A 57,671-nucleotide genomic window follows, 5' to 3' on the forward strand; every position below is an offset into this window, starting at 1 on the left:
GTATTGAGAGAAAGTATGATTATCATTTGAAATGGAGATTTTATAGTAAAAACGCGCCTTTTCTTCAGATAACTCAACCCATTCTCCAAATTCATACAGGTGACCTAAATAGTATGCAGCATCAGAATCGCTATTGGCGAGCTCTTTTAACTTATTGATAGCCTCTTGTTTATCATGACTGCTATAAATAGGATGTTCAATGATGGAAATAAACTCTTTAATTGTAAATTTTTTATTATTACCAAATGACAAATTATTTATTGTTTCTTTTTCAAAAGGCAAATCTTTATTATCATTTTGAGAGTTTTTTTCTTTATTTGCAATTTCATTGTTTTTTAAATCATTATCAGAGCTGCAACTCATTAATAATAAAATAATGACGATACACTTCCTCATTATTGATTTCTCCTTTCCCTGTACTATTTTTAATTTTAGAACATAAGTGAAGGGATGTATTATGCGTTATCTATTTATTTTATTATTAAGCAGTCTATTAACAGCGTGTGCGTCAAGTAATATTACGTCATCTTGGGTGGACTCGTCATATACAAAGTTTCCAATAAAAAGCACGATGGTTGTTGCTATGTCTGACAACTTACGTGTAAGACGGATCTTTGAAGATGATATGGTCAAACAATTACAAGCTCATGGGGTGGATGCGATCCCGAGTTCGCAAATTTTTCCTAATGAATTACCGTCTAAAGGTGATATTGCGGCTTATGTGAAAAAACATAATACCCAAACCGTTTTTGTCGCAAAATTGATAAATATTGAAGATAAAGAAGTGAGATATCCGGGTAATACCGGTTATGGCTATAACCGAGGTATTAGTTTTAACAGCTACTACAATACGTCTTATAGTTATATTTACGATGATAGTTACTCTGTTTCTTACGAATTTGTAAACGTTGAGTTCACCTTATTTGATACGCAAAGTCATATCCCGATTTGGTCAACATCATCAGAATCTGTTGATCCAAGTAACATGAATAATATCATTGATGAATTAACGGATATATTAATCACGAATATGAAAGACAATAACGTGATCAGATAGAAATTTAAAAATATAACGAAGCCCTGCAATCAGCAGGGCTTTTTATTGCTTGTTAATAGAAAATAATAAAGAGTATGAATAAATATCATACAGATAAAAGCAAAAACACTTCATTAAAAAACAGGCCTAATATTTGTTTGTTATACAAATTGATACTAGTCAATTACTAATATCCGAAAGTTTATTACTATCACCTTAAGAATTTGATGATAAACGTTTATAAAGTAATAGCTGCGTATTCATGTCTCAACATACGCAACAATTAATATCTTATCTCAATACAAATATTATTCACTTCAATTAGGTCGTAGTAATGGTCTCACAGCCTCATAATGTAGAAAAATATCAAGCCGTTATCGGTTTGGCAGGTCATGTTGATCACGGTAAAACCGCTTTAATTGAAGCACTCACAGGTATCGTCACTGCGCGTCCACATGAACAACAATTAGGTATGACACAAGATTTGGGTTTTGCCTATTTTAAAGATGATAACAATAATACCATTGGGGTTGTGGATGTCCCGGGACATGAACGTTATCTACGTAATATGGTATCAGGTGTATGGCACCTTAACGTGCTATTGCTGGTTATAGCGGCAGATGAAGGGTGGATGCCGATGACCACCTCACACTTACAAGTTGCACATGCGATGGGAATAGAAGATATCGTCGTGTGTATTAACAAGCGCGATAAAGTCACGGCAGAGCAACTCAGTGCGGTAGAAGATCAAGCGTTAGACAATGTGATGGAGATGACGGGCTTATTACCTGAAATTATCAGTGTATCAGCCTTAAAAAATGACAACATTCCGGCGTTACGTGATCGACTGATTGAGGCGGTTAAAGCTAATATTGATCGTAAAGCATCGACGGATATTGCAGATGATCAGGTCGTAGCCCCAATAATGTATATCGATCGCTCTTTTGTCGTAAATGGCATGGGTACCGTACTTACAGGTACATTGGCACAGGGAACATTGAGTATTGGCGATAAGGTTCGCTGCTTTCCTAGTAACATCATGGGGACAGTTCGTTCTCTGCAAGCTTATCATCAACAACATCAGCAATTATCTGCCACCTGCCGTGTCGCTGTGAATGTTAAAGGGATCAGCCGTAAAGAAGTAGGGCGAGGGCACTTATTAACATCTGCGACAATAACCCCACCATTACATAGTCAGTGCATCGTTCGTATCAATAAGACGTCAGACAAACTCAAGCAACGTAAACAACGCCATGTTGAAGTTGCTATGGGGACTTGGCATGGCTCAGCATTGTTAAGTTATATTCCGAATACTCAATTAGCACGACTAACCTTTGAAAAGCCCATCCCAATGATTTTTGGACAACGATTAGCAATGATCCAAAAAGGTGGCTGTGGGCTACAACACGGTGCTGAAATTGTGTGGTCAACACCTGTTATGGGTTATCAAAAACGCCGTTTATACCAAGCATTAGATAATTTACCGGTACTTTTAAAGCCTGAATCACAACGTGAGATGTTACTCGCTCTACAAGGTTACTTTGAAACGACCGAAGCAGGTTTTGAATCGGCACAAGGACAAACTTATTTAACGCCTTATTGTTTTGAAGATAGCTGGTTAGCTGACAATGTTATGCAAATTCAGACGTTACTGTCTGATGGGATCTCAATGTCATCTGCCGAAATAGCAACACGTCTACGTATTAATGAAGTAGTGATTGATATCTTAATGCAGCAATTAAAGCTGCAAGAAAAAGTACATGTTAGTTATGGTAAATGGTGCTTAGGGCAAGGTGATAACGAAGATGAATTACCTCCTGTGGCACAAGAGATTCTGCAACAAATACGCGAGCTAGGTAAAGCAGGACTAGAACTGAATAAAGTAACGGTTGCTGGTGGTAAAAAGTGGCTTAGACAGCTCAGCCATCAAAAATATATTACCGCTTTGGATGACACCATTTACTTCGATATGGGTTTATATCTTGATTTAGTTAAAGCCGTGATAGCTGAACATCAACCCCAAGATCGCATATCGATGGGAGATATTAAAGATCGGACAGAATTAAGCCGAAAATACTCAATCCCGTTAGCAAATAGAATGGAAAAAGATGGCTGGGTGCGTCGTGATGGTGATGAGCGTATTATCCTAAAAGCGTGGGATCAGTAATAAATCTAACGATGATTAAAGTGAGTGTTGAAGTTACCCGTAACAATCAATGTTAGTCGCTATTTTAACTTACTTGATATTACGGGTTATTAAACTCGTATTAGCTAGCTATAACTATTAACATAATGCGTATTATTGTTAATTGATTAAAGAAGTTGTGATTATGTCTTTACCGCCGTGCCCAAACTGCCAATCTGAATATGTGTATCAAGATCAAGCGAACCTAGTGTGTCCTGAATGTGCCTATGAATGGAACCCTGCTGAAGTTGCAGAGGAAGAAACCATAGTAGTGAAAGATGTTAACGGCACATTATTGCAAGAGGGCGATAAGGTCACGCTAATTAAAGATCTGAAAGTCAAAGGCAGTTCACTGGTGCTAAAAATTGGAACGAAAGCGGTTATTAAACGTATTGCTGAAGGTAAAGACCACCAACTAGACTGTAAACTTGATGGTGCTGGTGACATGATGGTTACTGCAAAATTCGTTAAAAAAGCGTAATACATCATTACGCAATTTTATTAACAAAGTTTGATTGATCCCGTCACGTTTGACTGAGCCAATAACCACTAAAATCTCTGTGGCATCGAGTGATAAATCACACACAACATTAACCGCAGCGACTGTCTGTAAACGGACCGATTCAAATGGGTTGCGAAATAACGGGCATGTTTCACGCCCCTCAATCACTTTCCAATTAGTAAGATCGTTGGTATCAACATGCAGTGTGTCTTTTTCGGTTTCGCGCATTTGCCATAATTTGACAAAAATCGTTGTACCTTGATGGCTAAAGTACAAGTGTTTCGTGATTGGTTGCATCAAGAAGTGAAAGGATGATTTTTATAGGAAATAACAGCCAATAAAGGGTTTTAAACGTACTAGCACTGTGTTTATTAAATAAGAACAAGTGATGCACAAAAAATCCAATTTACCCGCTAAGGTGTGTGCGGTTTGTCAACGGCCGTTTACTTGGCGCAAGAAGTGGCAACAATGTTGGGATGAAGTGAAGTATTGCTCTGAACGTTGTAGGCGCACACGCCAACACATGGGCTCATCAAGAAAGAAAGTAGGCTGATACATAACGAAAAATGCGTCAGCCATTGTCGTTTAGCGGTGTTATTTAGGCTTTAAAAATCTTCAGCAACTTCAAACACCACGCGCTCGTTAGTTATCGGATGGTTGAATGCCAAGTATTGAGCATGTAAGCATAAACGATCGCCTTTTTGCCCGTATAAATCATCACCGACAATAGGCATGTTCATCCCTTTAACATGGGCGGAATGGACACGAAGCTGGTGTGTACGACCTGTTTTTGGGTAGTAATAGACCTTGGTTCTGCCGTTTTTACGCTCAAGCACGTTCCATGTGGTTTGTGCAGGCTTGCCGTATTGGTAACACACGATTTGACGAGGGCGATCGTCTAAATCCACCCGGATTGGAAAATCAATCAGCCCGCTATCACTGTCACTGTTACCTTCTAATAGGGCAACGTAACGTTTTTCGACAGTGCGCTCTATAAACTGTTTTTGCAGTGCTTTGTGAGCATCTTTGGTTAAGGCAATGACCATTAAGCCAGAGGTCGACATATCTAAACGATGGACAATCAACGGGCTATCGCTATCTGGGAACATGGCTTGCATTCGGCTATATACTGAATCGGTAATGGTTTTACCGGGTACAGATAAGAACTCTGCAGGTTTATTAACAATCACCATCGCATCGTCTTGATAAACAATACTTAGCTCTTTGCCTTCGGCTGGGTTTTGCTCTAGTGGGTTCTCGTCTATCTCAATGCCAGACAACATATGGGCTAAAATAGGCTCACATTTGTTTTTTGAGGCTTCATAAAAGTAAGCATGTTTTAGCATTTGTGGCGCGGGGGACTTACCCCACCAGAAATTTGCCATTGCTAACGGTGTTAATTGGTGGTTAAACGCATACTGAAGCAGTTTGACGATAGCGCAATCGCCCGCCCCTTGTAATGGCTCATCAAACAACTGATTGAGATCTTTATATTCCTCAAATTGGTTCAAAAAGCGGTATTGGCGATGAATACTTTGTTCTAATTGTGTTGCTAATTTATCTTGCTTGGCTTTTAGTTCAGCAAGCGCAGTGGTATCTGCTTCAAGCTGTTCGCTTAGTGATTGCAGCGTTTGTTGCCACTGTTGGCGCAAGGCTTTTTGCTGATGTTTATCGTAAGCGCTTTCACGGGCTAGGCGATGAAACACTTCTGTTTTAACGTTTTCATCATCACTTTGCTCGGCAGCTTTGCGTTGCAATTTACGCTGCTTGCGCTGTTCAATCATCTGTAAACGAAAGGCTTCAGATTCTTGCTCAGCTTGCGTTTTCGCTTGAGTATATTGCTGTTGCAGCGCAATGAACTGAGGCGAAGACGCAATAGATTCAATGTCAGATTCTAGTACTGTAAGCGTGTGTTTAATCGCTTGGATCTCAGGATCGGTGTTAAGCGCATCAAACACAGGCGGCACAAATTGGGGTAACTGTGTTTGCCCTGCGATAGTGCCTGAAAATGCCGATAGATAGCCGATGTCACCTTGCTCGTTTTGTACCACTAACACACCGAATATGTTGCCAATGGCGTGATTATCGCTGTCTTCATTTAAACCATCTAAACCAAAATCGTGTTGCCATTCGGTTTGTGTTTTAAGGTGTTGTTGCAACTCTTTTGCAGCTAGCACGCTAAGTGGATGTGGCTTATAACAAAAAGGATAAGTAAAACGTTCAGGTAAGGCGATAGCCTCAATCGATGAGCGAAATGGAGTAAAAAGGGAATCGTACATGGCTTAATCTATCGCAAAATGGGGCGAGGATTTTACCACTCTCTGGGGGAGAGTACGAGTGATAGGATTTAGCTATAGAATTGATATGCATGTTCGTGCGAGAACAATACGCAAAGTATTTTAATTTGTGGCTGTAGGTGTCACACATGCGATGATCAATATATTGGGCTAGAAAACAATGATATCTGCTATAAGCTAAAGACCAGCAACATCAAAAAATTAGAACAAAAACGTAACCCAATGGTGAAAATCATGGGTTGAGACTTTATTTGGAATAATATGAGAGAGATTTATTTTATATAGGAATATAACTAAAAAATCTCTATTAATGTATTCGTTATTTCCATAATTTATATTTCTTTATAGGATTCTTTAAAAAAGAATAATAGCTTAATATCATTATAATGACTATTTATTAAATTTTTTCAGTATACAAAAATATTGAGAAGTAGTTCAAAATAATACTTTTACATATTCATTTTTGAGGGGTTTTTATTGTGAATGAAAAATTAATCAATTAAATTCAATGAAGTGTATAACTATAATGTAATTAGATTACATAATTACATCTAAAAATATTAAGATTATATCAGTGGTTTTATATCTAAATTAAACGTGGGTTATATATTGTAATTTTTAATAAGAAATTTTATTTTAATAATAGCTTTAATACAAGGAAGTCGTATGTACAAAATAGCTTTTATATTAGTGATACTTTTGGTTTCTGGTTGCACTACGCTCCCTGTCGCTCCACTTAGTAAAGAAAATTTAAATAATATTAAGAGTGTTGCGATTGTTGACTTTCTGGAAATGCGAACACATGCATTAGTCGGAGAGTTTATGCTATCTATGGATCAACAACACTTTACAGATAAACAATCTATGTATTTTGATCTTGGTAAAGAAGTCGAACCGATAATAACTCAAGAAAAGAAAACCAATGCTACCTTTCTACCAAATCAAACAGTAATAGAAAATAACTCAAGTGTAATAGTAATTGAAAATAATAACTCGAATGCAATAGACTCTGGAATAACAGCGGTTGCTGCTAGTTTAACTGCGGGAATTATAAATGAGATAGGTAAAAAAACAAATGAAAGAGCATCTAATTTTAATGAAATATATTCTAGTACAAACCCTAAGATAAACTTAAGAAGAGATTTTCTTAACGAACTCTCAAGCTCTTTAAAAGAAAAAGGAATTGATGTTTCTTTATTGAAAGATCAAGTTCACTCTGTACCTTACTTGCGATGGTCTGCTTTAGACTCGCAAGGGAAATTATTTAGGCAGAGGTATCCAAATGAACTTGAAAGTGTTGATGCTGACCTTGTTATACAGGTTAGCCCTGTAGCTATATATAATGCAGGAAGTGCCCTTAATGCATATGCCCGGATAGTCAGTGTAAATGTTGCAATTTACAATGGCAGAACGAAAGAGTTTTATGGTGTTAAAAGCTTCTACTCAGTAGAAGATAATGTAACAGGGTATCATACCTACAACGGCCTAGTTGAAAACTTAGGAGAAGCAGGGAAAAAGCTTCATGAATCGTTATTAGCTGTAGTTCCTCAAATATCAATGTTAATAAATAGTTCGAACTCACAATTGGATTAGATATAATTCAATCTAAAAATAAGGCTATCTATCTACAATCATTCTTATTCGAAGTATTAGATAGTCTTATTCAAGATAAATATTGAAAATATGATGGAAGTGATACTGAAAAGTCGAGTATCCCATGTGCCTTACTTACCACTCTAAATAAACAAACAAACCTTAAACACGTTCTTGCCCATAAATGAGTTTATTATTCAGTAAACTCGTTGTTTATAAATCTATTAACCGCTAAGTGACTCATTTCTTATTCCCACACGTAATAAAAGAGTTATTAGAATGTTGCTTTTGATATAAACCGCAACAACCTAGTAATATTGGGTTCTTATTTTTTATTACTTCTTTATGGTTTTTTACCGAACGTTAACATTGCAATTTTCTGACGGGGTATTATCAATGGCAGAATGTTGCGAGTATTTATGACTTCATGGCTTAAGGTACGAGTAATTGCAATTAGCCACAGAGTTATCAGGCATAGTATTTATTATTAAGATGTATTTATGAATGATAGAAGATTAGCGTTAAAAAAAATATCAGCATTAGTTGCGATGTCTCTGTTATCAGGCAATAGCATGGCTCGTAGTTTAGGCGGTAATAACGAGTTAAGTAGTGATAAAGGTTACACTATTAATTACCCTGACTTTTCAGGTTCAGATGTGATTGAAATCTTTAAAAGTTCACTGGGTTTTGCTTTGAATTTTATTCCTGAAGTTGGCGGTGTTGTGTCATTTCTCGTGCGTTTATTGTGGCCGTCACCGAAAGAAGATGTTTGGGGAAAAATAAAAGACAAAGTAGAAGAACTGATTGATGAAAAATTAGACGATGAGGTTTTTTCAAGAGTAAGTACAATAGTAGCAGGCATGAATCTCTCTCTAAAAAAATATTTAACTCTTGTCAAAGGCGCTTCTCCTGAGGAGATAACGTCTCTTATTGTTACGTTAAATGATGACTTCATAAGAGAGGGCCCAGAGTTTCAACAAAAAGGCTATGAATATATATTGTGTCCATTATTTGGTGTTTTCGCTTCGTTACATATGACTTTTTTAAGGGATGTTTTACTGCATCACAAAGACAATTTATCTAAACATATGTATGACTCGTTAAAATCAGAAATGAAAGAATATAAAAAGCAATATTCTGATTACTTAAAACAGACGATTAAAAACCAAAGAGAGGTATTGGAAAAAGACCGTCCTCCTGTAGGGCAACATCGTACTGATACTTACAATTATTATTTTTTTCGTCCAGCACTATCGCTGTAAAATATTGCGATGACTTTATACAAATGTTTGAGCAAATGGATATTGATGTTAATCCAAGATCATTTGTATTGGACTCAAGTAAATTTAATGACATTTACTCTCCAGCTTACGGCACTGCGGATGATTGGGATCAAGAGTGTAATGAGGTTGCCCATGGTGGAGGAGGGGTGATAGGAGGAGTATATAGACAGCCAACGCTATCTTTCACTTCACTGTATCTTGATTACTTCGATGGGCGCCCAGTAAACTTAAACGTTTATTATCCTGATGGTAAGGGGCCTATTAATAATGATGGTCAGAGAGTAAATAAAACAGATGTTATTGCTTATCCAGCATCAGGGGTTGAAACAAAAAATGTCACGATAGAGAGTATTGAAGATGAAGAATTTCCAATATCCTATGCGATTATAAAGTCTCAGAGTCTCCCTTCACATTTAACGCTGTATGATATTCATGATAAAGATTATGAGTTATGGGATAGTTATGAGGCTCAATTCCAACAAGAACATAAAGTCGCATTTTTTCCTCGTCGACTTTCAACGATGACAGCTTGGACTCATAGTGCCTATTTTCATCAGGCGATAGGTTGTTTAATTTTGGGCTTTACTTGGGTACCTCCTAAAAATAAGAATGAAGAGTTTCTTCAGCAACATTACATATCATCCATTGAAGAGCCAGATCTTGACGTGTTAAGTGAAGTTCATCAATTAGATGCATACTCGTGTATAACATCTGAACATGAGGCTGCTCGTGATGAGTTTTGGGCTTATGCAACAGATGGGAACGATGATAGAGGTGATAGGCGCGGTGGCTCTATTGATGCATTGCCGTTAGTTGGGCTGGCAGGGGCGGCGCTTTTAAAAGAAGCGATGAAGAAATAAGGTTATGTATTCGGAGAGTCATCCTTATGACTCTCTTGATATTACTAATAAAAAGACTACAAATACTGCTATCTATAAATGTATAAAGTAAAAAGGCTGCTTGGCAGTATTTATGTTGTAAGATTTCCTAATCTTGCGTTTTAATCTGTTGTTCTTGTTTTTCTTTATTCTTCAGTTTTCTGTCTTGGTCGAAGTGCCACTTGATCGCAAAATATCCAGCAACCATTAACGCAATGACTTTAATCGCCATAGCGACATAAGGGAAAAAGTCTGTCCAGTGATTCATCGTAAATCTCCATTCCAACCGATATCAGATTAATAACAAAGAATGTGTTATCAATGCAATTCAATAAAATCTGCCATCATTAAATTAATATCAAAAAATCGCATGCAAAATATCAAAATATATCCAATTACACATAGGATATGGTGCACAGATATAAAAATGGTTTGTATTTAATTGATATAAAAAGCCCCTCTAGTCACATATTTGGAATGAGGGGCAATGGTTATGATGAACCTAGACACTTGCATATAAATTTATAGTTACGCTAATGCTTTTTATCAAGTGCATTTATTAAGTCGCACCTTCAATCTACTTTTATGTCTTACTTTTGATTAACTCGACAGGCACTGTCCCATAATGATAAATGAGCAGCCGATTGCTATCGTCCAAGCGATGGAACGTAAAACACCGAGATTTATTAGATACAGTATGTGGTAGACAACTCTAAAGCTAATGTGGAGAAGTGCCAATAACTGAATTTTTTCATTTGTGGTGCCTGTTGCGATTGCTAACAAAACGGCCATGGAAAAAATAATCAGTGATTCAAAGGCATTTTGATGTGCTGCTAATGCTCGCGCACCAAAACCATGCAATTTTGCTTGTTGGTCTCGGGGATGGTTATTATCGTAGCCTCCCACTTTATGCATTGCGACGGCGAGAGGTATTTTGGCTATGTAAGGAAGTAATGCTGCGGCAATTAAACTATAAATTAAAATATCCAATGAATCGTCCCTGGTTTTATCAACTCGCTATTTGATTTTATATTAATAGGTATACTTGTTCTTTACCGTGATCATCAGTCAATTAGGTATATGAAGGCAGAATCTATTGCTAAATTAAGACTTTTCTTGAGGACGTTGAAATAAGTTTTTAGCTGTTTTTCAATCACAAATACTGTTCATCCCTGACGATTTATTGATAGGGTATATATTGAATTAGGATTTAAGAATGCGAAGGAGTTAACGATGGCACAACAAAAAGCGATACTTGCTGGCGGCTGTTTTTGGGGGATGCAAGATCTTATTCGTCGTCAAACTGGGGTAATAACAACCCGCGTTGGCTATACGGGCGGTGATGTGGCAAATGCCACTTATCCCAATCATGGTACTCATGCTGAAGCGATTGAAATAACTTTTGATGATGACCAAACCAGTTTTGAAAATATTTTGGCGTACTTCTTTCAAATTCATGATCCAACAACGACCAATCGCCAAGGTAATGATATCGGTACTTCTTATCGCTCTGCGATTTTCTATACTTCAGAGGCGCAAAAAAACACGGCCCAAGATTTGATTAAGCGTATCAATGCTTCTGGCATTTGGCCGGGCACGGTAGTAACAGAAGTCGTGCCAGCAAGTGATTTTTGGCAAGCAGAGCCAGAACACCAAGATTATTTACTTCACCGACCTAATGGCTATACCTGTCATTTTCCGCGTCCTGATTGGGTATTACCTGAAGAATAAAGGTGAAGCGAAGTCATTTTTTGAGTATTAATATTACTTTTTTAGGATGAGACTTTTTTTATTTTTAGGCTTACATTCAGTGTCAGATATTTAAGAGAATTACTGAGGTGTATCATGAGCTTAAAAATCAAATGTGAACATATGGAACTAACTGATTCAATCAAAGCAGTAGTATCTGATTATATTGAAAAGATGATGGTTATCGATCCTGAATTTAAACATCTTCATGTGGATATCATCAAAGAAGATACAGGCTATGCTGTTGATTTGAAAATGGATACTGAAGTATTCCATAAAGTGAGTGCTAAAGCGCATAACGTAAATTTAGAAGAATGTATTAAAGAAGCATTTTTCCATTTTGAAAAAGTGGTTGAGAAGAAAGCAGCGCATCAATAATTTCATGCGATTGCATTTCTTGTCATCAAAATTAAAGGCTCGTAATGAGCCTTTTTTATTGTCTGCCTATTACGGTTATTGCTCTTAAATGTATGCAATACCCAATCACATAATGATAAATTTAATTCTATGTTTATTGTCAAAGCCCTTATACTGTTTGAATAGTAAAGGTTAAATCATCTATCGCGTTAAATATTCAGCTTCAAGTCATTGTTTAGCGAATAAGATAAGATTGTTATCTCTTTTATAACGTATATTTTGGGGAGTTATATGATGAAATCACTATTATTGGTTGCGCTATCTATTCTCGCTTTTCAAGCACATGCACAAGATAGGTATGTGTGTAAAAGTGATCATTCTGAGCGTGTCATCGAAGTTGTTTATGCTAATCCAAATAGCAAAGTACCGTGTGAAGTTCGCTATACTAAGCCGGAAGGCACTGCTGTATTATGGGATGCGAAACATGAGGTCGGTTACTGTGAAGAAAAAGCGAAATCTTTTGCTGAAAAATTAACCAGCTTAGGGATGTCATGCTCTGGCGTCGATGTCGCATCAAGCGCTCCTGTTGTAACGGAACAGCCTACAGAGGCACAAACCCAACAAGATTCAGCTACACCTTTAGCAGCACCTTTAATCGATACTCCAACATCTTCAACGCCAGAATCTACCAATGCAGCGCCAGTTGTAGAATCACAAACGCATGCTGACTCACCAACAGCAACGCAAATTCAGCAAGATGCGGCAGCACCCTTAGTTGATACTCCAACCTCTTCAACACCCGCATCTGCAACAGAAGCAGCACCATCTCAAGCGGAATAGATCCGTTATTCATGGTTGATATAAATTGAGTGGGTACTAACTTTCTCGCTCATTTTATTTCAATGTGATAACGGATAACATGGTTAAACTATTTTAGAAATAAATAACACTGTTTGAGATTTATGAGTTTTGAAGAAAAACCTTACCTACGAGAAATCGCTTTAAAGCGCGAAAAAATTGATAATTACGATCAATTTCCGTTTTGTATTCCAGCCCTCAAAGAGTTAGATGTCATTGAATTTCATCCTGATGTTACTTTTTTTGTCGGTGAAAATGGTTCAGGAAAATCTACGCTAATTGAAGCGATTGCAGTCGCGATGGGGCTTAATGCGGAAGGGGGGAACAAGAATACCGGTTTTGCTACCGCGCAAACGCATTCTGAGTTAGATCGCTACATTAAAACCGTGAAAAGTTTTAAACGCCCGAAAGACTTCTATTTTTTAAGGGCTGAGAGTTTTTATAATGTTGCCACTTATTTAGATCAGCTTATGCCGCCACCGTTGCAAGGTTATGGTGGGCAATCACTACACCATCAATCTCATGGTGAATCTTTCATGGCAACGATCTCTAATAAGTTACGCGGTAATGGTTTATACATTATGGATGAGCCCGAAGCTGCTCTCTCACCAGCTAGACAAATGGCTGCGCTTTCAGAAATGCATCGTTTAGTTGAAGCAGGTTCGCAATTTATTATTGCTACTCACTCACCGATTTTATTGGCCTACCCAAGAGCTAAAATCTATCAGTTCAGTGATAGTGGCATCGATGAAACAACGTATGAGGATACCGAGCATTATGAGATCACTCGAAACTTCCTGAATCACCATCAGCAGATGATGAAAATCTTAATGGAAGAAGAGTAATTGAGCTTAATATTGCTCGATGAATCGCTTGAGTTTACCTATTCAAGTTTACTTTGAATAAAGTTAATAAAACAGCGAGTCTTGGCGGGTAGTAACCGTGTTTCGGTTATGGCGTATATCGGCACAGGAGAACTTTGCCAGTCCGGTAATATGCGTTGTAATGTTCCTTGCGCTAACTCATCTGTGATCATTTCTTGTGGAAGTAATCCCAATCCCATATTGAGCACTATTAATTGCTTGATCATGCCAATACTATTTACAAATAGTTTGCTGTTTACCTTAATATCTGCCGATTTATCTTTGCTATGTAATGCCCAATGGGCTGACTTTACGATACTAAAACACTGATGTTGAGTAAGTTCGTCTGGTGATTGTGGTTCGCCATACTGCGCTAAATAAGCGGGAGAACCATAAACATAGTGATGGAAGTTAGCGAGTTTACGAGCAATTAAGCTTGAGCTTTCACTTTCACCTGCTCGAATTGCTACGTCGAAATATTCCGATGTCATATCCACACGCCGTGAAGATAAATCAAATTCCAATTCAATATCGGGATATTGTTTTGAAAATTCGGGTAGTAATGGCGCAATGAAGTGGGTCGCAAAATCAATAGGGGCAGACACGCGAACCGTACCACTAGGATTTTCTGCTATATCACTCAATTGTTGATGGGCGAGTTTGGCTTCTTCAACAATACGACGACAACGCTCGTAATACAGTTGACCGGCCTCTGTGAGTTCAATTTTTCGTGTTGTACGGTGGAGCAAACGCAGCCCAATGGCTTTTTCTAATGCACTGATGCGCCTTGAAAGGGTGGAATTAGGCACTCCAGTAATCTCTGCGGCTTGGCGAAAGCTCATTACGTTGGCGACTTCTACAAATAACGCCATATCATCAAGTGATTTCATGATTATCCCATTTTTGAACCAATTATTTCCATTTTATAGTATTTAATCCAAATATAGAATTATATAACATGGCTTCAACGTCAGAGATTAACGAGAAAATGATTATGCAAACTCAAAAGAAGAAAGTCCTTGTTGTTGGTGCCACAGGTTTCCTAGGTCGTAAAATTTTACGTAGTTTAATGCAGCATTCAAACGTCGATATTAAAGCGATGTCACGCCGTGGTGCACCAAAAGGTGAATTTTCAGAGCTAGAGTGGGTACAGGCTGACATGATGGATCCTGCTTCTTTAGATGCTGCATTACAAGGTGTGGATGTGGTGATTAGCTCTGCTAACGGTTATATGAAAGAGAGCCTTGATGCCGATTTCCAAGGTAATAAAAATCTCGCAGAAGCAGCAGCACGAGCAAACATTGAACGCTTTGTTTTCTTGAGTATTGTTAATAGCGATGAAGCGCAAAGCGTGCCACATTTTCATGCTAAAAAAGTTGCAGAAGATGTGATTAAGCAAGTCGGCATTCCTTATGTATTTGTGCGTGCACCAGCGTTTTTAGATCAAACGTCTGATTACATTGCGGATGGCTTTAAAGCGGGTCGTTTTTACGCAATTGGCGATACAACTACTAAGTGGTCGTACATTTTGACTGATGATTTAGCTGATTATCTTGCTAAAGCTGCCGCATTTGAAGGTGATGAAATCAATAATAAATCGATTGATGTAGGTTGGAGTGATGGTGCTAAAAGCCAAGCGGAATTGGTGCAATTAATTAGTGAAGTGACAGGTAAGAAGTTATCAACATGGACTGTGCCATGGTTTGTTTTCCAATTACTTGTTCGCCCAATCAAACTATTCAGTGAGCTTGGCTATGATATGCTTGAAATGTTCCTGTTCTTCAAAAAAGGGCGTTTTGTTGCTGACATTAGCGATCAAGAACGTTTCTTTGGCCCTGCGCCATTAGCAAAAGAGGTGATCACTCGTTGGGCTATGAATAATAAGTTTATTGATTAACATACAACGTTTTCAATAGAAGCTGACTTAATGTCAGCTTTTTTATTATTGGTTTTATTCACTGTCATCAAAGGCATAAATCCAGCCAATAATGAAATTCAATTTTGCAAATAAAGATTAAAGAAAAATAGAAATGATTTCTATTTTAATACGGCAATTTTTTCTGAGGAATAGGACAACCACTCTCCGTTTTATCATTTTTTGATTATTTTTATTATTAGTCAATTTCGTGAAAATTAAGCTGTTGATAGTAGTTATATTCTCCATTTTCAACGATGTTTATTTTTTCATAACTGCTCATACTAAGTAAATTTTTCTCTTATTTTGTTTGCTTGTTTAAATTTAAATGTTAATAGAAAGAGAATTTATTTAAATGTTAATGGTTTTATGTGCTTTATGCATAGACTAAATGCAGATGTATCATTTTACTGAGAATTACCGCTGTAGTAATTTCATTCAATATTAGTTAATTGCCTTAGTTCTTATTTTAAAAGCTACTTAAATTTAACTGCTTATTTAGTGATTTTTAATATAAGTATTAATTATTATTGGAATATGAATCAGTGAATAAATTAACAGATGAAATTCAATTAGGCTTATCACAAGCCAAATTCAAAAACCGCATTGTTATGGCACCAATGACCATTCAATCTGCATTTTTTGATGGTGGTGTTACACAAGAAATGATCGACTATTATGCCGCTCGCTCTGGCGATGCTGGCGCAGTCATTGTTGAAAGTGCGTTTGTTGAAAATTACGGTAGAGCATTTCCCGGTGCATTAGGTATCAATACCGACAGTAAAATTGCTGGGCTTAAGAAGTTAGCATCGGCAATTAAAGAGAAAGGCTCAAAGGCTATTCTTCAGATCTACCATGCCGGCCGTATGGCAAATGGCGAATACAATGGTGGCCATCAACCTATATCGGCGAGTCCTGTCGCTGCGCTTCGCGATAATGCAGAAACACCACTTGAAATGACGAAAGAGCAGATTGGCTTCATGATTGATGCTTTTGCTAATGCTGTTCATCGTGCAATTGTTGCGGGCTTTGATGGTGTTGAGATCCATGGCGCTAATACATACATCCTTCAACAGTTTTTCTCTCCACACTCAAACCGTCGAAATGATAAGTGGGGCGGTGATATTGAAAAACGTACGACATTCCCTCTTGCTGTTTTAAATGAAGCGAAAAGAGTTGTCGCTGATCACCAACGCGATGATTTCATTATTGGTTACCGTTTCTCTCCTGAAGAAATTGAAGAGCCTGGTATTCGTTTTGAAGATACCATGTACTTGCTTGATAAGTTGGCTGCGAGTGGTCTTGATTATTTCCACTTTTCGATGGGTAACTATACTCGAAATTCGATTGTAAACCCTGAAGATAAAGAACTACTTATTCGTAAATACCATGCGCTTAAATCTGACAATGTTGCCAAAATCCCTGTAATAGGTGTTGGTGGTATCGCTCAGCGTTCAGATGCTGATCAAGCGTTAGCACAAGGTTACGACATGGTGAGTGTGGGTAAAGGTTTCCTTGTTGAACCAACATGGGCGACCAAAGCGATCAATGGTGAAGAATGTGCCGAGTTCGCTGATATTGAGCAACAACATCAACTGAAGATCCCAACACCACTTTGGGAAATCATGGATTACATGATTGTTGATAGTAAAGCTGAGGCATTAAAGCACCAGCGTATTAAAGAATTACAAAACGTTGAGATCACCTTTGAGCCTGGTGAGTACACCGCTTATGGCTACGGTCATAATGGCAAATTACCTGTAACGGTGACGTTCTCTGAAGACAAGATCCTCGATATTATCGTTGATTCATCAAAAGAGTCAGACGGTATTGCTAACCCTGCGTTTGAACGTATTCCGCAACAAATTATGGAAGGCCAAACGCTAAATATTGATGTGATTTCTGGTGCGACAGTGAGTAGCCAAGCGGTTATTGACGGTGTATCTGATGCTGTTGATTTAGCGGGTGGTAACTCGGAAGCGCTTCGTTGTAAAGCACGTGAAGCGGTTGAATGGTCTACGGAAGTTATCGAAAAAACTGTCGATGTTGTTGTTGTCGGTGGCGGTGGTGCAGGTTTAAGTGCAGCGCTTACTGCTTTAGATAATGGTAAGTCTGTTATCTTGCTAGAAAAATTCCCTGCTGTTGGTGGTAACACTGTACGTACAGGCGGTTGGGTGAATGCAGCAGAGCCTAAGTGGGTAAAAGATTTCCCTGCGATTGCTGGTGAAGTGGATTATCTTAAAGCAATTGCCGATACACCTGAATCAGACATTGCAGAAGAATATCTTGCAGATTTCCGCACACTAAAAGATCAATTAGCTAACTATTTCCTTGATACTGAAAGTGGCAAAAATTACCTGTTTGATTCCGTTGAACTGCACCTAATTCAGACATACCTAGGTGGTAAACGTACTAACCTTGATGGCGAACCAATTCATGGTCAATACGATTTAGTACAGACGTTAACAAGTCGTGCAATGGAATCGATTGATTGGTTAACGGAAAAAGGCATCGACTTTAACCGTGGCATGGTGGATATCGCTGTTGGTGCGCTATGGCGTCGAGCGCACAAACCTAATCGCCCTAAAGGTGTTGAGTTTGTCGAAAAACTGCAAAAGCAAGTAATTGCCCAAGGTGGTCATATCATTACGGATGCGCGAGCTGAGGAATTGATTGTTGATGATGGAAAAGTGGTCGGTATTAAAGCAACGCATTCAGACGGTACAAAATATGTGCTAACCACTCATTGTGGTGTTGTACTGGCGTCTGGTGGTTTTGGTGCTAACACCAAAATGCTGCAAAAATACAACAACTACTGGAACGAGATTGCCGACGATATTAAAACAACCAACTCACCTGCGCTTATTGGTGATGGTATTGAAATCGGTGAAAAAGTCGGTGCTGATTTAGTGGGCATGGAATATGTTCAGTTAATGCCGATTGGTGATCCTAAATCTGGTGCGTTATTAACGGGTCTTATTGTTCCACCTGAAAACTTTGTCTTTGTTAACAACCAAGGCAAGCGCTTTGTCGATGAATGTGAAAGTCGAGACGTGCTTTCTCGTTCTTTCTTCGACAATGGTGGTGTGATTTATATGATTGCTGATGAAGCTATCCGTCAAACAGCAGCGAACACCACAGATGAAACCATTGAGCGTGAGATCGAAGAAGGTATTATTATCAAAGCAGATTCCATTGAAGAATTAGCGCAAAAAATTAATGTACCGACCGAAGCGTTAACAGAAACGATTCGCCGTTATAACAGCTACGTTGATGAAGGGCGTGATCCTGAATTCCACAAAGGCGCACTTGGCTTAAAAGTGGAAAAAGCACCGTTCTATGCAACGCCACGTAAGCCTTCAGTTCACCATACAATGGGTGGCTTGAAGATCAATACTCAAGCGTGTGTATTGGATAAAACGGGGACACCAATCTCTGGGCTATATGCAGCCGGTGAGGTGACTGGTGGTATTCATGCTGGTAACCGTTTAGGTGGTAATGCGTTGATTGATATCTTCACTTATGGTCGTATAGCGGGTGATAGCGTATCTAACCGCGTTTAATTAGATATATACCCAAGCATCTTGAAGTTACTTGGGTACAAAGGGAAGCCATGTGCTTCCCTTTTTACTATTTAACGAGAACAGAGTTAATGGCAAGTTATAAAACGCGTTTTCCTATGATGGGAACCTTTATTGATCTTGTGGTTCATCATGAACGTGGTGAAGCATTGATCAAAGAATGTTATCTGCAACTTCAAGAATTTACTCAACGTTTTACGGTTAATCAGACGCAATCTGAACTGATGCGCGTCAATAACTACGCAGGCATTCGAGCTGTCCGTGTAAAGCCGGATCTTTATGCGCTGATTAAGAAATCAAAAGCGATCAGTGTCGATCCTCAAAATCCGTTTAATGTGGCGATTGGGCCACTGGTTAAAACATGGCATATCGGTTTTAAAGATGCCAAGTTACCCACCGATGTGGAGCTTGCGGAAAAATTACAGCTTGTCGATCCATCAAACATTATCCTAGATGATGACTATCAGTCGGTATACCTTTCTCAAACGGGTATGCAGATAGATTTAGGCGCTATCGCTAAGGGATATTTTGCTGATCGGATCAAAGATTTTCTTACCGCTAACGGGGTCGAGCATGGCTTTATTAACCTTGGTGGTAATGTACTGACCATTGGTTACTCGCCTGAGAATGCTTCACAAACATGGAATGTCGGTATTCAAAACCCGCTGGCAGCTTCGCGTGGCGATATCTGCCGAGTTGTGCCTTTAAGAGATTATTCAATGGTAACGTCTGGCATTAATGAACGTTATTTTGAATACCATGGGCAGCGATACCATCACCTTCTTGATGGGCAAACGGGCAAGCCTATCTCAACCAATATCGCGAGTGTGACGATTATTTCAAAGCTCTCTGTTGATGGTGAAATATGGAGCACTGCTGGTTTTTTATCATCCATTGATGATGCGCTTGCTTATCTTAATCGTCAGGCAGGGATTGAGGCGGTATTGATCTCAAATCAAGGTGACGTTTTTGTCACTCATGGCCTAACTGATAACGGTACAGTTATTCAGATGCGCTAAATAGCAATATTTGACTATTAAAGTGAAATACAGCTCTATGTTTTCCTGTTTTTACCACTTAAAACAACAAAAAATGTGTAAGTTGCATTTCCTACATTGCTCCATGATGATAAGTTTCTCACACAGATAGATGACTGGCTGGTATTTGAGTTTGTCAGTGTTTGTACAAATGAAACGATATTATTCAATTGCCAATTATTCGGTATGGAGAAATGAACATGGCGTGCTCAGCGATCAAAACAGCGGTTATTGGTTATGGTTTTTCAGCTCAAACCTTTCATATTCCATTTATTACAAGCCTAAAAGAGTTTGAGCTAACGGCGATAAGCACAAGTAAGCAACAACAACTTCAAGAAGATTGGCCATTAATTCAACATTTTGATAGTGCAGAAGCGCTGATAACCTCCTCCGATGCTGAATTAGTGATCATTACCGCGCCAAATGATGTCCACTTTCAGTTAGCGAAAGCAGCCTTAGAGAATGGTAAACACGTCATTATTGAAAAGCCATTTGTCACCAAGGTTGAAGATGGAGAAGTACTGATCGCATTAGCAAAAGAAAAGGGGCTAATGCTGAGTATTTACCACAATCGACGTTGGGATGGTGACTTTCTTACCGTGAAAAAAATGATCGATGAAAAACGTTTTGGAGAGTTAAAACATTTTGAATCTCACTTCGATCGCTTTCGTCCTGTGGTTCGCGAACGTTGGAAAGAGCAAGCCGCAGATGGTGGCGGCATATTATTTGATTTAGGATCACATCTGCTGGATCAATCGATCACCTTGTTTGGATTACCAGACGCGATCACGGCAGATTGTAGAGTCACGCGTAAAGGCTCTAATAATGTTGATTACTTCCACTTACTTTTACATTACTCAACTCACCTTGTTGTGCTTCATGGCGACATGATAAGTGCTGGCGAAAATAAGCGTTTTACTATTAAAGGTACTGGTGGCTGTTATGAAAAGCTGGGTATTGATCCGCAAGAGCAATACTTAGTTTCTGGTGTTATGCCTGTAAATGAAGATTGGTTAGCAGAATCACCGTCTCAGTATGGCAACTTTTATGATGAGCAAAGTTGTACGCCTGTGCCAACAGTGAAAGGGTGTTATCAGGAATATTATCACCAAGTGGCTAAAGCCATTCGCCAAGGTGTGACATGTCCAGTTAAAGCAGAAGATGCGCTTTTAAATATTAAGTTAATAGAGTTGGCGTTGGAAAGCAGCCGTTTAGGTAAGAAAATACAACTTAAAGATGCTGTCTAAATACACTCTCAATAGGCGTTTAGATATTTAAGAACGCTAATCAGTTTTAAATAAAAGCCAAACTTAACTTTTTAAGTTTGGCTTAATTTTTGAATTAATGAAATTAGATTGGTCTAATTACACCGTTTTCATCTGTACTCCAGTCGACCATAGCATTATTTTTACCCACTAATCGACTTATGCTACTGACAAAATGACTTTCATCTGTGTTGGTATTATGACTATAAATTAAACCATAGAATTCATGAGCAAAAGCGTCAACGGTTTTGATACCATTATCATTTGAGAAGGTAAAAGTACCACCTAAATACACTTGGTCGGATTCGACTTCTTGAATATTGGCTTCTTGATCTGTTGCCTCTGGTATTTTAATAAAATTTGTTTCTTTTTGTGTGTTAGCAATATTATTTTGATTGAGCTTAAAAGTATTTGTGTTTTGATTAATTAAAGGTGCATGAAATTGTATGTCTTTAACCGTGCTTATCTGAATCTTATCAGCTTGCTTTTGAACAGATAAAGTCCCTGATATCTCTTCAATACTCAACCCTTCATTATGATTGCCACTATCGATAACTGCACAAGTATTATCGGTTTCGCCAATGTTAAGATCTTTTGCACAGTTTAGGGCGCTTTCAGTAATAACTAAAAAAGTATCATAGTTAACTTGTGCGTATTGCTTTTTAACATCAGATGTTAAATTACCAAGATCAAGTGGAGTAGCTTTGTCTGTACCACCACCACCACCGCCACCGCTATTATTATCGTCATTACCGCCGCCACCGCCACAACCCACTAATATTGTTGAAATGAGTACGAATAGGCATAACTTTTTCATATAAAAACCTTTTTAAAAATGTGGGAAAATGTCATGTAAATAGATATATTTGAAAGATAATCAGCAAATAAATGTTAATAAATCAATTTTAAGTGACTGATTTAATTTGGTTATCGTTTTTAAGTTGGCTGTATTTTATTATTATCTATTGTCATGATATATAAACAAGCATTTATATAACCCATAACGAAATATTATGTTTTACATTTCTAATTATTCTTGATAAGAAAATTAATTAGTGGTTTTTTAAATGAGGTCGTGAAAATATTTAATAAGCTTAAAAAAACAAAGGTTATTGGTGATGTTTTTTTACCAAGTATATTTTTACAGAAGTATTAAATAATAAAGACGTTTTCTTATGGTGGAGAGTATATACATAAATAGCCGGTATTACGCCGGCTTTTAAATGTATTGTTCTCTATTGGTCATATCTGGAGAGTTTGGTTACTAGAAATATGCAACCTCTATTCGCTGGAGATTCCGCTGAGTCTACCAGAATGAGTTATGTATACAGTAAACGACACATCGAGACTAGTAGTGATAAGTGGTGCGTAGCTATTACTACCAGTCCAAATGCTATATCCAATAAGCTCGACTAGCTGTGACTCTATCACCGAGATGAGAGTCACACGTTTAGCTAGATCAGAAAATACGTTTTAGAACGGGGGTCTTGCAGATAAGATAGCCAATAGCAAAAGAACCGATCACAGAGGGGATAGCAATGACCACAAAGTTGATTAAGGGTGTTTGGGTCATAAAAGACTGATAAAAGTCTGCGGTAAACCGCATTGGGATATTCTGCACCACATAGGCAGCAAAAGCGATACGGGTCAACATAGAGCTCCATCGTCCCTTGGTATTGAATAGCATTTTGAAGTTATAGAGTAGAAACATCGACATCCCTATCACAGTGAATCCACGTATTGCCACATAAACCATATTAAGCATCTCACTATTCAGACCATAGCTAGAAGCTATCGTATAGATGAATAATCCCGCTACCCACATTAGAATTCCTAAAAAAGCGTGTTTACGTTCTAACTTATCGAGCCACTGATACCTATAAGCTAAGATACCAAAGTAAAACATGCTGATATACATCGGGAAATATTTAAGAAGGTGAAAGCCTAAGAAATTGCTACCTAGTGTTTCCATCAGATATAAGCCAACGAAATTGACCGGAATTATCATAATGGCAAACAGCAAGATCTTCCAAAGCGCCGGAAAAGGTTTATCAGTGTCAACCTTCTGATTCCCAGTACTGACAACTTGGAACAATGCAAATACCGCGCTAAATACAATCAAGGTCCAACAGAACCAGGTGACGCCTAATCCAATATTTCCGGTAAGGAAAAAGCCTTTAATGCTTGATACAGCAGACTCAATCGATCCACGTGTTTCGATCAAAAATAAGGTGATTAGTGTAGGGATCCCGAGGCGTTTTAGTTTATCCAACATAAACTTTCCAGCCCCTTTACGTTCAAAAGAAGGGATCACGAAGTAGGCTGATATAAAGAAAAACAGTGACATAAAAAATGACTGGTTGATGCCCTGGAATGTGCCTAAAATCTCATATTGATATTGCATTGATTCTTTGACATGGGGCAAATTGTAACCAATAGGATCCAGACCTGCCGTGGATGCACAATGGTGCAAAATCACTAATATCGTCAAAACCCACTTGATATTATCCAGATAGTCGTAGCGTTTCATTAGTGTTGAATTATTCATTGAGTATCCTGTTTTTATATGCATTTTTAATAAAGATATAAAAAGAGTGAGCCACTTAAATTAATGATAGAAAAATTTGATAATCTAAAATTATTATCAGTAATTAAATATAAAATTTGATAAGAAACTGACTATTTTAAAGTATCTTTCTTTAAGTTGTGCGTACATTATTGATCTTTATTGTAATGATATATAAACACAACTTTAGGTAATCCATAACCAAAAATTATGCTTTATATTTTTGTCTGTTTCATTAATAAGAAACGCATTTTCTGGAATTTATTTTCTTATTAATCGACTTTTATAGCATTTATCATTATTCATAATTGGATGATAAGGTGGATTGCTAAAAAGTAGAAATTCGTTTTAAGATGAGGTTGCTAAGGGTTTTTAATAAACTTGAAAAAACAAGGTTATTAGTAATGATATTTTTCAACCATATATAATTAGCCGACACTACGCCGGCTTTTAAATGCATTATTCAAAAAATGCTGGGTGATAGCTTACTTCACCTGTCGGAATTGAATCTTTAACAGGCAGGGCTAAGAAGTATTCAGCTGGCACACCTGTTAGGGTTAATTCTGGTTGGGCTTTAAAACCAAATCGACCATAATATTCAGGCTCACCTAATAGTACGAATCCCTCTGCACCATGTTCTTTTAACTGGGCTAATCCTTCGTTAATTAACGCTTTACCAATCCCTTTTCCTTGTTGTTCTGGCAATACTGATACAGGTGCTAAACCGTACCAGTTTGTAGCTTCACCATTGATCAGTACTGGGGAGAAAGCGATATGACCAATAACTTGATTGTTTACTTCTGCGACTAACGATAGTGTTAAGGCGTTAGAATCTCGTAGGCGGTTAACGATTAAGTGCTCGGTTGGTTCTGAGCCCGGTTCATGATGAGGATGATCTTTAAATGCACTGTAAGTTAGCGTTTCAATCACAGTAATGTCTGAATCTTTTTCTACTCGAATGATCATGTTTAACCTTTTTTCTTTAATACAAATAATTGATAGCTGTATTGACCTAAATAGTGCTCATGAATATGGATTTCGTTCTTAATATCTTTAATGGCATTGGACGTGAAATGTTGATTATCCAATTGAGCGATCTTGTTTTGTAATGGTGCTAGGTAGTTTGTCCATGACTGATCACTTTGGGTAAAGTGGCTGATCACTTCAAAACCTGCTTGCTGCATCTGTTTGACTCGTTGTTCGCTGGTGGTCATATCTGGATAGTTTTGCTGCCAGAAATCGACTGCTTCTTGGCTTGGATTATCGGCTAACCAAACCAAGTCACTGATAACCAAATAGCCATGAGCCTTAATAAATGGTTTCCATTGTTTAAGTGCTTGCTCAACCCCCATGATGTAAGCACTGCCTTCAGCCCACAGCACATCAAAACGTTGTTCTTCAAAAGGCATTGTGGTCATACTGGCGCAAACAGAAGTGATGCGATGTTTAAGCCCGTTTTCAATAGCTGCTTCGTTTAAACAACTTAAGTTATATTCATCGTTGTCTAATGCCGTGATATGAAAATCGCCATGTTTAGCTAATAAGGTAGTAACAACACCTTTACCACAGCCGATATCTAACACTTCACCAGATTTAATGGGCAATGTTTCAAGTGCTTTTAGAGAGTCTTCATCACAACTAGGGCCAAGTCGTTCTAAATCATCAAAGATCGCTTCAAAGTCTGCCATGTATTACTCATGTTCGTTCATATCTTTTGATAGCCATTTTAATCGTAAGGCTTGTTTTTCACTGAAACCTTGCTTCATTAGCCACTCTAAGTGAGCCGAGGGTGCTGCTGATTCCATTGATTGATGCCATTCTTTCATCGAATTTATACCCAGCATGGCAGAAAGCAAATCACGGGCTTTCTGTTTTTGGGCGATTTCTTCATCAAGAATATTTAGCCGTTGAAGTAGCAGATCTCGATCTATTTGGGCATCTAAACAGGATTGGCACTCTTTCAATGAAAGCCCGCCTGCTTGCAGTTGCTGTAACAGTTTTACCCGTTGCACATCTTTGTCGGTATAGCCACGATAACCATTGCTTAAGCGTGTGCCAGTGATCAGTTTAAGCTTTTCGTAATAAAGTAATGTGGAACGACTTAATCCCACCTTTTGCGCTAACTCAGAAATACGGTACATGGCAGCTTTCCCCTTTATTGATAGGCGAACTATAAACTATGAAGCTTTAGACAGGTCAAGGGTTTTGAGATACAAAAAAGCCGACATCACGTCGGCTTTTTCGTTTTATTGGTTACTGTAACTATTAATCATCCGCAATTTCATGGGTCCAGAATAAAATGCCTGTTGCAATTAAGCTTAAGATGATCGGGAGAAGTAATGCATATTTGAAGGAGTAATCCATCACTTGTGTTCCTGCAATTGCGCCAAGAAAGATGGATAACCATAAGCTGAAATGGCGAAAAAACGTGCTACGATCGCCTTCACCCATTAATAGCATGGCAATAGAACGTCCAGTATTAACCAAAAAACCTGTTACGTAAGTGAGTGCGGTTGATTTTTCAATGGTTAATCGCAGTGCGATATTTTGAATACCCATAGCAAAGCTTAAGAAGAAATTGGTCACAATTGGTTTAGCGATAGGCTCAACAAACAATGTTGCTGATAGCACTAATGTGACTAGCGCCATGATCATACTGCGATAAAAAGGTTTGTTAGCTATCGCGATAGCTTCGCCGACGGCAGCACCTAAAACAAATAATACAATAACCCCAATGTAGTGCCACGCTTGTGGTGTATTGCCTGAGGTTAACAGTATGCCCACATGGGTTGTGTTACCACTCATAAAAGAGATAAACAGGCCATTTTTCAGATGGATAAAGCCAATAGCATCAACAATACCTGCAATAAAAAGCAGATAGAAGGGCATGGTTGAATGAAGGTGTTTTTTCTTAATCATTAGTCATATTCATAAAGTTAGGTGGTAAATGTCCATCGCATGAAGCTCAATTATAAAACAGTTTTTTCTTGTTTGTGGTTTTGTGTCGACACTACTGTCGAAATAAGGTGTCGATAGCAGTGTCGATAGGCGAACATCCTATGTTTATTTCCTTTTAGTAGTAATAAAAAGTGAAGAGTAGGAGAGCGCGCTAGGTATAAGTGAATGATCTTTAGCTAATAAAACACAAAGATACCTTATTGGTATGATTATTGCTTTTTGTGATGCTTTTTGCAATTAACTGGAAAGATCATGAAAAGCTTTGTTGTTGCAGATCCCGACAAATGTATCGGTTGTGGCACCTGCATGGCAGCGTGCTCCGAAGAACATAAAAAAGTCGGACTGCAAAGCCATCCTCGTCTTACCGTGGTTAAACATGACAATGCTACGGCACCTGTTATGTGTCGTCACTGTGAAGACGCGCCTTGTGCGGCTGTATGTCCGGTACAAGCTATTTCTAAACAAGCAGATCGTGTTGTTCTTAACGAGTCGCTTTGTGTTGGTTGTACATTATGTGCAGTCGCGTGTCCGTTTGGTGCTATCGCTTTTGATGGTAGTCGACCAATTGCGATGGCAAACAGTTACGATACCTATATCCCTTCTACTCCTCGTTCTAGTAACCCATCAACGTCAATACCTAGCACTTTTGGTCAAGATATTTTGGCATGGGAACCGGGCGTGAAAAGTATCGCAGTGAAATGTGATTTATGTGGTTTTCGTGAACAAGGGCCTGCCTGTGCACAAGTCTGTCCTACTCAAGCAATTGTGTTGATTGATGAGAGTAAAGTGATGAAAGCACGCCACAGTAAACGTGAAAGCGCGGCTGACAGTGCCGTTTCTGTGAAATCAGGAGCTATGAACAAATGAATCCGTTAGTTTTAGTTTTATTTGCTGTGATCAGCTACGGTGTAGCAGCCCTTATTTCTTGGCTTGGTCGTAAGGATGAACGTGATAGTTTACGTTTGGCGGGTGTGATTAGTGCATTTGGTGGCGTGTTTGGTGTTTTAGCGGGTGTGTCTACCATTGTGGGTCATTATGACTCAGCCGATTTTGCACTGGCGACGCGCTGTATGGTGAATATGGATATGCTTTCAGCCTTAATGGTGGTGGTAATATCCATAGTGACCATGGCGGCGTCTATTTATTCGATTAATTATTTAAAAGAATATCTGGGTAAATCGGGTTGGAAAATCAATATCCTATTTAACATCTTTGCTGCGGCAATGACGGTATTAGTGATTTCAGCCAATGTGATCACTTTTATGGTGTTTATGGAAGTGGTCTCAATCGCATCATGGTTGATTGTGATCAGCGATGGTAGTTTGGCAAGTCGTAAGGCTGGTTTGAATTACTTTATTGTCGATCATATTGCTAGCTTTTTGATCATGGCTGCATTTTTGATCCTATCGATAAATGCCCATAGCTATGACTTTAGTGCGTTCACTACTACACCAATAAGTGCTGGCTTTGCATCATTAACCTTCCTATTAGCGTTAGTTGGTTTCGGTATTAAATCAGCGGGTGTTGGTTTACACGGTTGGTTAATTAAAGCCTATCCTATTTCGCCTTCGTACTGCTCTACCTTGATCTCATGTGTGATGGTGAAGATTGGTATCTATGGCATCTTAAAATTCAGTATTATTTTCCTTGGCGCAACCCAGTTATGGTGGGGTTTCCTTGTTCTGATCTTCGGTGCGGTATCGTCTGTTTTAGGCGTAATGTATGCGTTAGCAGAACATGATATTAAGCGTCTATTGGCTTACCACACGATTGAAAATATTGGCATCATCTTAATTGGTGTCGGTGTCAGTATGATTGGTATCGCAAGCCATCATCCAGTGCTTGCGCTATTGGGCTTACTGGGTGGTTTATACCACTTATTAAACCATGCGATCTTCAAAGGCTTATTGTGTTTAGGCTCAGGCTCTATTGTGTACCGTATGCATACCAAAGACATGGATAAGATGGGCGGTTTGGGTAAGACCATGCCAAAAACAGCCATTGCGTTCTTAATTGGTACCTTAGCGATTTGTGCGTTGCCACCGTTTAACGGTTTTGTGTCTGAGTGGTTTATTTATCAATCACTATTTAGCATGGGTAAAGTAGGAACCGCAGCAAATATGTTGTTTGGCCCGTTCGGTATGGTAATGCTGGCACTAACAGGTGCATTAGCTTGTATGTGTTTTGTGAAGGTTTACGGTATCTGCTTTACTGGTGCACCGAAAACAGGACAAGCGGCGAATACTCGTGAAGTGGGCGCTGGCATGACAACAGCAACAACGATGTTAGCGATATTATGTATTGTATTAGGTGTGGGCTCGCCTTGGATTGCACCTTATTTCTCTGATATTGCATCTTCAATTCTTCATCTTGGCCCTGTTTCTGTTGCAACAGGCAGTGCGGTTTATCCAGCAGTGGCTGATCAAGCGATCCTCTCTACCCCTGTAATTGCGATTATGCTAGCGCTATTAGCACTGGTTCCAGCGATATTGCTTTATGTGTTCCGTCAACGTCGTTTGGTACGTCGTCAACAAGGTGATCCTTGGGCGTGTGGTTACCAATATGAGCAGCGTATGACAGTTTCTGCCGAAGGTATTACGCGTCCAATGCGTCATATGTTTAGCCTTATTTATGACAACCGTCCAAAGCAATCTTTGATTGATCGTCATGTCTTACCACATTTATTTGCGGTAGCTGACGGTAGTCAACTTGATGGTCGAAAAGTCTGCATTATGTGCTGTGCGGCTGCGCTATTTGTGGTGTTGTTCTTTCCTTTCATTTCAGGAGTGAGTTGCTAATGTCCCCACTTGAAATGCCTTCTGCTAGTTGGATCACGCTAGCTGTTGTTCAGGCTTTATTGATGCTACTGCTTGCCCCTTTAGCCACCGGATTTTCCCGTGTTATTCGCGCTAAAATTCATTCTCGTAAAGGGCCGGGAGTACTCCAAGACTACCGAGATATTTATAAGTTATTGCAGCGCCAGTCGGTATCACCGTCAAATGCAGGCTTTATTTTCTGGATCACGCCTTGGGTAATGGTGATCACTATGATGTTGATCGGTATGGCATTGCCAACCGTGACGCAAGTGTCACCTTTCCCTATTTCGGGCGATATTATTACCGATATTTACTTATTGGCTATTTTCCGTTTCTTCTTTGCGTTATCAGGTATTGATTCAAACAGTATGTTTGGTGGCTTAGGTAGTAGCCGAGAATTGACTCTTGGTATCTTGGTTGAGCCAATGCTGATCCTGTCGATTGTAGTTGTTGCATTAGCAATGGGTACAACCGATCTTGGTTATATTAGCCATGCGATGGCAAATGACAGCTGGCATTCGCCATTAGCGATTATCTTGGCAGGTCTTGTGTGTGCATTTGCACTGTTTATTGAGATGGGTAAATTACCGTTCGATAGTGCAGAAGCAGAGCAAGAGCTACAAGAAGGCCCTGTGACTGAATACTCAGGTGCTGGTTTAGCGATGGTGAAATTAGGCCTAGGTCTAAAACAGCTCGTTGTCGCTCAGTTCTTCCTTGCGATTTTTATTCCTTGGGGTAAAGCCCAATCATTAGGTTTCGGCAGCTTATTTTCAGCAACCGTGATCTTATTCATCAAGCTTTTTGTGGTTTTCTTCATTGCAGGTATTGCGGAAAACACCATGGCGCGTTTCCGCTTTATGAAAATCCACCGCGCTATTTTCCCTGTATTTTTAGTGGCCGTGTTGGCACTTATCTTTTTAATTTTTGGTTGGTAAGAAACAGTAATGACAAACAATACATTTGAACAATATGCCACTAAACCGCAATCAAATCGGATTGGCAAACAGTATGTCGATGGTGTGAATCATTTCTTTCCATCAGCCATTATTGATGAAGAGTGGCAAACGGATAATCAAGTGACCATCACGGTAAAAATGACCTCTTTGGTCGAAGTGATGAAGTGGCTTTATTACGATCAAGGCGGTTGGCTGACCGTTACATTCGGTAATGACGAGCGTACCTTAAATGGTCACTTTGCGGTTTATCACGCGCTTTCTATGGAAGGGGAAGTTAAAAGTTGGGTAACGGTAAAAGTACTGGTTGATGCCAATAGCCAAGAGTTTATTTCTATTACGCCAACCATTCCTGCTGCTGTGTGGGGCGAGCGTGAAGTGCGTGATATGTACGGCTTACGTCCAGTAGGTTTACCTGATGAACGTCGTTTAGTCCTTCCTGATGATTGGCCTGAAGATCTCCACCCACTACGTAAAGATGCGATGGATTACCGTCAGCGTCCGCAACCTACCACAGAAACTGAAACTTATAATTTTGATAATCAGTTAGGTGATGACAGCAACCGTATTGTACCTGTTGGTCCATTACACATTACCTCTGATGAACCGGGCCACTTTCGTTTATTCGTTGACGGTGAAGACATTATTGATGCGGATTACCGTATGTTCTACGTTCACCGTGGGATGGAAAAACTGGCAGAAACACGCATGGGTTACCACGAGGTCGCGCAGTTAACGGACCGTGTTTGTGGTATTTGTGGCTTTACCCATAGTGTGGGTTACAGCAACACGATTGAAAATGCGTTATCGGTTGATGTGCCATTCCGCGCCAAGATGATCCGCACTGTTTTACTTGAAGTTGAACGTCTACACAGCCACTTACTAAACATTGGTTTATCTAGCCACTTTGTTGGTTTTGACTCAGGTTTCATGCAGTTCTTCCGTGTCCGTGAAAAGACTATGGAGCTTGCTGAGCTACTAACAGGTGCCCGTAAAACTTACGGTATGAACTTAATTGGTGGTGTACGTCGAGATTTTCTTAAAGATCAACGCTTAAAAGGTATTGCGATGGTCAAAGAAGTACGCAAAACCTTTTCTGAGTTGGTGGAAGTGCTTCTAGCAACACCTAATATCGAAAGCCGTATTGCAGGTGTAGGTATTTTATCGAAGCAAGTTGCTCGTGATTACAGCCCTGTTGGGCCACTTATTCGTGCTAGCGGCTTTAAGCGTGATGTACGTATTATTCATGGACAATCTTTAGAGTCTTACGGTGATGTTCCAATGGAATTACAAACCATGGACGGCGGTGATGTGCAATCACGTGTGATGGTTCGTATCCGTGAAGTATTTGATTCACTAAATATTGTTGAATACGGCCTTGATCACCTACCACCGGGTGCAATTCTCACTGAAGGTTTTAACTACGTACCGAATAAGTTTGCGTTGGGCTTTACTGAAGCGCCGCGTGGTGAAAACGTGCACTGGAGCATGACAGGGGATAACCAAAAACTATTCCGCTGGCGTTGTCGTGCAGCAACGTATGCGAACTGGCCTACGTTACGCTACATGTTACGAGGTAACACCGTTGCTGATGCGCCGTTAATTATCGGTAGTTTAGATCCATGTTACTCATGTACTGACCGTGTCACCATTGTCGATACGAAGAAGAAGCGAAGCAAAACTATTCCATATAAAGCGATTGAGCAGTACAGCATCGACCGTAAAAACTCACCGTTTAAGCTGTAGGAGGCGTTGTGTTTAAGTTATTAAAGACCGTCTTAAAAACCGGTGAAGTCACAACCAAATACCCATTCGCACCATTGGAAGTGAATGAAGACTTCCGTGGTAAGCCAGAGCTAGATGCAGATCAGTGTCTGTCTTGTGCTGCGTGTATGCGTGCTTGTCCTGCCAATGCGTTGGTGATGGAAACTGACGAAAAAGCGGGTACACGCCGTTGGGAATTGTCGATGGCGCGATGCATTTACTGTGGTCGCTGTGAAGAAGTCTGCCCAACGAAAGCCATTAAGCTTTCGCAGAACTTTGAATTAGCGGTAACCCGAAAAGAAGATCTGTACGAACATGCGGTGTTCCAACTGGCGAATTGTCGCCAATGTGAGCGTCCGTTTGTAGCGAAAAAGCTATTGGACTATGTGCTAGACACTTTGGCACAAACGGGTGTTTCAGCTGATCAATTAGAGTTACGTCGCCAACAATTAGAAACCTGTCCTGAGTGTCGTCGCAGTAACAATATGCTAGATAGCGAAAACGTTAGCCATCTACGTTACCTTGAGGAGGAAATGTGAAAGGTATTAAACAGCTAAATGGTACAGCTCATACCCAAACTGTTCCTGTTCCATTACCGCCTAATAGCCAGAAATTAAAAGACGCGCTTATTAAGCAGATTCGTCGCTCGGCGTATGTTTACCGTGTTGACTGTGGTGGTTGTAACGCCTGTGAAATCGAAATTTTCGCAGCCACAACCCCTGTATTTGATACTGAGCGTTTTGGTATTAAGGTTGTCGCATCGCCTCGCCATGCCGATATTCTTCTATTTACGGGGGCTGTGACTCGCGCAATGCGTGCACCCGCACTTCGTGCTTATGAAGCGGCGCCTGATCCTAAAATTGTTATTTCTTATGGTGCATGTGGTTGTGATGGCGGTATCTTCCACGACTTATATTGTGTCTGGGGCGGTACTGACAAGATTGTACCTGTTGATGTGTACATTCCGGGCTGTCCTCCAACTCCTGCGGCAACGATTTATGGTTTTGCGGTAGCTTTAGGTTTGCTTGATCAGAAACTGAAAGCGAAAACGCATAATCCAGATGAGCAAAAAGCGAGCCTTAAACATACTGAAATTCCACTGGATATTAAGGTGATGATTGAGCGTCAAGCCCGCTTACTTGCCGGTTATGTTCAAGGCCAACGTATTGCAGATGAAGTGATGGATGTATTGGCAACCTGTAGTGCGGATAACGTTGATAGCAAGATTGCTGCTTACTTAGCGGAAAAAGACGATCCACGTTTAACCGAAATCGTGAATATTCTGCTGAGCAAAACCATGGCTGCATTAACGGGACAACCTGCGTGCGGGGCAGAGCAAAAAGCGTGCTGTGGAGGCGAAAATGCCTAATAGCAAGATTGCCGATTTACCTGAAGAGTTAACGCAATCTCGTCACCTTGAGCAGAATGTGTATTTCTACAGCTTGGGTCGCAAGTTTGTTGATGAAAGCTACGATGTACCAGAAGAAGCCAAGCAAATTATGTACTACAGCTTGGCGATTGGTCACCATCTTGGTGTGGTCGATTGCTTAGATGCGGTATTGAAATGCTCAGGCCATGAGTATCTTGAATGGATCAGTGGATTAGACCAAAGCGGTGAAGCATTTCGTAAAATGAAAGGTTTTCTAGTGTTTGGTGAAATCACGATTTATCCCGAGCATTTAAACATGTTGGCACTGGCGTTTGATGGTATTGATAGTACGACTCAAAGTGAGAAGTCAAAACAGTTAACCCATGGGTTTATTGCAGCCTTAGGGGATATTCATCGCGAACCAACCATGTACATGATGATCCGAGGAGGACAGTAATTGTGCTAGAGGAAATTAACCTCTCTTCTGTCATGGGCGTAACGGTGTCGAATGACGATGTCGATCTGTCGGTCAGCAATATTGTATTGACGGTTGGTAACAGCATGATGGCAGACGATGGTGCTGGTCCATTACTCGCAAAGATGATGAAAGAGAATCCGATTGCGGATTGGAGCGTGCTGGAAGGTGGCTCGATGCCTGAGGATTGCTTACACCTTATTCGCAAAGCGATGCCGAAACGTGTGCTGGTGGTTGATGCTGCAGATATTGGTGAAGAAGCAGGGGAAGTACGAATTATTGATCCTGAGACTATCGTTGATATGTATGTGGTGTCGACCCACAGTTTGCCGTTGAATTTCTTAATCGATGAATTAAAGACCTTTGTACCAGAAGTGATCTTCATTGGTATACAGCCTGCGATTGTTGCTTTTTCATTCCCTTTAACGGAAATGGTGCAGCAAGGTGTTGAGCAAATTTATCAACAATTACCAACTTGGCAAGGCTCGGGCGGATTCACCCACTGTTAGCAGTAAACTGCGACAGTGACGATGCTTAATCGTTGGCCTGTCGATAAGGTGTCGATGAGATGTGACGAAGTGTGTCGATGATGGTTATCGATACATATCAGACATGTTCATTGCTATAAATAAAGCCTGATTTCGATCAGGCTTTATTTTTTTGTCTTAAATATTAATAGTTTGCGTTTTTGCTGTTCAAGGTGTAAAAACTGGCATAGCTCATGCTTATAAGGTATCGCAATGCGGATATGTATTGCGATGTATCGACATCAACAAGGGATACACCATGAACCGATTTGTTTTTGCAGATCCAAATTTGTGTATTGGATGCCGAACTTGTGAAATCGCTTGTGCGTTATCGCATCAAGCAGAAAATACGGTAGCAGGAATGGCACCATCGGATTTTTCACCACGTTTAACCGTCGTGAAAAATGCCCATGTAACTACGCCTGTAATGTGTCGTCAATGTGATGATGCGCCGTGTGCTCAGGTTTGTCCCAATAACGCCATCGTATTAGAAGATGGTTTTGTCAAAGTGATTCAATCTCGTTGTATCGGTTGTAAAACCTGCGTTATTGCATGCCCCTACGGTGCAATGAATGTGGTGACAACGATGGTTGAAGAGACAAAAGGTGCTGCGTTGTTTACGCGCAAAGTACCGCAAACCCAAGCATTAAAATGTGATTTATGTCATCACCAAGAGTCAGGCCCTTCTTGTGTTCAAGTTTGTCCTACTGGTGCGATTCGAATCATTGAACCTGAGACGTTGACTGAAACTAGCCAACAAAAACGTGAAGCAGCGGCAATGAGCGCTGTAGTAGCAACAGGTTGCTAAGGTGATTGTTTAATCACAATGCTATTGACGTTTATTATTACAACCCAAGGTTAGTATGAAAAAATCAATTGTTGTTTGTCCCTACTGTGGTACTGGGTGCAAACTAAAATTGGTTGTCGAAAATAACAAAGTAATTGCAGCAGAGCCTGCAGATGGCCGTACCAACGAAGGTCAACTGTGTTTAAAAGGTTACTATGGCTGGGATTTCCTTAACGACACCAATTTATTAACTCCACGCTTGAAGCAACCGATGATCCGCCGTACACGCGATGCCGCGTTAGAAGCGGTTTCATGGGAAGAAGCTATTGATTTTGCCGGCGAAAAGCTAATGGCAATCAAGAAGCAATATGGCCCTGACGCGATCATGACAACGGGTTCTGCGCGCGGTCCAGGTAACGAAGCTAACTATGTGATGCAGAAGCTCGCACGTGCGGTGATAGGGACGAATAACGTCGATCACTGCGCCAGGGTGTGACACGCTCCATCAGTCTCCGGTCTGGAGACAACAGTAGGTAATGGCGCAATGAGTAACGCCATTCCCGAAATTCAAAAAACAAAATGTTTACTCATATTCGGTTACAACGCGGCTGATTCTCACCCAGTTGTAGCAAGGCACATTCTTAAGGCTCGCGCTAATGGTGCGAAGATCATTGTTTGCGACCCACGTAAGATCGAATCTGCACGTGTCGCTGATCAATGGTTAGCGTTGAAGAACGGTTCAAACATGGCACTGGTTAATGCGTTAGCGAATGTCATTATTGAAGAAAACTTATACGACAAAGAGTACGTTGCAAATAACACTGAAGGCTTTGATGCGTTCCGTGAGCTTGTATCTCGTTATACACCTGAAAGTGTTGAAACAACAACAGGCTTAAAAGCGGAAGATATTCGTTTAGCGGCACGTACTTATGCGGCAGCACCTGAAGCGATGATCCTTTGGGGTATGGGTGTTACCCAATACGGACAAGCTGTTGATGTTGTGCGTGGTTTAGCCGGTCTTGCATTATTAACCGGTAACTTTGGTCGTGAAGGTGTAGGTTGTGGTCCTGTTCGTGGACAAAACAACGTACAAGGTACCTGTGATATGGGTATGTTGCCACACCAGTTCCCAGGTTATCAGTCAGTAGAAGATGCCGACATTCGTGCAAAATTTGAAGCGGCTTGGGGTGTACAATTATCTGGTAAGCCGGGTTACCGCTTAACAGAAATTGGTCACAAAGTTGAGGAAGGGATCTGTAAAGCATTTTATGTTTTCGGTGAAGATCCAGCACAAACTGAAGCCGATCTTGCAGCGATGCGTGAAACCATGCGTAAGATGGAATTGGTGATTGTTCAAGATATCTTCATGACACAAACAGCAGAATTTGCTGATGTGATTTTCCCTGCGACAAGCTGGGGTGAGCATGAAGGTGTATACAGTAGCGCCGACCGTGGTTTCCAACGCTTCTATAAAGCGATTACACCACCGGGAGACGTGAAACCTGACTGGGAAATTTTCAGTTTATTAGCAACCCGTATGGGTTACCCAATGTCTTATCAAAATACCCAAGAAATTTGGGATGAGATGCGTCACCTTGCACCACTATATACAGGTGTAACGTACGAGAAGATGGAAGGGTTAAAATCTGTACAGTGGCCATGTCCAACTGAGGATCATCCGGGTACACCTTTCTTGTTTGAAGGTAATAAATTCAGTACACCATCAGGTAAAGGTCAGTTCATTGCTGCGGAATGGCGTGCGCCATTAGAACAACCAGATGCCCAATACCCGTTAGTATTATCTACTGTGCGTGAAGTAGGCCATTACTCTTGTCGTTCAATGACGGGTAACTGTTCTGCATTACAGACATTGGAAGATGAACCGGGTTATGTGCAGATGCACCCGGATGATGCACGTCAGTTAGGTATTGACGATCAACAATTGGTTTGGGTTTCATCACGTCGCGGTAAAGTTATTTCACGTGCAAACTATAATGAGCGTGTAAATAAGGGCGTGGTATACATGACTTACCAATGGTGGATTGGTGCATGTAATGAATTAACCATTGAGCATGTGGATCCAATTTCAAGCACACCTGAATTTAAATATTGTGCCGTTAAGGTAGAAAATATTGAAGATCAGTCATGGGCAGAAAATTACGTACAAACAGAGTACAGTAATTTGAAAGCACGCTTGAAGAGCCATGTTGTTAATGCTTAATAACAAAAAATGAGTGTATTTGTTTATTTTATTATTCAAATAAACCATTAATGAAAATAAGGTTTCCAAGATAGAATATTGTATATTTTAAATTTGGAAACCTTATATTTAATTGCTTTGCTGTATATTGCTACTAGTCATTCATATCGCTCAAATAATTAGCATCTACTCTGTTTTTCATCATTAGTTTGCATTTATATTTATTGTTTATTGATTGATATCAATACTTGGTTACTAAAATGGTTGAGAATTGTATAATAAATGCTTGAATTATTACTCTCTATTCGAGCGACATTATCAGCAAGAGTTAATGCCAACATGGAACGCTTTGAAAGTGATTTGATGACTTTTTCTAAAGCCTTATTATCAATCAATGATATTTCAGGCGTAATGGATTTTCTTAACAATGAAGATCTATTATTTATCAATGTTGAACGTGTGAATCTACTTTTAAAAAATGATCTTGATAGTCAACCAAGCCTTTACTACCTTGATCAAGATAAACAATGTCAGCAATTTGATTACACTGGCTCAAGTATTGGATTGCATGGCGCTACCATGCGTGATTATTGCCATCAGATGGATGGTGAAACGCTATATCAAACTTTTCCTCAGCTAGAAAGTCATCCTGCGTATGACTCGGTTTTTAATTATTGCAAAATACCGCTATCTATTTGTAATCAACCTTTAGGTGCGATTGAATATATTAATCTAACTATGCCTGATGATAGTGAGAGCGAGAAGCAATTCAAATTATTTAATAATATGATTTCAGCAATGATTGAACATATTATAGAGCACCAAACGGCATCAACGTTTACTGAAAAACTAACAACTGAAAAAAACAATTTTCAGGTTCTGGTTGATGTGACGAATACTGTTATAAGTCAAAGTACAAAAAAAGAATTGATAGGTTCATTATTACGCTTTTTATATCAGCATTTTGGTATGACTGATCTATCGATTATTCAATTACAAGATGGGCATTACAATCAACATTCTGCTTGTTTTATTAATAATGAAATTGATTATCAATGTCATTTCTTTACCAATGATAAACTAATTAAAAATGCAATTAAGAATAAACAGCCTGTATTTTTAAATGCGATAGATATTAAGAAAATGCAGGCTGATAATAATAGCCCGTACTTTCCTCGTCGTGTTAAAACCGCTTGTGTTATGCCACTCATATTTAGAGGCATTGCAGTGGGTTATATCAGTTTTATGAAGCCTATTGAAGCGCCATATCAAAATACGGATCTTGAGTTATTTAAACAGATAGCTGCGCGTGTAGCGTTAGCAATGCATAGTATAAAAACACATCAAGCGAGCATTCCTAATCAACCTATTACAAAGTTTGTAAACATCGATGAAGGGATGGGTGAACACGTTATTTTTGACGATATTATTAGTCAAAGTGAAGTGATGAATAAAGTCCTTGAACAAGTTGCCCTTGTTGCTTGTTGTGACAGTACGGTGTTGATTTTAGGCGAGTCGGGGACGGGAAAAGAATTAATTGCTCGTGCTATTCATAAGTTAAGCCTACGCAGCAAAACGGATATGGTGAAGATGAATTGTGCCGCCATTCCTGCTGGTTTATTTGAAAGTGAATTGTTTGGTCATGAACGTGGCGCCTTTACTGGCGCGATTAGCCAGCGTGTTGGTCGTTTTGAGCAAGCGCATAAAGGTACGTTATTTTTAGATGAAATTGGTGATATGCCGTTAGAGCTTCAGCCTAAATTATTACGTGCATTACAAGAAAATGAAATAGAACGTGTGGGTAAGAACGCATTAATCAGTGTTGATGTGCGAATTGTTGTCGCCACGAATGTTGATTTATTACGCCGTGTAGAAGAAAAGAAATTTCGTAATGATCTTTATTACCGTTTGAATGTTTTTCCTATCCAAATACCGCCATTACGTGAACGTGCCGAAGATATCCCATTATTGGTTAAACATTTTACCCGTGAATTAGCCCAAAAAATGGCCAAAACGATCACCGTAATTGCAGCAGAAGATTTAGCGGTTATGAGCGCATTTCCATGGCCGGGCAACGTTCGTGAATTGCGTAACTTTGTTGAACGCTCTGTGATTTTAACGCGTGGTAATGTGCTTAATGTTCCTGTTCATGAGCTAAAAACAGCGTCTCATTCTGCCTGTGTACCAACCGAGAATGCGCCTTCTGTCGGATTGGTTACCCCTGAAGCTACTGGTGTTATCAATACGCCAGAATCAACAGTGAAAGGTGACGTAGTTAAACCCATTATTAGTAAAGCAGACGTGATTAAAGCATTAAAGGCTTGTCATGGTGTGGTCGCAGGGCCGAATGGTGCGGCAAGCCAATTAGGACTGAAACGGACAACCTTGTTATCTCGAATGCAGAAAATGGGGATTAAGAGCCAAGATTTTCGAGGTGGTATCTGATGCGTTTTATACCAGCCTACATTTTTATTTAATTATAGGATCACTATTTTGACCACTCTTGAGGTGCAATCAACCGATGCCGTTAGTGATGCTTGTCAGCGTCCGATCATTCGCTATCGCAAAGGAGAAAGCGATTTTAGAGAGATGGATTTCATTATTGAAGAAACGCCTGTTGCTCTTGCGTTTAATGGCGTTGCGTACACCGTGATGATGTGTACTCCTCATGATTTAGAGCCGTTTGCGATAGGCTTTTCATTGTCTGAGGGAATTATCGATCATCACCGTGATATTCACGATATACTGATTACCCATCATGATAATGGGATCAATCTTGATATTACAGTTGCAAATCGTTGTGCTGAGCGTTTAAAGCAGAAACGTCGTTCATTAGCGGGTTTAACGGGCTGTGGTATTTGTGGTGAAGAAAAATTGGAAACCGTATGTCGGATGCTAATGCCATTGCCGATGACAGTTGAGTTTGATTTAAGTCATTTAGAACAAGCGTTACAGCAATTACTTCAACACCAAGCACTTAATCAACTCACAGGTGCAGCACACGCGGCGGCATACATCGATGCCAATGGGCAATTAATCGCAACATTTGAAGATGTTGGTCGCCACATCGCGTTAGATAAATTAATTGGTTATATCCATCAACAGCGTTTATCTGGCGGTGCTGTGTTAGTCACCAGTCGCGCTAGTTTTGAAATGGTACAAAAGGCGGCCTCAGCCGGTGTTGAAGTGTTACTTGCCGTATCTTCTGCAACAAAAATGGCTGTCGATTTAGCGGATCGTTTAAATATGACGTTATTAGGGCATTGTCGCCGTGGTCGAGCCGATGCTTATGCTCACCCAGAACGTATTTTTGGCATGATTTGATCTCGTGCTTTCATCGTACTTTACGCTTAGTTATCGCGTGAAGTGTTTTATAACCCTCCGGATTTCCGGTTACTTTTATTAAGAAGATATTAATATGAAAATGAAACATCTAATGTTGGGCTTGCTAACTACTTCTTTTTCTCCTCTTGCTTTAGCACACCCTGGTCACATTGGTCCTCACGCTTCTGCGTTCATGAGTGGTTTTGTTCACCCATTTACTGGCATGGATCACCTAAGTGTTATGGTGGGTGTGGGTCTATTAGCAGCAATGATGGGGGGTAAAGCGATTTCACGTTTACCTCTTGCTTTCATCTCAATCATGATTGTAGGTGCTGCATTAGGTGTATCAGGTGTTGTGATCCCAGGTGTTGAGCTAGCTATTGCAGTGTCTGTGATTGCAATGGGTGGCATGCTATTAGCGGGTGGTCGTATCTCTGCAAAAGTAGCGACAGGTGCAGTAATGGCATTTGCATTATTCCACGGTATGGCTCACGGTATGGAAATGCCTTTAGGCGCTACGGCTGTTGAGTTCTTTATCGGTTTCGTACTCGCAACGGCAATTCTACACGCGTGTGGTGTGGTATTAGGTAAAGCTATCGCGTCTTCAGCTGCTAATCGCCGTGTTACTAATGTCCTAGGTGTCGTTATGGCGGCATTTGGTGGCATCTTAATGCTGTCTTAATTCAGGGCAGTTAGCGTGACAGACAACATTGCACGACAATATATTCATATTACCGGCATTGTACAGGGGGTCGGTTTCCGCCCCTTTGTCTACCAACTAGCGACACAACATGCGCTAGTTGGTTCGGTGATCAATGATTCAGAAGGGGTGAAAATTGATGTGCAAGGCTCTCTTGATACATTAGCTATTTTCACTTCGCAGTTAATTGACCAAGCGCCTCCTTTAAGTCGCATTGATGATGTGGCAATTCGCACTTTATCGCTATGGTCTGAATTGGAAAAGCCGAATACTTTTGATATAGAGCAAAGTCAGTGCGGTGACAGCACAACGGTATCTATTTCACCAGATCAAGGGCTTTGTGATGCTTGTAAGCGGGATATTTCCAATCCAGATTCTCGATACTTCCAATACCCATTTACCAACTGTACCCATTGCGGTCCACGTTACAGCATTATAAAAGCGCTACCTTATGATCGTGCAGCAACCAGTATGCAGGATTTTTCGTTGTGTTCTGATTGTGCCGAGGCATATCAAAATCCAGTCGATCGTCGTTATCATGCTCAGCCCATTAGTTGTGACTGCTGCGGCCCCTGGGTAACGCTTTATGATGCACAGCAGCGAGTGAAATCGAGCGCAGAATTACCACTTGTTGCAATCAAACAAACAGCGATTGAGCAGCTTGCGCAACAGATTAAAGACGGCGAAATTGTTGCAGTTAAAGGCATCGGTGGTTTTCATTTAGTGTGTGATGCCACTAACGCACAAGCAGTGGCGAGTTTACGTAAGCTTAAGCATCGGCAGTCAAAACCGTTAGCCATCATGGCGGCAAGTGATGACATTGCTCAACAATTCGTTGCAGGCTGTGATGCGGAATGGAGAGCATTAGCAGCGCAAGCGAGACCGATTGTTCTTATGAATAAGCGGTTAGATATTGTGGCTGAAGAAGTGACACGAACAGATGGTGTATTAGCTGAAAATGTTGCTCCGAATGTACCGTATCTTGGAATCATGCTGCCGTATACGCCATTGCATTATTTGTTGTTTGATGAATTACAAGCAATAGGTGCGACAAGTGCACTTGTTATGACCAGTGCGAACTTATCAGGTATGCCTATTGCCACTGAGTTAGCTCAAGTCTGTACTCAATTTTCAGGGAAAATCAGTGGTGTTTTAGATCATAATCGTCCGATTGTGAGTGCGTGCGATGATAGCTTGGTACATTATGCTGGTGGAAAGATCCGTGTGCTACGTATGGCAAGAGGCTATGCGCCTGTGAGTCATTTCGGTACAGGTAGTGAACAAAGTACAGGTAATATCACCGTTGCTTTAGGTGCTGAGCAAAAATCAACCATAGGGTTAGCATTACCTCAGCAATGGCTAATATCCCCTTATATTGGTGATTTAGACGATCTCGATACCGAGTTACGTTATCAAGAAACGGTTAACCATTTAACGACGCTTTATAATGTTAAGCCACAGCAAGTGGTGTGTGATAAACACCCTAACTATCATTCCTCTCAATTTGCTGAAAAATACCAAGCCAAAGCCAATTTAGCCGCGCCACTTTTAAAGGTGCAGCACCATCATGCTCATGTATTAGCTGTGATGGCTGAGCATAATTTAACGGAGCAGGTTTTAGGTTTTACCTTTGATGGGACTGGGTGGGGTGACGATCACAGCGTGTGGGGCGGTGAAGTCTTACTTTCTACGCCACAAAATTATCAACGTGTCGGACATTTACGTCAATTTCGCTTAATTGGAGGCGAAAAAGCGATAAAAGAGCCAGCTCGTTTGTTGTTTGCCCTTTTATTGGAATGTTACTCAGTCGATGCGATTAAAGCGATGCAGTTATCAGCCTTTAAAGCGTGGAGTGATATTTATTTCAATAATTTATACCAATTATGGCTAACAGGTAGTCAATCGCCTTATACCTCATCGATGGGACGTTTAATTGATGCGTGGGCAAGTTTGTTAGGTTTAGTTGATCGCGTTGATTATGAAGGTGAGTGCGGGTTGAAACTCGAACAAGCGGCAATGAAAGATCGATGCCATCAACCTATTTCTTTTGCTGTTGATGCTAATGGCGTGATTGATTGGCAACCACTTTTGGAATATGCATTACCACTGTTAAGTTTAGTTGCCGATGATTATCGCCCAGCATGGCGAAATTGTTTGGCGCACAGTTTTATTAGTGCCATTGCGAACGTCATCGTCACCATAGGACAAACGTATAAGCCATTACCGATTGTTTTAGGCGGTGGGGTATTCCAAAACCGTGTATTAGTTGATGAAGTGTTTGAAAAAGCCAGCGCGCACAGTTTATCCCTTTTTTGTGGTGAATCACTCCCTGCTAATGATGCATCTATTTCAGCAGGTCAGTTGTGGTTTGCCATACATCAAAAATAAGAATGAAGAGATCTCGTCATGCATGAATTATCACTGAGTATGAATACGGTAGATACCGTGGTTGAACAGGCGAAAAAGCAAGGCTTTCATCGTGTAACTCGAGTGACATTATCGATTGGGACATTATCGTGTATAGAGCCCCATGCATTGGCAACAGGATTTGAATTTGCAACACGAGGAACGATTGCAGAAGGCGCGAAGTTAGCCATTGAGTCTGTACAAGCTCAAGTTTGGTGTATGGAGTGTCAGCGCTATATCGAAATGGATGAGCGTGGTGTCTGCTGCCCTCATTGCCAAGGTTATCAGCTTAAAGTTGAAACTGGTGACGAATTAATGATTAAAAATATTGAGGTAGAGTAATGTGTAATGTATGCGGCTGCGGAGATAGCCATGTAGAAGATGTCGATCACCATCATCATGGTTCTCACCACCACGATCATCATGAGCATAGTCATAACAATGATCACCATCACAATAACCATCATCATGATCATGCGCACTCTAATGTTCATAAAGCGAGTAATGAACAGCCTGTTGTGATCCATCATCACTATTATCATCAAGGTGATGTTCACCATCATGTGCATTACACCTTACCCGCAACATCGCACCATGAACACAGCCACCCACACCATCAACATTCTCATCATGAGCATGTATCGCACGGACACCACAACCACACTCATGATAGCCATGACCATCATCAGCCTGAAACCTTAGATAAAGGTGATTTACACTACGGTAAAGGCGAAGCTGAAGTGCATGTCGCTGGGGTTTCTCAACGTCAACTTCTGACCTTAGAGATGGATATTCTAGGTAATAACAATAAACTGGCTGAACATAACCGCGAGCATTTCAAAGCCAATAAACAGCTTGTGCTTAATCTAGTATCAAGCCCTGGCTCTGGTAAAACTACCTTGCTTACTGAAACCCTGATGCAGCTAAAACAGCAGTATCCATGTGCGGTGATTGAAGGGGATCAGCAAACCTCTAACGATGCGGATCGTATTCGTGCTACCCAAGTGCCTGCTATTCAAGTTAATACAGGAAAAGGCTGCCATTTAGACGCACAAATGGTGCACGATGCTTATCATCAATTAGCAATCAATGAGTCAGGCTTTTTATTTATCGAAAACGTCGGTAACTTGGTATGCCCAGCGAGTTTTGATTTAGGTGAAGCTTGCAAAGTCGCGATTTTGTCTGTCACTGAAGGGGAAGATAAGCCGCTTAAATACCCTAATATGTTTGCTGCTGCTGACTTAATGCTGATTAATAAGGTCGACTTATTACCGTATGTTGATATCAACATTGAAGATTGTATTGCTAATGCGCGTAAAGTGAATCCCAACATTCAAGTCATCAAACTTTCAGCTAAAACGGGTGAAGGAATCGATGCGTGGTTAAATTGGTTAACTGAGCAACTTCAACAACAGCAATAGTAATTGCGGTTCAGTAAACATTTAAAACCACAGGTTCATGAAAAGTGCCTGTGGTTTTTTATAAAAGATGCGCACAAAAGTATGTATTAAAATGTAATGCCCCTTATTTACCTTCCTCTCAATTCACATCCTCTGTGTTTAATTTTGCTATAACTAATCGTTTCATCAATAGTTTTACAAGGTAAAGAAATGAGGTGAGATGATGATAAGTACTACAGGTATTGAGTATCGCTATATAAAGCATCACAGTGCTAAAGATTGTGTCGTGATCAATACGGGAGCTAACGTTACCATTGAAGATAACCGATGGTTACAAGACGAGTTAGCAAAGCGTTACAGTGTACTTTTATTTAATCGAGGTGGTTATGGCAGAAGTCCACTCAATACAAAGGTAAGGACACCAGAGGTTGTATCTCAGGAGTTGCATAGTTTACTTATAGAGTTAGATATCAAAAACGCCATTTTGCTTGGTCCATCCTTGGGTGGACTTTACGGTCGATATTTTAACTATAAATACCCTCATTTAGTTAAAGCCTTGGTGGCTGTTGATTCGCCAATTAGTTATCTTTTTGAAAAAATTGAAGCGCGCCTTCCAAAAGATATCAAGCAATTTGTTCAGCAAGAACTTTCTCTTTTAAAGCCAATAAATCCCGTTGTTGACGCTGAGCTGTTGGAGGTAACTAAGTTAGAATTTACGGATTTTTCTTATCATCAAAAGCCTGTACTTAATTTTTATAATACCGATTTAGGCGATGGCGCAGAGTTCGTTAGTCAGTTGATTGTTGATGTAGCTAAGCAAGAAGCAGAAAAAGAAGGGTGTGTTAGGTTGGCATTTTCAGCAACAGGACATGATATTATTTCTAATGATTTGGATTTTTTCTTGGCAACATTTCATCGTTTTATCGATGATATAAATAGTGACTCTAAATCTTCAATAACATAGTGACGTTAAGTATTGGCTTTGATTTAAGCCCTGATAAACAGGGCATTATTAGTTACTTTTTATAAATAGCAGAAATGATGTCTTCAGGTTGCTGATGATTTAATTGTGCTATTTGTACAATGGATTGTTTAGGACTATCAATCGTAAAACCAGCCAATTTTATTTTATCTATTAAGTGATTAATGGGTTGATGAGTAAGCTCTGACATCAACGTAATTGGAGCATTATCGATAGAGTCAAACAAAGCGACAGAGACATTGTTAGACTGTTCGACTTCTTTATCACTTTGGATCATTGCGATACCCAGTAACAAAATAGCCGCCATCATGACAAGGTTATTCTTACGTGATAAGTGCTTGATAATTGAGTTCTTATATAAGAAAGCGTGCCCAAGAACAGCTATGACCATTAAGATGCCAATCCACTCATGCATAAGAATAATGTTCTTCGAATTAATATCTAAAAATAGGAGAGAACCAGAAGTTAGCACGAGTAGTGCACAAACGAGTGTTAGTGGCGTCCAGTATTTTTTCATTTTTTTACTTTCTGTGTTTATTAAAGATAGAGCAAAAAGTAGCATGATGAAGCTTTGCCCATTTTCGTTTGAGCGCCAACATCATCATTTCTTTCGCCATTCTCACCCACTAAGATAATCTACGACATGTGTACTGGTAAGGTGCAAGATTTGTTAGTCAGTTGATTTAATGTCGTTAAGTAAGAAGCATATTTCGTTAGGTTGGCATTTTTCGAAACAGACAGGACATGACATTAGGTTGGATGATTTCGAATTTTTTGGTAACAGCTCATCGCTTTATCGCTGCTGTTATTTCTAATTAATAGGGTATAGCGTCGATAATTAATCTCAGCAATGTTAAATTATCATGTGTATTAGCTAAGTATTATTCTTAAAAAGAGTTAACTTAGTGCTTCATGAGAGTGAGTTTCTTCAAAAGAATGATGATAGAGGTTAATTAACACTACCAATTTGTTTTTTTATCTATACAATTCCGCGCAACTTCGCTAATGGCATTTCGTTGATATTCATTTTTCGCCTGCAATTAGTGACACATTTTGATGCTATGAATAGTCTACGATGAAAACTAAAATCTTACTGCTTGCTCTACTGCTTTCTGGCTGTGATATGACAGCAACTCCTTTTACTCCACCTTCTACCAATGATATCGAGCAGTGCCAAATTTTGGTAACGAATAAAACGCAATACACTGCTGAAACCATTATTGCGAATGATGTTGAAAATCAATCTGAAAGTAACCGAGGCTGGGTATTTGTCGATCACATAAAACCGGCTCAACGTGGTGATATTAACTTTCGTTGTAATTTAGAGAAAAATAAAGTGGAAGTATGGGCACCGGGTGCCGCAATGTGGAATGAATTGTAATACTTTCATTGCTAGCGCTTAAAGTGAAGCCTAGCTTTTTGCTTGTATAGTAAAAACAACAGTAAAAAAACGGCGATACCCCAATATCGCCGTTTTTTATTAATCGTTATTTGCCGTTTTTAATCGGTAGTCAACACGCCCAAATTTTTTCTCTGCACTTGCTGTACGCCCAATCATCGCCGTCGTAATTAACATGAATAAAGACGGTAATAACCAACCTGCATGTGCGTTGTAAAGCGGTAATGTATCGCTGAAAAAGTCACCGAGATCTTTTGGCATCTTACCTAAGATATTAATCGCATCAATAGTACCGAAAAGCGTCGCTGTGATCAGAACCGCACTGTGTGTAAGGCGTGAAACGGTAAATGTTGAAGCCGCCAATGATGCTAATACTAATGCGATGGCAACCGGACAAAGTACAAGGATGGCAGGTAAACTTACTTTCAGAATATCGTTTAAACCAAAGTTTGCGATAACCCCTGTTAGCACAACAATGACTGTTGCTGTGAAACCAAACGAAGCTTTAAACGTATCTTGATAATACTCAGCACATGCATTGGTTAAACCCACCGTGGTGGTTAAACATGCCATTAAGATAATAGCGGCTAATAACCATTGACCATAATGACCAAACTCACCTGCAACGTAACGAGTTAAGATCACGCTACCATTAACACCATGTTCAGCAATCGTTGATGATGTTGCGCCTACGTAGCCCATAATGATGTAACAAGACGCCATTAACGTGGCGTAAATTAATGCGACTTTAATAGAAGTTGATGCAATACCTTGTTGTGTTGTAACACCCTTAGCTTTTATTGCATGAATGATCACCCAGCCGAAACCGACAGCAGCAATGGCGTCCATCGTCATGTAACCTTGGATCAAACCACTTGTAACAGCACCGACTTGGTAATCACCAGATGGAGCAGCAGGTGTACCGAGAGGGCTAAGAAATGCTGCTAAGCCTAATCCACATAGTAAAATAATCAGTGCAGGCGTCATGATCTTACCAATGTAAGTCACAAGGTTTCCTGGTTTAAATGCAAGAAATAGGGTAGCGGCAGAAAAAATGATAGAAAAAGCAACCAAATGGTCATGAGTAAAAAATGGTTGAATACCCATTTCATAAGCAACAGTAACGGCGCGAGGCATACCAAATGCAGGGCCAATAGCGGTAAAAAGTAATACCCAAAAAGTTGTACCTAGCCACTTAGGTAAAGCCTTGGTTAAATTATTGGTATTACCAATTCGACCTAGCACAATAATAGTAAATGCGGGTAAGCCTACGGCAGTAATTAAAAATCCGGCCATTGCGGAGGTCAGAGAAGTCCCGGCATCTAATCCCATTGCTGGTGGAAAGATCAAGTTACCTGCACCAAGAAAGAGGGCAAATGTTGTGAGACCGAGTACGAAGATGTCTTGTGTTTTCAAATGTAGTTCCTGCATTTTTGAAGTTATAGACAACCATCGCGATTAATGCGCAATGCGTTAAACGTCCATGATTGAAATCGTATTCCGCAGGTTTGCTGAAAGAAGATATTTGACTTGATAGTATCCTCCGCCAGCTCGGCTGACGGAAGCTTGCCCGCCAGCCTAGCGAATAATCACTAGGATAATAGCGGTAATAATTCGTGTTGTATGTTTTATATCAACAACAGAAGCCTCGCTCCAATTAGTAAATTGGCTCGATGCTAAGTTTTTTCGTGTTTTATGTTCGCAAAGTGCTGAATACATAACTTAACAACTTCTGTTTTGTGATTGAATTAACGCTTACAACATATAAAGAAAATATAGAGTTGTAAACGATTTTTTTATGGTATGCGTTTTATTGCGACTAAGTAAAAGCAATTAACTAAATAAAATCATATTGATAGTTAAATATGTGAGTTCTAGTGCCAGGTTTTGTATTTTTATGCTTCGATATAATAATTGAAAGCAGTGGTAACGCTGATATTGAAGCTATACCAATGGCATAGCTTCAATTTTAGTGTCAGTAGGTAGCAACTGTATTTCGATTACGTTGAATAATATGGGTCACTTTACTGATACAAATGGTTACTAGAACAGGGAGTAGCCATGACGCATGAGCATTAAACAAAGGTAACCATGCCGTTAGATCTTGATGTATAGCGGAAGGGATCTTACCTAAAATGTTTAGTGCATCAATACTGCCAAATAACGTGGCGATAATGACGATCAGTGTTTGGCTCATCGAGAATTTACGCTTTGCGTTACTCACAGTGTTCGGCATAAAAATAATGGCGATGATGAGTGATACTGCGATAGGGCATAAAATCAAAATAGCAGGTAGGCTGACTTCAATAATCGTTTCTAAGCCAACATTAGAGATAATGGCTGTTAAGCTCATGATCACAACAGCACTGATTTTAAAAGGGATGTTATAAGTATTTTTGTAGTATTCGCTATTAGCATTGGTTAAGCCAATAGTTGTGGTTAAACAAGCCATTAAAGTGATAGTTGCTAATAAAATTTGTCCAAATGTACCAAACTCACCAGCAGCATAGCGTGTTAGAATTTCACCGCCATTGGTTGAGTTGGGAGCAATCGAAGAGGACGTTGCACCTAAATAACCCATAGCTAAATAACACAAAGACATCAGTAATGCGTAGATACCAGCAATACGTAATGTGTAGTAAGAAATCGCTTTATTACAGCTAATACCCGTACTACGAATGGTTTGAATAATCACCCAACCAAATGCGACCGCTGCAATAGCATCTAATGTCATATAACCTTGGATCATACCGTTAACCGTCGGTGCTGCTTTATAAACAGCAATGGCATCTGTCGGAGAGCCTAATGGGTTAATCAAAGCGGCAATCACTAAGACCGCTAGCATCACGATTAATGCAGGCGTCATTACTTTACCAATATAGCTAACTAATTTACCGGGCTTCAGTGCCAAAATTAAGCTTAATAAGCAAAATAGCACTGAAAACAGCATTAACCCGTTACCGTGGTAGAAAGGTTTAACACCCATTTCATACGCCACAGTTACCGCTCGAGGTAGAACAAAGGCTGGCCCCAGAGTCGTTAATACTAAAAACCAGAAAGTACGATCCATCCAATGTGGTAATGAGGCAGTGAGTTTATCTGCAGATGACAGTCGACCTAAAACGATCAGTGTTAAGGCGGGTAAACCAACGGCGGTTAGTAGGAAGCCTACTATGGCGATTAACCAGTTTTCACCGGCTTGTTGTGCCATCATAGGGGGAAAAATAAGGTTTCCTGCCCCTAAAAATAAGGCAAAAGTCATAAATCCAATGGCGGCAAGTTCTCTTCTCTTCAAACGGCGTACCTTCTACATGAATGGTCAGTTTGGCTGGAAGATAAAAAGGAGAGTTAACATATCCGCCAGCAATAGTAACTGACGAATAAGCTTAAACGTCAGCGTTATTTGACGACGACGACAACAGAGACAAGCGCAATAGTATTCATAACAAATACAGTAGAAGATACTGCTAAATTGTTGTGCTTAACTGAATACATAAGTGATGCGCTCGAATGAAATAATTGACCTAAAACTAAAGCTATTTAAGATGATTGTAAAGTGATATTCGGTAATTGTTCGTATTTAATACGGAATGTATAATGTATGTATCGCGAATATAGAATAAAAATTCGCGATACATATCCGTTATTAGATTTAACCTGTTGTTTTTAAGCTAATATTTTTTCAAGTTCAGCCAGTGTTGAAACTTGATAGGTTGGCTTTATAGTATCTGGCAATAATTGATTTTGATGATTAAACCAGCATGTGTCTAAACCTGCATTGATACCGCCTAAGATATCTGATTGCGGGTTATCACCGACCATAAGTACAGAAGTAGGTGCAGGGTTGCCCATTTTTTCAAGACTATAATCAAATATACGGCGATCGGGTTTAGCGACGCCGACCTGCTCTGAAATAACGAGCAGATCAAAATAATCGGCTAGTCCTGTTTTTTCTAAGCGGATTTTTTGCAGTGCAGTAAAGCCATTAGTAATGATGCCTAATTTAACTCGACCATTAAGAGATCGAATCAGTGATGTTGTCCCCGGTAATACTTCGCAAATATCAGCCATTGCTTGCATGTAATCATCATTAAGCTGTTGTTCTGTTGTTTTTAGTTTTTTTGCCCACTCCCGAAAACGTGTTTGCTGAAGTTCACTGGCTGAAATATCGCCATTTTGATATTGCACCCATAGCGGGCGGTTAATTAATTCATATTGTTTGAAGTCAGCGTCACTAAAGGCGATATCATAACGAGAAAACATGAGCTGTAGCCCTTTAAAAGCATCAAAATAGAACAGGGTCTCATCAGCATCAAAAAGAATCCAATCGTATTTCATATGTATTATTGCCTTATAATATCTATCTATAGTCATCGAATAGCGCGCATATTACACTATAGTGAATGAATAAAAAGAGTGATTTTAGGTGAGAGTAATTTAAACGATCTTATGCCCTCAAAGTTAATCTAATCATATTTGGTATATAAGTTTCTTATGATTTTATAAACTTCCTGACAAAGAATTGAACTTCGTTAGTGGATACCTGTCTACACTTACCAATTATAAGTATTTACTATTTTTAAAAGTATAGGGGCTCTTAATGGGTATTTTATCTTGGATTATTCTTGGTTTAATTGCTGGTGCATTGGCAAAGTTTTTAATGCCTGGTAAAGATGGCGGTGGTTGGATTGTAACAATGGCATTGGGTATTGGCGGTGCATTTGTTGGTGGTTTTGTGGGTAAATTTATTGGTTTAGGTCATGCAACAGGTGTAAACATTGGTAGCATTATTACCGCTACCTTGGGTGCATTTATTATTCTGTTTATCTATAACCGTTTTATTCGTTAATCTAATGTAATAATACATTATAAAAGCGAGAAATTACCGCTAATATGACGGGTGATTTCTCGCTTTTTTCATTTTAGCTACTTAAATGCTAAATGCTGCTCCGCCCCCCGAAGCATCGCATGTATTAATTCATTTGCTTCAAATTTTGTCAGTGCTTCTTGAGCACCAACTTGGTGTGCTTGAGACACACTTATTTCACTTGAAAGGGAGGTGTGTAAAATAATATAGGTTGAGACGAGCGCATCGGTGTTTTTGACATTGAATGCCAGCTCATACCCATCTAACCCTGGCATTTCGATATCACTAACCAAAATATGGAACGGATCGTTTGCTTGCGCAGCCGTTTGCATCATATTAAAAGCATCTTGCCCATTTTTGGCAACAAAGTAGGGCACACTGATACTATCAAGTGCTTGAGTTAATTGTTTTCTGGCGACGGCTGAGTCATCAACTAATAAGATTTTTAACGGACGTAAAATCTCACGTTCAATATCGGTAAGAGTAGGCAATAACGTTGAAGGATCATCTGGAAATATTTTAGAGAGAAGCAATTCAACATCTAGTAGTTGAATCAACTTATCGGCATCGCGCATAACACCAGTGACAAAAATATCGCTACCTAAATGTTGGGGAGGTGCTTCAATATTTTGCCAGTTACACTCGGTGATCCGTTCAATACCTCTGACTAAAAATCCAACTAACTTACGACGACAATCTGTAATGATAATAAAGCAACGTTGGCGCTCTTCAAGGCTGATAGCGGGATAACCAATTGCTTTGGCCATATCAATAACAGGGACAGTGTCGCCACGTAATGTAGTGGTGCCAAGTACGGTTGGGTGAGATTTTGGGATAACACTTAAATTTGTATAGGGTACGATTTCACGGACTTTAAGCGTACCAATCGCAAAGCTTTGTAGTGTGGACAGCTTAAAAAGTAACATCCCTTGTGATGCATTCGTTGCATTCTTTATCATACCGAATCCATTGCATAGATAATTTATGTTAATAATTCATTATAATAACACTATCGTAATTTATACCAAACGTTTATAAATAAAAATTCACAATTAATATATTAGTAAATTTCGATATTGATTATCTTTTTTCTGTCTTAACTGGTTTTCTATGCGTTCGAAATAAAGGACATCAAATTGTTTTTATCAATGAAAACTTGAAGCATGAGCTGATTTTTCATATTAATGTTGATTAATTAGGTATGACGTATGAAGAAGTGATGTCGAATAATATTCTTTCATCCTATTTTATAACTTACCTTAACCATCATAGTTTAGCGACTGATGTGAGTGAAGATTCACAGCAAAGATTACTGAATGAAAATAAAAGGATAATACTCTCTATTTTGATATCATGGAATTTGACGCAATTATAAACACAGAAACTTTTTATTATACAGTTGAAAAGATATTACTTGCCTTTATAGAGAGAAAAAGCAATATCAGCATATCTCATTAATTGGTGAATTTAGTGGTTTATATAATAAGCGATTTATCAATAACTATTGTTTAACAAAAAATCTTAATTATCATTGATTTAGATAGATTTAGGCATGCGAATTATAATCATAACGATATAAAAGTGATGAATTAATTAAAAAATCATCTTCATTGTTGTGTTCAACTTTTTATTCGGAGGGCTCAGCTATTCGTTATGGTGGAGTGAATTTGTTTTCATTACTGAAAAAATAATTCCTTGGGAATTAAATACATAATAAATTTTATTAATGAAAAATAAGTTATGCTTTTAGTGACTGACTATTTAGTTATGGTACTGAAAGTTATCAAGGTGAACTTATTAAGATAATGAATGTTATAGATAAAAAAATGTATGAGAATAAGAAAGCAAAATTGTAAAATAATTTACCTTGAATGAATTTAATTATTTGAGGTCTTGTTCATCTTCGATTAATTTAAGAGACATAATATATCTGTTACAGGTTATGCGTGGTCAACCAGTATTTTTGACCTTTTAAATTATGTCACTGTGCATAGAGGATATTTTATGAAACGTTCTATTCTAGCATTTGCAGGTATTGCCGCTGTAGCATGTATGAGTACTGCTGTGTGGGCTGCTAATAATACCACTGAAACTATCAAGCTATATCAAGAGCCTAATGTATCAGCTAAGGTAATTGAAACGATAAAAACAGATGTACCTTTGATCACTATCTATAAAAATGAGGGTTGGACAAAAGTCGGTGATCCAAGTAATGGTCAAACGGGTTGGATTCAAACAGTTGATTTGAAGAATGTAGATAGTGCATCAGCTAATGTACAACCAAACCAAACGACAAAAACGGTAAAAACCGATAATGGTGAAAAAACGGTTACTAAAGGGACAGTGCAGACTCCACAGGGCCCAATGAATTATGAGATTGTTCAATTTCAATCCAAAGGTGATAACGCCAAAGTAGATAAAGCATTCTTTAAACAGTTGCAGCAACAACAAATTGAAATGAATAATGTATTTGCAAACTCATGGAATGATATGGGGGGTATGCAAATGAATATGTCTAACTTAATGGCAAAACAACAGCAGCAAATGATGGAAATGCAAAAACAATTTCAGCAACTTACGCAGCAAACAACCGTGCCTTCCAATCATAAAATTGAATTAAAAGATGCAACACCAGCGCAGGTACAGCCAGCAGCGAAATAAGCTTATTTTTAGTTAAGCAAGAAAGCCTCCAATAGCTTTAACTCATAGAGTATAAAGGTTATTGGAGGCTTTTTTTTACTGAAATTAACAAGCCGTTTATGCAAAGCTCAGGTTTCAGATTGATTGAGGTGCTTGATTTGCTGAAATAGTTCATCAGCTTCTGCTGTTAAGCGGGAATAGGTTCTGATATCGCCATTCCTTTGAGCATGCATGGCTTCTTCAAGTAGCATTGAGTGGCGTTTCTTTAATTTTTTAGCGGGATTATTTTTAAACCAAGAAAACATGTATATAACTCCAATAATTATATTTATATCGTATACGCAGTATGCGTAATAAAAGATTAATTAAGCTAGAGACTAACTTTAATTATGTTAAGATTTTGAATAGTAAGCGTTATTATTTTTTATTGTTTGTCTTATCTCGATTTGGAATACTACTGTGTTAATTGATATTCACTGCCATTTAGAAGGTGTATTAGCGGTCGATAGGGAGCGGTTTTTTAAGCAAAGCGGCAAAATAGGTGCCGTATCTATGACCAAGGCAAGTGCGTTAGAGTTGATACGCTTAAAGCAACAATATTCAGAGCAGATTTATCTCTTTCTTGGTATTCACCCTGAGAAAGATGTCAGTGAACAAGAGATCCAAGCTGTTATCGATCTGATATACCAACATCGTCATTTATTATCTGGTATTGGTGAAATCGGCATTCCTTTTTTCTACTTAGACGAGAAAACAGAGCAAGAAAAACACCTTATTAAACAGCAGGGAAGTGAACGCTTAGCCCGTTTTGTTAAGATTGCAGCAGAGCTAGAACTACCTGTCAATTTGCATGTAGTAGAAGATGATATTCATTATGCGCTGCCTATTTTAAATACCTATCAAATCAAAGGGGCGTTGTTCCATTGGTATGAAGGCAGTGACGAAGACCTCGCCTTACTTCATCAACAAGCGCATTTCATTTCAGTAAGTCCTTGGATCTTTGTCGATCCTCATTACTTAGAGTTTGTTAAGAAAATTCCGCTTGATATGCTGTTGGTGGAGTCTGATTCGCCGTGTAAATACAATGGTGTGCAGGGGGAGCCAAACATGATCAATCAAGTGATTGACGTATTAGCAGAGCATCATCAATTATCACGGGATGTAATGGCGACACTAATCCATGAAAATACCCAACGCTTTCTGAGAATTTGAATCTGATGGTTTGCAGGTTGTTTTTGAGTGCGGATATCTAGTTGACATATGAAAAGCAAAGCCGCCTTTAATATATTAAATCATGGAATATATGAAAGGCGGCTTTTATTGTGCTGTGTTTAGCAAAGTAGAGGGTTGCGCTTGGTCGCTTTAAGTACCCCAAGTTTGCTCAATAACTGTTTTTCAATACGATTCGGTGAGCGTCTGAAATAGAACAAATACTCGGTCATAACAGTCAGTTCTGCTTTTTCATTAACCGTTAACGCATCTACGCTTGCTAGTAACAAATCAACAGACTCAAGCTCTGTTATTTCACATTGTTTCTTTTTATGAAGTTGCTCATAGAAGAACTCTAAATTGATATCACATTCTTGTTTATAGCTCTGTCTTACCGCAATTAAACGGAGTAAAGCAATAATGTAAGCTTGGCTCATCTCTTTAGCTTCAAGTTCTGCTAACTGGTTAAGTACGTACACGCGTGCCGAAATACGTAATCGCACTTCGCTAAGGGCTTTTTGTTGTACCCATGCGTCCCAAAACCCCGTAATTAACGTAGAAACCAACGGAATGTAAACACGCACGCTACTACGTGATAGTGATTTTTGTAGTAATGCCTTGATAATAAAATTACTGAGTATGTCTTTGCCGGTATACAAGGCAACTTTGATATAGCGAAATTTACTAAACTGTTTATAAGGTTTTATTCCATGAATATTCTCAACGGGCTCTGACAGCTCCATAACCGCACGCACTAATGATGCTTTCATTCTGTCACAAAACTGGTATTTAGCTGACGCACGATTGATGAGAATTGAAGTGGTAATAAATCCAACCTCAAATAGTAAAAATAATTCTAAGCTGATAAAGACAATGTTAATAACAACGAGTCTAAGTAGGTTATCTAAGGCTAACCAGTTTTCTCCGAGT

53 protein-coding genes and 1 pseudogene (2 of these 54 running past the window's edge) are annotated in these 57,671 nt (G+C 39.4%); 36 read left to right on the top strand and 18 right to left on the bottom strand.

The genetic code is table 11. The features are described from left to right. A protein-coding gene (locus C9J41_RS05945; RefSeq protein ID WP_107294335.1) for a tetratricopeptide repeat protein crosses the window boundary here: on the bottom strand, window positions 1–396 show its 5' end (the start). The gene continues 762 nt to the left of window position 1, outside the view; the window shows 396 of its 1,158 coding nt (coding positions 1–396); it begins with the start codon at window positions 394–396; its stop codon lies off the left edge, out of view. A 187-nt stretch (window positions 397–583) separates the two neighbouring features. Between C9J41_RS05945 and C9J41_RS05950 the strand changes: the two genes are divergently transcribed. From C9J41_RS05950 to C9J41_RS05960, 3 genes are all read left to right on the top strand, one after another. Further along, a complete protein-coding gene (locus C9J41_RS05950) occupies window positions 584–1,057 on the top strand; it encodes a hypothetical protein (protein ID WP_233218485.1) in 474 nt (157 codons plus the stop codon). Window positions 1,058–1,370: 313 nt separating this feature from the next. Next, complete coding sequence (gene selB, locus C9J41_RS05955; RefSeq protein ID WP_107287504.1) at window positions 1,371–3,203, top strand: selenocysteine-specific translation elongation factor; 1,833 nt, start codon at window positions 1,371–1,373, stop codon at window positions 3,201–3,203. Between the two features lie 163 nt (window positions 3,204–3,366). Further along, entirely contained in the window at window positions 3,367–3,702 is a 336-nt protein-coding gene (locus C9J41_RS05960) for a zinc ribbon domain-containing protein YjdM (RefSeq protein ID WP_107206750.1), read from the top strand. Here C9J41_RS05960 and C9J41_RS05965 read toward each other — a convergent pair. Beyond that, complete coding sequence (locus tag C9J41_RS05965) at window positions 3,637–4,020, bottom strand: hypothetical protein (RefSeq protein WP_233217715.1); 384 nt, start codon at window positions 4,018–4,020, stop codon at window positions 3,637–3,639. The two genes, C9J41_RS05960 and C9J41_RS05965, sit on opposite strands and share 66 nt — an antisense overlap. A gap of 91 nt (window positions 4,021–4,111) precedes the next feature. Here C9J41_RS05965 and C9J41_RS05970 point away from each other — a divergent pair, with 91 nt between their 5' ends. After that, window positions 4,112–4,276, top strand: a complete 165-nt coding sequence (locus C9J41_RS05970; RefSeq protein ID WP_107292557.1) for a DUF2256 domain-containing protein — start codon at window positions 4,112–4,114, stop codon at window positions 4,274–4,276. A gap of 52 nt (window positions 4,277–4,328) precedes the next feature. Here the strand turns inward: C9J41_RS05970 and C9J41_RS05975 are convergent, their stop codons facing one another. Then, window positions 4,329–6,002 carry an RluA family pseudouridine synthase gene (locus tag C9J41_RS05975; protein ID WP_107294336.1) on the bottom strand — a complete coding sequence of 558 codons (1,674 nt, stop codon included), beginning with the start codon at window positions 6,000–6,002 and terminating at the stop codon, window positions 4,329–4,331. Window positions 6,003–6,686: 684 nt separating this feature from the next. On the opposite strand from C9J41_RS05975, the gene C9J41_RS05980 reads away from it, so the two are divergent. The 3 genes from C9J41_RS05980 to C9J41_RS22005 all read left to right on the top strand — a co-directional run bounded on the left by C9J41_RS05980 (window position 6,687) and on the right by C9J41_RS22005 (window position 9,756). Beyond that, window positions 6,687–7,613, top strand: coding sequence for a hypothetical protein (locus C9J41_RS05980; RefSeq protein ID WP_107294337.1), 927 nt, complete (start codon window positions 6,687–6,689; stop codon window positions 7,611–7,613). A 500-nt stretch (window positions 7,614–8,113) separates the two neighbouring features. Then, window positions 8,114–8,875, top strand: a complete 762-nt coding sequence (locus tag C9J41_RS22000; RefSeq protein ID WP_233220388.1) for an insecticidal delta-endotoxin Cry8Ea1 family protein — start codon at window positions 8,114–8,116, stop codon at window positions 8,873–8,875. Between the two features lie 23 nt (window positions 8,876–8,898). Then, complete coding sequence (locus tag C9J41_RS22005) at window positions 8,899–9,756, top strand: hypothetical protein (protein ID WP_233220389.1); 858 nt, start codon at window positions 8,899–8,901, stop codon at window positions 9,754–9,756. 127 nt (window positions 9,757–9,883) lie between these two features. Here C9J41_RS22005 and C9J41_RS21890 read toward each other — a convergent pair whose 3' ends face one another. Further along, complete coding sequence (locus C9J41_RS21890; protein WP_005366214.1) at window positions 9,884–10,042, bottom strand: hypothetical protein; 159 nt, start codon at window positions 10,040–10,042, stop codon at window positions 9,884–9,886. 332 nt (window positions 10,043–10,374) lie between these two features. Continuing rightward, complete coding sequence (locus C9J41_RS05990) at window positions 10,375–10,764, bottom strand: MAPEG family protein (RefSeq protein WP_107246255.1); 390 nt, start codon at window positions 10,762–10,764, stop codon at window positions 10,375–10,377. Window positions 10,765–11,007: 243 nt separating this feature from the next. On the opposite strand from C9J41_RS05990, the gene msrA reads away from it, so the two are divergent. The 4 genes from msrA (at window position 11,008) to C9J41_RS06010 (ending at window position 13,583) form a co-directional block, all read left to right on the top strand. Then, window positions 11,008–11,505: a peptide-methionine (S)-S-oxide reductase MsrA gene (gene msrA / locus C9J41_RS05995; protein ID WP_005366207.1), complete on the top strand. Its 498-nt coding sequence runs from the start codon at window positions 11,008–11,010 to the stop codon at window positions 11,503–11,505. A 114-nt stretch (window positions 11,506–11,619) separates the two neighbouring features. Next, window positions 11,620–11,901 carry an HPF/RaiA family ribosome-associated protein gene (locus C9J41_RS06000; protein WP_107246254.1) on the top strand — a complete coding sequence of 94 codons (282 nt, stop codon included), beginning with the start codon at window positions 11,620–11,622 and terminating at the stop codon, window positions 11,899–11,901. Window positions 11,902–12,171: 270 nt separating this feature from the next. Then, complete coding sequence (locus tag C9J41_RS06005; RefSeq protein ID WP_233217708.1) at window positions 12,172–12,720, top strand: hypothetical protein; 549 nt, start codon at window positions 12,172–12,174, stop codon at window positions 12,718–12,720. Window positions 12,721–12,842: 122 nt separating this feature from the next. Beyond that, on the top strand, window positions 12,843–13,583 hold the full coding sequence (locus C9J41_RS06010; RefSeq protein WP_107261219.1) for an AAA family ATPase: 741 nt from the start codon (window positions 12,843–12,845) through the stop codon (window positions 13,581–13,583). A gap of 38 nt (window positions 13,584–13,621) precedes the next feature. On the opposite strand, the gene C9J41_RS06015 is transcribed toward C9J41_RS06010, so the two are convergent. Continuing rightward, window positions 13,622–14,491, bottom strand: coding sequence for a LysR family transcriptional regulator (locus tag C9J41_RS06015; protein WP_107206741.1), 870 nt, complete (start codon window positions 14,489–14,491; stop codon window positions 13,622–13,624). Window positions 14,492–14,595: 104 nt separating this feature from the next. Here C9J41_RS06015 and C9J41_RS06020 point away from each other — a divergent pair, with 104 nt between their 5' ends. From C9J41_RS06020 to C9J41_RS06035, 4 genes are all read left to right on the top strand, one after another. Beyond that, entirely contained in the window at window positions 14,596–15,498 is a 903-nt protein-coding gene (locus C9J41_RS06020) for an SDR family oxidoreductase (RefSeq protein ID WP_233220390.1), read from the top strand. 563 nt (window positions 15,499–16,061) lie between these two features. Next, window positions 16,062–19,079 carry a flavocytochrome c gene (locus tag C9J41_RS06025; RefSeq protein WP_107246251.1) on the top strand — a complete coding sequence of 1,006 codons (3,018 nt, stop codon included), beginning with the start codon at window positions 16,062–16,064 and terminating at the stop codon, window positions 19,077–19,079. Window positions 19,080–19,168: 89 nt separating this feature from the next. Next, window positions 19,169–20,116 (top strand): FAD:protein FMN transferase, encoded by a 948-nt coding sequence (locus tag C9J41_RS06030; protein WP_107246249.1) that lies wholly within the window; start codon window positions 19,169–19,171, stop codon window positions 20,114–20,116. Window positions 20,117–20,334: 218 nt separating this feature from the next. Then, window positions 20,335–21,381, top strand: a complete 1,047-nt coding sequence (locus C9J41_RS06035) for an oxidoreductase (RefSeq protein ID WP_107294339.1) — start codon at window positions 20,335–20,337, stop codon at window positions 21,379–21,381. A 103-nt stretch (window positions 21,382–21,484) separates the two neighbouring features. Here C9J41_RS06035 and C9J41_RS06040 read toward each other — a convergent pair whose 3' ends face one another. From C9J41_RS06040 to C9J41_RS06060, 5 genes and pseudogenes are all read right to left on the bottom strand, one after another. Further along, complete coding sequence (locus tag C9J41_RS06040; RefSeq protein ID WP_107246246.1) at window positions 21,485–22,216, bottom strand: hypothetical protein; 732 nt, start codon at window positions 22,214–22,216, stop codon at window positions 21,485–21,487. A 642-nt stretch (window positions 22,217–22,858) separates the two neighbouring features. Then, window positions 22,859–23,947, bottom strand: a complete 1,089-nt coding sequence (locus tag C9J41_RS06045) for an acyltransferase (protein WP_107206735.1) — start codon at window positions 23,945–23,947, stop codon at window positions 22,859–22,861. A gap of 477 nt (window positions 23,948–24,424) precedes the next feature. Further along, a complete protein-coding gene (locus C9J41_RS06050) occupies window positions 24,425–24,931 on the bottom strand; it encodes a GNAT family N-acetyltransferase (RefSeq protein WP_107287518.1) in 507 nt (168 codons plus the stop codon). Window positions 24,932–24,933: 2 nt separating this feature from the next. After that, window positions 24,934–26,106 (bottom strand): annotated as a pseudogene (locus C9J41_RS06055) (MerR family transcriptional regulator). Between the two features lie 124 nt (window positions 26,107–26,230). Then, window positions 26,231–26,884: a YoaK family protein gene (locus C9J41_RS06060; RefSeq protein ID WP_107206732.1), complete on the bottom strand. Its 654-nt coding sequence runs from the start codon at window positions 26,882–26,884 to the stop codon at window positions 26,231–26,233. Window positions 26,885–27,175: 291 nt separating this feature from the next. Between C9J41_RS06060 and C9J41_RS06065 the strand changes: the two genes are divergently transcribed. The 17 genes from C9J41_RS06065 to C9J41_RS06145 all read left to right on the top strand — a co-directional run bounded on the left by C9J41_RS06065 (window position 27,176) and on the right by C9J41_RS06145 (window position 46,608). Then, window positions 27,176–27,790 carry a 4Fe-4S dicluster domain-containing protein gene (locus C9J41_RS06065; protein ID WP_045083233.1) on the top strand — a complete coding sequence of 205 codons (615 nt, stop codon included), beginning with the start codon at window positions 27,176–27,178 and terminating at the stop codon, window positions 27,788–27,790. Next, complete coding sequence (locus C9J41_RS06070; protein WP_107206731.1) at window positions 27,787–29,721, top strand: proton-conducting transporter membrane subunit; 1,935 nt, start codon at window positions 27,787–27,789, stop codon at window positions 29,719–29,721. Before C9J41_RS06065 ends, C9J41_RS06070 begins: the two co-directional genes overlap by 4 nt. Next, the gene (locus C9J41_RS06075; RefSeq protein WP_107206730.1) at window positions 29,721–30,674 is read left to right on the top strand and encodes a respiratory chain complex I subunit 1 family protein; all 954 of its coding nucleotides are present in this window, start codon (window positions 29,721–29,723) and stop codon (window positions 30,672–30,674) included. The genes C9J41_RS06070 and C9J41_RS06075 overlap by 1 nt, the downstream gene beginning before the upstream one ends. 9 nt (window positions 30,675–30,683) lie before the next feature. After that, complete coding sequence (locus C9J41_RS06080) at window positions 30,684–32,438, top strand: NADH-quinone oxidoreductase subunit C (RefSeq protein ID WP_107206729.1); 1,755 nt, start codon at window positions 30,684–30,686, stop codon at window positions 32,436–32,438. Window positions 32,439–32,446: 8 nt separating this feature from the next. Beyond that, window positions 32,447–32,995, top strand: coding sequence for a formate hydrogenlyase complex iron-sulfur subunit (locus tag C9J41_RS06085; RefSeq protein WP_045132255.1), 549 nt, complete (start codon window positions 32,447–32,449; stop codon window positions 32,993–32,995). Then, entirely contained in the window at window positions 32,992–33,825 is an 834-nt protein-coding gene (locus C9J41_RS06090; protein ID WP_107206728.1) for an NADH-quinone oxidoreductase subunit B family protein, read from the top strand. Before C9J41_RS06085 ends, C9J41_RS06090 begins: the two co-directional genes overlap by 4 nt. Next, window positions 33,818–34,282, top strand: a complete 465-nt coding sequence (locus tag C9J41_RS06095) for a formate hydrogenlyase maturation HycH family protein (RefSeq protein WP_107294340.1) — start codon at window positions 33,818–33,820, stop codon at window positions 34,280–34,282. Before C9J41_RS06090 ends, C9J41_RS06095 begins: the two co-directional genes overlap by 8 nt. A gap of 32 nt (window positions 34,283–34,314) precedes the next feature. Continuing rightward, entirely contained in the window at window positions 34,315–34,809 is a 495-nt protein-coding gene (gene hycI / locus C9J41_RS06100; RefSeq protein WP_107206800.1) for a hydrogenase maturation peptidase HycI, read from the top strand. Between the two features lie 277 nt (window positions 34,810–35,086). Then, a complete protein-coding gene (locus C9J41_RS06105) occupies window positions 35,087–35,635 on the top strand; it encodes a 4Fe-4S binding protein (protein WP_107246240.1) in 549 nt (182 codons plus the stop codon). 55 nt (window positions 35,636–35,690) lie between these two features. Then, complete coding sequence (fdhF, locus tag C9J41_RS06110; RefSeq protein ID WP_107294341.1) at window positions 35,691–37,835, top strand: formate dehydrogenase subunit alpha; 2,145 nt, start codon at window positions 35,691–35,693, stop codon at window positions 37,833–37,835. Window positions 37,836–38,096: 261 nt separating this feature from the next. Further along, entirely contained in the window at window positions 38,097–40,259 is a 2,163-nt protein-coding gene (locus C9J41_RS06115; protein ID WP_107294342.1) for a sigma 54-interacting transcriptional regulator, read from the top strand. A 48-nt stretch (window positions 40,260–40,307) separates the two neighbouring features. Then, the gene (gene fdhD / locus C9J41_RS06120) at window positions 40,308–41,138 is read left to right on the top strand and encodes a formate dehydrogenase accessory sulfurtransferase FdhD (RefSeq protein WP_107292866.1); all 831 of its coding nucleotides are present in this window, start codon (window positions 40,308–40,310) and stop codon (window positions 41,136–41,138) included. 94 nt (window positions 41,139–41,232) lie between these two features. Continuing rightward, window positions 41,233–41,820 carry a HupE/UreJ family protein gene (locus C9J41_RS06125; RefSeq protein ID WP_107246235.1) on the top strand — a complete coding sequence of 196 codons (588 nt, stop codon included), beginning with the start codon at window positions 41,233–41,235 and terminating at the stop codon, window positions 41,818–41,820. 15 nt (window positions 41,821–41,835) lie between these two features. After that, the gene (hypF, locus tag C9J41_RS06130) at window positions 41,836–44,226 is read left to right on the top strand and encodes a carbamoyltransferase HypF (protein WP_107294343.1); all 2,391 of its coding nucleotides are present in this window, start codon (window positions 41,836–41,838) and stop codon (window positions 44,224–44,226) included. 18 nt (window positions 44,227–44,244) lie between these two features. Further along, window positions 44,245–44,586, top strand: a complete 342-nt coding sequence (hypA, locus tag C9J41_RS06135; protein ID WP_045128683.1) for a hydrogenase maturation nickel metallochaperone HypA — start codon at window positions 44,245–44,247, stop codon at window positions 44,584–44,586. Then, window positions 44,586–45,665: a hydrogenase nickel incorporation protein HypB gene (gene hypB / locus C9J41_RS06140; protein WP_107294344.1), complete on the top strand. Its 1,080-nt coding sequence runs from the start codon at window positions 44,586–44,588 to the stop codon at window positions 45,663–45,665. The genes hypA and hypB overlap by 1 nt, the downstream gene beginning before the upstream one ends. Window positions 45,666–45,864: 199 nt before the next feature. After that, window positions 45,865–46,608, top strand: coding sequence for an alpha/beta fold hydrolase (locus C9J41_RS06145; protein ID WP_107294345.1), 744 nt, complete (start codon window positions 45,865–45,867; stop codon window positions 46,606–46,608). Between the two features lie 52 nt (window positions 46,609–46,660). Here C9J41_RS06145 and C9J41_RS06150 read toward each other — a convergent pair whose 3' ends face one another. Continuing rightward, complete coding sequence (locus tag C9J41_RS06150) at window positions 46,661–47,143, bottom strand: hypothetical protein (RefSeq protein WP_233220391.1); 483 nt, start codon at window positions 47,141–47,143, stop codon at window positions 46,661–46,663. A 558-nt stretch (window positions 47,144–47,701) separates the two neighbouring features. Between C9J41_RS06150 and C9J41_RS06155 the strand changes: the two genes are divergently transcribed. Beyond that, window positions 47,702–48,007 (top strand): hypothetical protein, encoded by a 306-nt coding sequence (locus C9J41_RS06155; protein ID WP_107294347.1) that lies wholly within the window; start codon window positions 47,702–47,704, stop codon window positions 48,005–48,007. A 99-nt stretch (window positions 48,008–48,106) separates the two neighbouring features. On the opposite strand, the gene brnQ (C9J41_RS06160) is transcribed toward C9J41_RS06155, so the two are convergent. From brnQ (C9J41_RS06160) to yjjG, 3 genes are all read right to left on the bottom strand, one after another. Further along, window positions 48,107–49,441 (bottom strand): branched-chain amino acid transport system II carrier protein, encoded by a 1,335-nt coding sequence (brnQ, locus tag C9J41_RS06160; RefSeq protein WP_107261243.1) that lies wholly within the window; start codon window positions 49,439–49,441, stop codon window positions 48,107–48,109. Window positions 49,442–50,000: 559 nt separating this feature from the next. Then, the gene (gene brnQ, locus C9J41_RS06165; protein WP_107294348.1) at window positions 50,001–51,320 is read right to left on the bottom strand and encodes a branched-chain amino acid transport system II carrier protein; all 1,320 of its coding nucleotides are present in this window, start codon (window positions 51,318–51,320) and stop codon (window positions 50,001–50,003) included. A 371-nt stretch (window positions 51,321–51,691) separates the two neighbouring features. Continuing rightward, window positions 51,692–52,363: a pyrimidine 5'-nucleotidase gene (gene yjjG / locus C9J41_RS06170; RefSeq protein WP_107206715.1), complete on the bottom strand. Its 672-nt coding sequence runs from the start codon at window positions 52,361–52,363 to the stop codon at window positions 51,692–51,694. Window positions 52,364–52,625: 262 nt separating this feature from the next. Here yjjG and C9J41_RS06175 point away from each other — a divergent pair, with 262 nt between their 5' ends. After that, window positions 52,626–52,874, top strand: a complete 249-nt coding sequence (locus C9J41_RS06175) for a GlsB/YeaQ/YmgE family stress response membrane protein (RefSeq protein ID WP_105062604.1) — start codon at window positions 52,626–52,628, stop codon at window positions 52,872–52,874. 77 nt (window positions 52,875–52,951) lie between these two features. Here C9J41_RS06175 and C9J41_RS06180 read toward each other — a convergent pair whose 3' ends face one another. Continuing rightward, the gene (locus tag C9J41_RS06180) at window positions 52,952–53,851 is read right to left on the bottom strand and encodes a chemotaxis protein (RefSeq protein ID WP_107294349.1); all 900 of its coding nucleotides are present in this window, start codon (window positions 53,849–53,851) and stop codon (window positions 52,952–52,954) included. Between the two features lie 1,045 nt (window positions 53,852–54,896). Between C9J41_RS06180 and C9J41_RS06185 the strand changes: the two genes are divergently transcribed. After that, window positions 54,897–55,553 (top strand): SH3 domain-containing protein, encoded by a 657-nt coding sequence (locus C9J41_RS06185; RefSeq protein WP_107294350.1) that lies wholly within the window; start codon window positions 54,897–54,899, stop codon window positions 55,551–55,553. 107 nt (window positions 55,554–55,660) lie between these two features. Here C9J41_RS06185 and C9J41_RS06190 read toward each other — a convergent pair whose 3' ends face one another. Further along, window positions 55,661–55,837, bottom strand: a complete 177-nt coding sequence (locus tag C9J41_RS06190) for a DUF6435 family protein (RefSeq protein ID WP_006644842.1) — start codon at window positions 55,835–55,837, stop codon at window positions 55,661–55,663. Window positions 55,838–55,991: 154 nt separating this feature from the next. Between C9J41_RS06190 and C9J41_RS06195 the strand changes: the two genes are divergently transcribed. Beyond that, window positions 55,992–56,744 carry a TatD family hydrolase gene (locus C9J41_RS06195; protein ID WP_107294351.1) on the top strand — a complete coding sequence of 251 codons (753 nt, stop codon included), beginning with the start codon at window positions 55,992–55,994 and terminating at the stop codon, window positions 56,742–56,744. Between the two features lie 119 nt (window positions 56,745–56,863). Here the strand turns inward: C9J41_RS06195 and C9J41_RS06200 are convergent, their stop codons facing one another. Continuing rightward, window positions 56,864–57,671, bottom strand: partial view of a hypothetical protein gene (locus C9J41_RS06200; protein WP_107294352.1) — the 3' portion only. Its footprint extends 182 nt past the window's final position; only the last 808 of its 990 coding nucleotides appear in the window; its start codon lies beyond the right edge, outside the window; its stop codon occupies window positions 56,864–56,866.

Origin of the sequence: Photobacterium sp. GB-50, from assembly GCF_003026755.1 — a bacterium.
Lineage (GTDB): Bacteria > Pseudomonadota > Gammaproteobacteria > Enterobacterales > Vibrionaceae > Photobacterium.

Excerpts from the sequence above, each read along its gene's own strand:
- C9J41_RS05950 (WP_233218485.1), top strand. The coding sequence starts at position 584 with ATGTCTGACAACTTACGTGTAAGACGGATCTTTGAAGATGATATGGTC.
- selB (WP_107287504.1), top strand. The coding sequence starts at position 1,371 with ATGGTCTCACAGCCTCATAATGTAGAAAAATATCAAGCCGTTATCGGT.
- C9J41_RS05960 (WP_107206750.1), top strand. The coding sequence starts at position 3,367 with ATGTCTTTACCGCCGTGCCCAAACTGCCAATCTGAATATGTGTATCAA.
- C9J41_RS05965 (WP_233217715.1), bottom strand. The coding sequence starts at position 4,020 with ATGCAACCAATCACGAAACACTTGTACTTTAGCCATCAAGGTACAACG.
- C9J41_RS05970 (WP_107292557.1), top strand. The coding sequence starts at position 4,112 with ATGCACAAAAAATCCAATTTACCCGCTAAGGTGTGTGCGGTTTGTCAA.
- C9J41_RS05975 (WP_107294336.1), bottom strand. The coding sequence starts at position 6,002 with ATGTACGATTCCCTTTTTACTCCATTTCGCTCATCGATTGAGGCTATC.
- C9J41_RS05980 (WP_107294337.1), top strand. The coding sequence starts at position 6,687 with ATGTACAAAATAGCTTTTATATTAGTGATACTTTTGGTTTCTGGTTGC.
- C9J41_RS22000 (WP_233220388.1), top strand. The coding sequence starts at position 8,114 with ATGAATGATAGAAGATTAGCGTTAAAAAAAATATCAGCATTAGTTGCG.
- C9J41_RS22005 (WP_233220389.1), top strand. The coding sequence starts at position 8,899 with ATGTTTGAGCAAATGGATATTGATGTTAATCCAAGATCATTTGTATTG.
- C9J41_RS21890 (WP_005366214.1), bottom strand. The coding sequence starts at position 10,042 with ATGAATCACTGGACAGACTTTTTCCCTTATGTCGCTATGGCGATTAAA.
- msrA (WP_005366207.1), top strand. The coding sequence starts at position 11,008 with ATGGCACAACAAAAAGCGATACTTGCTGGCGGCTGTTTTTGGGGGATG.
- C9J41_RS06000 (WP_107246254.1), top strand. The coding sequence starts at position 11,620 with ATGAGCTTAAAAATCAAATGTGAACATATGGAACTAACTGATTCAATC.
- C9J41_RS06005 (WP_233217708.1), top strand. The coding sequence starts at position 12,172 with ATGATGAAATCACTATTATTGGTTGCGCTATCTATTCTCGCTTTTCAA.
- C9J41_RS06010 (WP_107261219.1), top strand. The coding sequence starts at position 12,843 with ATGAGTTTTGAAGAAAAACCTTACCTACGAGAAATCGCTTTAAAGCGC.
- C9J41_RS06015 (WP_107206741.1), bottom strand. The coding sequence starts at position 14,491 with ATGAAATCACTTGATGATATGGCGTTATTTGTAGAAGTCGCCAACGTA.
- C9J41_RS06020 (WP_233220390.1), top strand. The coding sequence starts at position 14,596 with ATGCAAACTCAAAAGAAGAAAGTCCTTGTTGTTGGTGCCACAGGTTTC.
- C9J41_RS06030 (WP_107246249.1), top strand. The coding sequence starts at position 19,169 with ATGGCAAGTTATAAAACGCGTTTTCCTATGATGGGAACCTTTATTGAT.
- C9J41_RS06035 (WP_107294339.1), top strand. The coding sequence starts at position 20,335 with ATGGCGTGCTCAGCGATCAAAACAGCGGTTATTGGTTATGGTTTTTCA.
- C9J41_RS06040 (WP_107246246.1), bottom strand. The coding sequence starts at position 22,216 with ATGAAAAAGTTATGCCTATTCGTACTCATTTCAACAATATTAGTGGGT.
- C9J41_RS06045 (WP_107206735.1), bottom strand. The coding sequence starts at position 23,947 with ATGAATAATTCAACACTAATGAAACGCTACGACTATCTGGATAATATC.
- C9J41_RS06050 (WP_107287518.1), bottom strand. The coding sequence starts at position 24,931 with ATGATCATTCGAGTAGAAAAAGATTCAGACATTACTGTGATTGAAACG.
- C9J41_RS06060 (WP_107206732.1), bottom strand. The coding sequence starts at position 26,884 with ATGATTAAGAAAAAACACCTTCATTCAACCATGCCCTTCTATCTGCTT.
- C9J41_RS06065 (WP_045083233.1), top strand. The coding sequence starts at position 27,176 with ATGAAAAGCTTTGTTGTTGCAGATCCCGACAAATGTATCGGTTGTGGC.
- C9J41_RS06070 (WP_107206731.1), top strand. The coding sequence starts at position 27,787 with ATGAATCCGTTAGTTTTAGTTTTATTTGCTGTGATCAGCTACGGTGTA.
- C9J41_RS06075 (WP_107206730.1), top strand. The coding sequence starts at position 29,721 with ATGTCCCCACTTGAAATGCCTTCTGCTAGTTGGATCACGCTAGCTGTT.
- C9J41_RS06080 (WP_107206729.1), top strand. The coding sequence starts at position 30,684 with ATGACAAACAATACATTTGAACAATATGCCACTAAACCGCAATCAAAT.
- C9J41_RS06095 (WP_107294340.1), top strand. The coding sequence starts at position 33,818 with ATGCCTAATAGCAAGATTGCCGATTTACCTGAAGAGTTAACGCAATCT.
- hycI (WP_107206800.1), top strand. The coding sequence starts at position 34,315 with ATGGGCGTAACGGTGTCGAATGACGATGTCGATCTGTCGGTCAGCAAT.
- C9J41_RS06105 (WP_107246240.1), top strand. The coding sequence starts at position 35,087 with ATGAACCGATTTGTTTTTGCAGATCCAAATTTGTGTATTGGATGCCGA.
- C9J41_RS06115 (WP_107294342.1), top strand. The coding sequence starts at position 38,097 with ATGCTTGAATTATTACTCTCTATTCGAGCGACATTATCAGCAAGAGTT.
- C9J41_RS06125 (WP_107246235.1), top strand. The coding sequence starts at position 41,233 with ATGAAAATGAAACATCTAATGTTGGGCTTGCTAACTACTTCTTTTTCT.
- hypA (WP_045128683.1), top strand. The coding sequence starts at position 44,245 with ATGCATGAATTATCACTGAGTATGAATACGGTAGATACCGTGGTTGAA.
- hypB (WP_107294344.1), top strand. The coding sequence starts at position 44,586 with ATGTGTAATGTATGCGGCTGCGGAGATAGCCATGTAGAAGATGTCGAT.
- C9J41_RS06145 (WP_107294345.1), top strand. The coding sequence starts at position 45,865 with ATGATGATAAGTACTACAGGTATTGAGTATCGCTATATAAAGCATCAC.
- C9J41_RS06150 (WP_233220391.1), bottom strand. The coding sequence starts at position 47,143 with ATGAAAAAATACTGGACGCCACTAACACTCGTTTGTGCACTACTCGTG.
- C9J41_RS06155 (WP_107294347.1), top strand. The coding sequence starts at position 47,702 with ATGAAAACTAAAATCTTACTGCTTGCTCTACTGCTTTCTGGCTGTGAT.
- yjjG (WP_107206715.1), bottom strand. The coding sequence starts at position 52,363 with ATGAAATACGATTGGATTCTTTTTGATGCTGATGAGACCCTGTTCTAT.
- C9J41_RS06175 (WP_105062604.1), top strand. The coding sequence starts at position 52,626 with ATGGGTATTTTATCTTGGATTATTCTTGGTTTAATTGCTGGTGCATTG.
- C9J41_RS06180 (WP_107294349.1), bottom strand. The coding sequence starts at position 53,851 with ATGATAAAGAATGCAACGAATGCATCACAAGGGATGTTACTTTTTAAG.
- C9J41_RS06185 (WP_107294350.1), top strand. The coding sequence starts at position 54,897 with ATGAAACGTTCTATTCTAGCATTTGCAGGTATTGCCGCTGTAGCATGT.
- C9J41_RS06190 (WP_006644842.1), bottom strand. The coding sequence starts at position 55,837 with ATGTTTTCTTGGTTTAAAAATAATCCCGCTAAAAAATTAAAGAAACGC.